Below are 57,671 nucleotides of genomic sequence, written 5' to 3'. Positions count from 1 at the left end.
CGGGAGTGTTAAAATATGGGGCAACGTGTCCTATGCCCAGACAAAGGACGATATCACCGGAGAGTCTATTCAGGACTCCGCCAAATGGCTGGGCAACTTGAGCGCGATATGGAAACCGGCCAGTGATTTTTCCCTTACCGGCCGATACAGGGTGGTCAGTGAAAGGCAGAGATACGCGCTGGACACGCGCGACGCGCTCCCCGGCTATGAGACGCTAGACCTTACGGCCAGCTACTCCGGCCTGCCTGTAAAGGGGCTGACACTGCGCGGCGGGGTGAAGAACGTGTTCGACAGGGAGGTCAAATATCCCGGCATGATCGCCATTTTCCAGGATTCCGTCCTCCCGTTGCAGCCCAACGACCTTATGCTGGACGGAAGGCGGTTCTGGCTGACGGTGGAATATAATTTCGCGGAATAGCCGCAGGCTTCCGTAAAAATATGCAATGTCCGCCGCTCGGCTGCACGCCGCGGACCTTCAAATTCTTCTTAACATATCCTCCGGGCGGGAATACCATATCAGCCAGGGGGACAAGCGGGCATGAAAGAACTTCAAATAAGATTCACGGGGGCGAAGGGTGTTTTCGTCCTCGCCGTCATTGCGGCCATAATCTTCGGCAAGAATGTTTTTTATTACCGGACGGCCGATCCCGGGGCGTTGGCGGCCATTCGGCCGTGGATTGCCGGGGAATACACGCGAAACATTCTCGATAATGCAAAACGCATAAATGAAGACCGGCGGACGACCAGCGGCAAGCTCCTTGAACTGGACAAGCTCGATCTCGCGTTCGTCAAGGCGGCAGGGTATTCAAAGCCCGTGGTCTGCGTTAAAATCAGCGTCAACGGCCATCCGCCGCCGTTTGGGAGCCAGTCGCGGTGCTTCCGGATGAACAACTCCGCCTTGCTGGGATGGTCTTACAACATCGAGACGGGCGAAGCGGGTTATTATATGGCCATGTTCCAGGTTTGGTAGATAAATGCCCGGAAAAAGACACCGGACTTAAAAATTGCGCGAGGTAAAATTGAAATATAGAATAGAGTGTGATTTATGGAAAGGCGAGTGATTGATATGCAAACAGCGAAGAGGGAAGTAAGCGATCTTCTGGCGCGTTTGCCTGAAAATTGCTCATTGGAGGACATTCAGTACCATTTGTACGTCCTTCAAAAAATCGAACTGGGGCTGGAAGATTCGATGGCCGGGCGTGTCCATACCCAGGAAGATGTGGAAAAAATGATGGCCCGATGGCTGGAAAAATAAGCTGGTCTTTCCATGCCGCCGACGACCTGCTGGCCATATCTGAATTTATCGGCAAGGACTCGGAATTTTATTCGGCGGCTTTTGCCCGCGATTGCATGGCGGCAAGCCGTTCGCTGGAGATTTTTCCGGAAAGAGGCAGGGTTGTCCCCGAGCTTGATAATCCCCGCATCCGTGAACTTTTTATCAAGGAATACCGGCTTGTTTACTTGATCGAAGGGCAGAGCATTGTGATACTTGGCCTCATACACGGCAAACGCGACCTGAATACTCTATGGAAAAAGGACAAGAGATAAAGTTGGCCATGCAATTCACCATCCCCGAAAAGCCGCTCACCTCCCTGCTCGAAGAGGCGGCCGCGCAATATCCGGAGAACACCGCGATCTTTTTCTATGGGACCGTGATCACCTACAGAGAATTCGACCGGCAGGTGAAAAAAGTAATGAACATCCTGCGCGGCCTGGGTGTGGGCGAAGGGGACACCGTGGCCATTATGGCGCCAAACTGCCCGCAGGGGCTCATCGCATACCAGGCGGTGTTGCGCCTCGGCGCGGTGGTCACGCAGACAAATCCCCTGTATGTAGAGCGCGAAATCGAGGCGCAGTTCAACGACGCGGGGGTGAAGGTGGCGTTCGTCCTCAACCTTTTCGCCAACAGGGTGATGGAGGTGGCGAAAAACACGGAACTTGAGAAGTTGATCGTCCTGAACCTCGCCGACTATATGCCCTGGCCGGTGTCCGGCCCGCTTGCCGCGTATTGGAGCGAGCTTGTGAACAACGCTTCAGACGAGGCGCAGTCCGCGAAAATATCGCCGGACCAGACGGCGCTGCTGCAATACACCGGCGGGACGACGGGGACCGCCAAGGGGGTGCGCCTTACCCATCGCAACGTGCTGTCCAACGCCCTGCAATGCCGCCAGTGGTTTTTGGGGGCGCAGCCGGGCAAGGAGGTTTTCATCCTCGCCCTTCCCACTTTCCACGCCTTCGGCATGACCACCGGGCTAAACCTTGCGCTGTCGCTGGGGGCGGAAATGGCGCTGGTCCCGAAGTTCGAGGCGGACGCGGTGATGAAACTCATCGAAAAACGCCGCGCAACCATATTCCCCGGTGTGCCGGCGATGTATGTGGCGGTAAACAACCACCCGAAAGCGGCCAAGCGGGACATATCGTCCATCAAGTTCTGCGTGTCCGGCGCGGCCCCTTTGCCGCTGGAGGTGAAGGAGCGGTTCGAAAAACTCACCGGAGGCAAGCTTGTGGAAGGTTATGGGCTGACGGAGGCCAGCCCCTGCACCCATTGCAACCCGCTGGACGGCTCCGCCCGGCCCGGCAGCATCGGCCTTCCCCTGCCGGGGACGAAAAGCCTTATAGTCAAAAGCGAGGACGGGGAGGAATGCCCGCAAGGAGAGGTCGGCGAGATGATCGTCAACGGCCCGCAGGTGATGGCCGGTTACCACGGAAAGCCGGAGGAGACCGCCCGGGTGCTCAAGAACGGCTGGCTTTTCACCGGCGACATGGGATATGTGGACGCGGACGGCTACGTGTTCCTGATGGACCGCAAGAAGGAGATGATAATAAGCGGCGGTTGCAACGTTTATCCCAAGGAGGTGGAGGACATACTGTACCAGTGCCCCGGCGTGATGGAGGCGGCGGTGGTGGGCATGGACGACAGCTATCTTGGCGAGCGGGTGGTCGCGGCGGTGGTGAAGAAGCCGGGCGCGCAAGTGACGGCGGAGGATATCACCGCGTATTGCCGGAAGAACATGGCGTCATACAAGGCGCCCAAGAAGATAGTGTTCAGGGACAGTCTGCCCAAGACGGTGATAGGGAAAGTATTGAAGCGAGTGCTGAAGGAAGAGTTGGGGAGAGAGTGAGGAGCGGCGCCGGCGGGATGGCGCGCAATTTGGCTTTTTGCCTAAACGAGAATAAAATAAACTCATATGAAAACGCCGGTAAACCAGATCGTCCAGGAATACAAATTGGCGCTTGAGGGCATCCTTGGCGGTGAGCTTTTGGACGTGCGTCTTTACGGCTCGCAGTCGCGCATGGACGCTCATGCGGCGTCGGACATCGATGTTCTGCTCATAATGAAACATCCGTTCGATTACGGAGCCCTCATCAACCGGACATCCGAGGCCACCGCCGCAATAAGCCTTGAGCACAACGTAATACTTTCCCGGGTTTTCGCCACCAAGGCAGATTATGAGGACAGGCAACTTCCCTTCTTCATGAATGCGCGCAGGGAAAGTGTCGCCGTATGACGGATGACGCCGCGCTTAATAATTGCCGCTGACTCTTTCTAATTCACCCGCCCATTATGGAGGCGCGTCATCTTGAAAGCCTGTCCGCATCTTAGGCCGCTGGTGGGATTGTTGCGCAGGCGCGATGCGCCGGTGGCGGCGCGGCATCGGAACTGGACCGGGGATGCCGGGTATAAAGGCCGGTCGATATATTATGACGTGGCGTTCAAAGCGTCCTTAAGGGACGAGGCGGGGCTTTCTCCCGATGTCCGTTACCAGGTGTTCGGGGTGACGGCCCAATACGCCGGATTTTTCTGTGACAGTTGCTCCAGCCTCGCCGCCGGGATAAATCCCGGTTACGATCCGAAAACAGTTCCCGCTTTCACTCCATTCGCTTAGGGCGGAGTATTGGGCAGTCCAACTCTCCCCTCCCCTAAGCGCTCCCCTTCATGTCCTCGCTGGACATCGGCTTGCCGTAATAATAGCCCTGGGCGTAATCCACCTTCAACTCGCGAAGGATCTGCGCCGCCGCCTCGTCCTCCACAAATTCGGCGATGACCTTCATGCCGAAATCATGCGCCATGCCGTTGATGTGGGTCACCATGATCCTGTCGGAAGGGTCCACGGCGAGGTGGCGCACGAAGCTCCCCTCGATCTTTATGTAGTCCACCGTAAGGTACTTTAAGTAAATGAACGACGAGAATCCGCTGCCGAAATCGTCCAGCGCGAACCGCATCCCGTCGTTGCGCAGTTCGTTGAGGAACGCGCTCAGTTCGCCCAAATGGGGCAGCGCTTCGCGCTCCGTGATCTCGAACACCGCGTCCTCCACCGAGATGCCCGCATCGCGGAACATCCCCGGAATGCCGCGCATGAGCTTGTCGTTGCCGAAGGTCCTGGGCGAAAGGTTGTAGAACAGCTTTTTGCCCTTCACGTTGGCAAGGCTGCGCTGCAGTTGTATCCCTTTTTCCAGCATCCGCCTGTCCAGCGCCTCGGAAAGGCCCAATTCCTCCGCCACCTCGATGAACTGCCCGGCGGGGATGATTGCGCCATCCTCCCGGATGCGCGCCAGGGTCTCATAGGCGTACACGTGGCCTGTCATGGTGTCTATTATGGGCTGCAGATGGACTTCCAGCCGGTCCTCCTCCAGCGCCTTTTGTATCCGTTCCCCCTGGTTGTACGTGTCGGCCACCATCTCCTTCTCGCTGATGTCGATGGTGGCGACGCGGTTTTTTCCCTTTTTCTTGGCCTTGTACATGGCCACGTCCATGGCGATGGACATTTCATCCATGGTCTGCCCGTTGTCCGGGAAGGCCACAAGCCCGAAACTGGCGGACATGCGAATGCGGCCCACAGGCAAGGTTATGTCCGCCGCGGCGATCATCTTGCGCAGCTTCTCGGCCACCAGCACGCCGTTTTCCTGTATGGTCTCCGGCAGGATGATGGCAAACTCGTCCCCGCCGATCCTGGCCACGATGTCCGTGTCCCGCGTGCCGGCCTCCAGGGTCATGGCAAGCTCCTTTAGCGCAAGGTCCCCCACCGGATGGCCATAGGTGTCGTTGATGTGCTTGAAATTGTCCACATCCAGCATAATCAGCGAGAAATAGCGCTTGTGCCGGAACGACCTGTTCACCTCGTGGGCCAGGAACTGCTCGAACTTGCGCCGGTTGTAAAGCCTTGTGAGCGGATCGCGGATGGAAAGCTCCTCAAGCTGCCGGCTGTAGTCCTGCATGGTGGTGAGCATGTCGTTAAAATACGTGGAGAGCATCCCCAGCTCGCGGACAAAGCCGGAGTCCTGAGGCAGCCTGCGGGAAAGGTCCGTGTGGCGTATGATCTCCTGGATTATGCCCACAAGCTGGATGAGCGGCTTGGCAAGGAACTGGCGGAGGATAAGGTGCAACACCACGAACAGGACGATCAGCAACGCCGCGAAAGAGGCGCTCACCACATTGAGGATGAAGCTTAGCGATATCTTCAGGTTCTTGACGGGGAAGTCCACGTCTATTGCGCCGTTGATGTCCCCCACCTTCGCGTCCGTATGGCACCGCAGGCATTCTTCCCGCACCTTCACGGGGTAGATGTAGCGTATCCTGTCCCCCTCGGCGGAGAAATATTCTTTCCCCGTGAACAGCGCGTCCCGCAGGTTCTGGTCTTTATCGCGTATCTCCTTTTCGCCCGTGATTTCGCCAAACTGGTGTATCACCGGCTTGCCGCGGAACACACGGATGATCATCTCCCAGTCGTTCTTGTTGAGCCGGGCGATGATTTCCTGTATCTCGTCCTTGTTCCACCCTTTGCTCATGGCCGAGTACAGGCTTTGAAAAACAAGGCCGGACACCCTGCGCGCGTCGTCCTGGGTGAGGTCCGCCACCGCTTTTTCCTTAAGGTATGAAGAGGCGGAGATTATGAACACGAACGCCACCGCCATTGATCCGGAGAACAGGATCAGCAGCATTTGCGCCAGGCTCATGGCGCCCAAAATTCTTTTCTTCAAGCTCTCTCCATCGTTGGCGCGCAAAGGAGTCCCTTCACGCGCATACAAAATCCCTGCTTAATCAATTGCATGACGGCTTGAATCTACGGGCGTGCGAAAGCCACGCGCGAAAGCTAATCCCCCTTTAGCCTGTCCGGCAATTTTTCACGCCCTTATACCCACTGGCGTGACAATTAATTCCATGCGGCTCGTAACTTTATAAAGCTTTCCGCCGCAAATTTCAAGAGTTTAGTTTGTAAAAATTCACTTTGCCCCGGCGTATTCGATATGGCGCAGCGCCCTCCATCCGGCGGCGATAAAAACGGCCAGTGAAAGTATCGCCATCCTGTGGGGGATTGTGCCGCCAAGCGGGGAAAAAATATAGACCACCGCCCCCCAGGTCATGGGGCCCACTATCGCCGCCGCCTTGCCGGCCATGTTGTACAGCCCGAAATATTCCCCTATGCGGTCCGCTGGCGCCATCTGGGCCAGCGCCGACCGACCCGCCACCCACACACCCCCCAGCGCCGCCCCGGCCAGCGGCCCCACCATCCAGAACATGTCCTTGTTCACCGACACCGACGCTAAAAGCATGGTGAAAAGCCACATCCCGCACACCCATCCGAACGTGCGCAACGGGCTCCATCTGTGGGCCGCCCATCCCCACAGCAAAGACCCCCCCGCCGCGCCGACCGTTGATGTCATCAGGAAAATGTTGAGTTCCCCGCTTTCAAACCCCACCACCGACGAGGCGTAGATCGCCATGAAGGCTATCACCGTGTGCACAGCGTCGAGTATCAGGAAGTTGGCCCCAAGGAAAATGAATACGCTCCTGTTGCGCCTGGCTCCGGCGAAGGTGCGCGCCAAGGTCCTGAAAGCCCCGATTATGTCCACCCTGGCGCCTGCCACCGGAGCCGGATCGCGTAAAAGCCTGAACATCGGGATGGAGAACGCCAGGTACATAAGCGCGGTGGCCGGGTACACTGCGCCGTTCCCGAAAACACTCTCCACCGGCATGGCCATGGCCAACGCCGCTATGGCCCCAAGATATCCCAAAGATACGCCGTAACCGGCCACCCTGGAAGCCGAACTCCCCTCGGATACCGACGGCAGCAGGCCGTAATAGAACGTCATGGCCGACTGGTAGCAAAAATTGGCCGCCGCAAAGAGAATCAGCCCCGTCAAAAGCGAATCAACCGGCCCTATCAACGCCGTGGCGGCGGCGCAGGCCCCGGTGAGCCACATAAGAGGCCCGAGCCTGCGCCCCGTGGTGTCGGACATGGCGCCCAACGCCGGAGAGGTGACCGCCACTAACAACATGGAGATTGAAAGAGTGGCGGAAAAATAAATGTCCGGCGCCGAATGTCCCTGTGTCACCCATAGGGGGAAATAGCGGGAGATGATGTTCATGGAGAACACCGTGTTCGCAAAGTCGTAAAGGGCCCATGCGAACACCCCCCGCGGCGCGGCGTTCTGATGCGACGTCTTGTCTTGTATCTGCATCACCAAGCTAGTAAACTATTGACGGGCAAGGCTTAAAATGAAACCAATTTAACATATAGCGGCGAAGAAAGCTTTAATGGCCGAAGATAAAAAAGGGGGCGAGGACAAGTCCATCGAGGTGGACCTGGGGGCGCTCCTTAAAGAAAAGGAAAAGCTCGAATCCCTCATCCAGCGCAAGTTCACAAGGGACATCACCGTGCTTTTCACCGACCTGACCGGCTCTACGCGGATGAGCGAGGCGCTCGGCGACCTTGAGATGCGTTCGCTTCTTAAAAATCATTACGACATCATTTTCCCCATCGTCTCCGCCAACGGCGGCACATTGGTCAAGACCATGGGGGACGGAACCCTTTCATACTTCATGGACCCTTCGGGAGCCGTGCGCGCCGCAATCGGCATCCAGCTTGGCTTCGCCGAATTCAACCAGGCGAAAAAACATCCGGAGCTTCTTATCCGGTGCGGCCTTAACACCGGCAGGGGGATCGTGGAGAAAAACGACGTGTACGGCGACGTTGTGAACACCGCCCAGCGCTTCGAATCATTGGCCAAACCCAGGCAGATATTGATATCGGAGGAGACATACCAGTTCGTAAAGGACACGCCGGAGTTTTCGATAGTCTTTTCCCAGGAGACGAACATAAAAGGGAAGCTCGGCCCGCAAAAAGTGTTCAGGATCCTTTGGGGAGGCGAAGAGCCGCAAGCCGCCGGGCACGAATACACAAACGGAAAGGTGACGGGGGACATCCCTGTCGAATGGGAAGGCCATGCCCCCACCACCGGCACCGTGAAGATGGAAGCGGCCGGGCAGGCCAAGCTTACTGTGGAAGAGGCCGGCAAGCCGCCGGTGGTGTATGACCTGCTCACCTCTCCGCTGGTGATCGGCCGGTCGGCCCAGGCGGACATCCGCCTGAACGAAGGCTATGTCTCCCGCCGCCACGCACAGATTGTGTTTGTGAACGGCCGCTATTTCATGGAGGACATGGGCAGCCACGTGGGCACACTGCGCTCCGGAGCCAGGGTGGCGAAAAGCGAAATGAACGATGGCGACGAATTCATGATAGGCACCGTGAAGCTTGTGTTCTCGCGCCATAAGCCCGCGCCTCCTCCCAAAGCGGCGGACCCCTTCGCGGATGGGGAGAGGACCATGGCGTTCATGGCCGGGCAAACCCTTTTTCTCACCGTCACCGAGGCCGGGCAGGAGACCGCGAGATACGAGGTGACGCAGTCTCCGGTCATTATAGGAAGGACCCAGGAGGCGGACGTGCGGCTGGACAATCCGCTGGTCTCCCGCAAGCATGCGAAAATCCATGTGTCGTCGGGCAAGCTTGTCATCGAGGACCTGGGGAGCAACAACGGCACGCTTGTGAACGGCAAAAAGGTGGACAAGGTGGAAGCCTCCCCCGGGGACGAAATCATCATCGGCTCCTTCCTTCTTGGGCTGATAGACCCCATGAGCACCGTGAAAAAGGAGGTGGGGGAAGCAAGCATCGTCCGCAAGGTGTTCTCGTTCCTTTCCAAGAAAAGCTGAATTGGCCAAATCCCCCCCTTACCGCGGCCGGCTTTGCGTGATCCTGGCGAACACACGCCATGCGGGGAATATCGGCGCCGCGGCCCGGGTGATGAAAAATTTCGGGCTTGCCCGTCTTACCCTTGTCAATCCCACCGCGCGGGCCCATCTGGAGGCCGTAAAAATGGCTCCGGGATCCGAAGAGGTCATCGAACGGGCCCAAGTGCTCTCCACATTGGAAGAGGCGCTGGAACCTTTGTCATTCTCGTACGCCGCCACAAGGCGCCCGCGCAGGCTTAAAAAGCCTTCCCTGGGGCTTATGGAGGCGGCGCGGGACGCCCATTTGAAAGAGGGGGACATCGGGCTTGTGTTCGGCTCGGAGAAATTCGGCCTGTCCAACGAAGACGCCGGGATGTGCGATGCGTTCATCACCATCCCGTCCGATCCCGGATATCCGTCGCTCAACCTGGCGCAGTCGGTGGCGGTGACGCTGTACGAGTTCTTGCGGGACGAACCCCATGGCGCGCCGCGCCCTGAAAAAAAAGGAGAGCGCCTTTATCCCACGCTGGGGGAAAAGGAGGGGTTCCACAAAAGGCTCGCCGCCATGCTCGAGATGACAGGCTTTGCAAATCCCGGAGCGGTGGACGGCTCATCGCGCAAGATCATGGACATAATCAGACGTGGCGAACCGGACAGCCAGGAGCTTAAGACCCTCGAAGGGATGCTGCGCAAGATACGCCTGGCGGTGACAGGAAGGGGTTGAATATTACGAGGGCGCGATAACTCAAGGGCGCTTTTTGCCTTAAAGATTCAGTTACTTTCTTCTCCCTTTCCGGGATGAAACGGTTCCAGTTGCAGGCAAGATGACGGCGCCGCAAATAAGACGGATTGAAGAACACTGCGCCGGATCCAATATGTTAATATCGCCATAATTTTGATCCTCATGGATGGAGAAAAAATGAAGGCTCTTGTCCCCACTGAAGTGATCGAAAAGAAAATCCTGCTCATGCGTGGCGAAAAGGTCATGCTGGACACCGATCTGGCGGCGCTTTATGGCGTCACCACCCGGCGATTGAATGAACAGGTGAAGCGTAACAGGGAGCGTTTTCCTGAAGAATTCATGTTTCAACTGACGGAACACGAGAAGGCGGAGGTGGTCGCAAATTGCGACCACCTAATGCGGCTCAAGTTTTCTCCGAATCTGCCTTATGCATTCACAGAATATGGCGCGGTAATGCTTGCCACAGTTATAAACAGTCCTTTGGCGGTGCAAACCAGCATACAGATCGTGAAAACGTTCGTCAGGCTGCGTCAGTTGCTTGCATCAAACGCAAAATTGGCCCGCAAGCTTAACGACCTTGAAAATAAATACGACGCCCAGTTCAAGGTTGTGTTCGACGCAATCCGGCGGTTGATGAATCCTGCCGTTCCAGCCCGCAACAAGATTGGGTTCAAAAGGGAGAAAGAGACAAAGTAAATCCGGTTGGTAAAAGAATTTGTTTTGAACGGCTGGGCGACCGCCCGCGCTCCCACACGAAAAAAACAAACCTTGAAGAAATTTCTACCATAAACCACGGATATGAGACATAATATGGGGCCAGTCTCGCCTTTTTTGGGTAAACAATATTTACAAAGGCTGGTCATATATAGGGGTGTGTAGCGCCGCATGAATGCCATGGCGGCGGCGATTGAATTGGCCTCTGGGCCGGATTCGGATTGGGTGGATGAAAAACTGGCTGGAAAACCTTGATTTTCTGAAAAACAAGACACTCTCCGTCAAACTTGCCGTCCTGCTCACGGTCGTTTTCGCCGCCTCGTCCCTTTTCAACATTGTTTCCTCTGTCTCCCGCCAGAAAGACCAGGCCATCAAGGAAGCTGAAAGCAACGCCAAGGCCGTGGCGGAGACCGTCCTAAGCTCCCTTAACGCCATGATGGAGCAAGGCGCCATCGCCGACAGGGGGCTTTTCATAGACCTTATCAAAAAGACCACCACAGGGCTGGACGAAATCCGGGTGTTCCGCAGTTCCACCGTGGTCGAACAGTTCGGCGAAGGGCTGCCGGGGGAGCTTCCGGTGGACGAGGTGGACCGCAAGGTGCTCAAGACCGGCGAACCGGAATTCCTGATCGTGGAACGCGGGGGGATAAAGAAACTGCGGGCGGTGGTGCCATTCCTGGTGTCGGAAAACCGGGGCGGGGTCAACTGCCTTAACTGCCACGAGGGGAAAGCAGGCGACGTGAACGGGGCGATCAGCATGCTCATCTCCCTTGAGGAGATGGAAAAGGAAATACAGTCCGACACAATCAAGATATCCCTCTCCCACCTGCTGGAGCTGGCGATACTCCTTTCGCTGGTGCTGTTCATCCTGTCCAAAATCGTGGTGGCCCCCATCAGCCGGCTGATCAACATGATCCGCCAGCTGGAAAAAGGCAACCTGCGCGAACGGCTTCACATGGACAGGCATGACGAGATCGGCCAGGTGGCCGACGCGATGGACCATTTCGCCGAAACCCTCCAGCACGAGGTTGTGGCCGCGTTCGACAGGCTGGCCGCTGGCGACTTCACCTTTGAGGCCGAAGGGGTGATCCGCGACGGGTTGGCCAAGACAAACGACAACCTCAACGCGCTGATCACGCAGATAAACCAGACAGGCCAAAAGATCGCGCTTTCGTCGGTGGAGGTGCTCACCTCCAGCGAATCGCTGGCGGAGGGGGCCAACGAGCAGGCGGGATCGCTGGAGGCCCTTTCTAGCACCATGGAGCAAATGTATTCCCAGATAAACCTCACCGCAAACAACGCCGGGCAGGCCAACAGCCTGATGTCGCGCGCCCGGGAGGCGGCCACCAAGGGGAATACGCAGATGAACGAAATGGTGGCGGCGATGGACAGGATAGTGATATCCGGCCAGAATATTTCCAGGATAATAAAGGTGATAGACGAGATAGCGTTCCAGACCAACCTGCTGGCCTTGAACGCGGCGGTGGAGGCGGCCCGGGCCGGCAAGCACGGCAAGGGTTTCGCCGTGGTGGCCGAAGAGGTGCGAAACCTGGCCGCCAGAAGCGCCAAGGCGGCCAAGGAGACGGAGGAACTGATCGAAGGATCCGTGGAAAGCTCCCGGAGCGGCTCTGAGATAGCCTCGCGGACGGCCGGAGCGCTAAACGAGATCGTGGAAGCCGTGACGAAAGTGACAGACCTTGTGGAACATATCGCCGACGCGTCGCGGGAACAGGCAAAAGGCATTTCCTCGGCCAACGAAGGGATATCCAATATAGACAAAGTGACCCAGAAAAACGCCGCCATCGCCACGGAGACAACCAACGAGGCGCAAAGCCTGGCCTCCGAAGTGGCGGACCTGCGCAAGATGCTGTCCCGTTTCAGGCTGAAAAACGGCGAGAGGATCGGAGTCAAAAGCCTTCCGCCCCATAAATAACAAACACTCAGGAAAGGAGCTCGTCTATGGGCGACCTTTTCGGCAAGATGCGCGACCAGGCCAAGGCGGCTGAAAAGCTCCGCCACGAGAAACATGAACGGGAGAAAAGCGCCCACGGGCACGACGCCGGGGAAAGCATGACCGCCTCTGTCGCAAAGTTCACAGGCCTGCCGGCGGAAGAAGTGGAATACTGTTGCGGCTCCATCTGCCCCCATTGCCAGGTGTTCCTGGACAAGGCGATAGCCCTCATCGAGCTTGGGTATCCACACCACCTTTTCATGAATCCCGCCCAGGAGGAGGTGTTCAACGAGGCCATTGAACTTTTCAGAAAAGACCGCACCCTGTATATGCTGCGCAAGCAGGAACTGATGGACAAGATGCGGCGGTGATGGAAAATCACGCCACGCCGGCGGTTTTACGTTAAATTACAGGGTGTCCCTCCATTGCGGTGGCGGGGGCAAAATATGAAAAACATCAAGCTAATGACAAAAGTTTTCGCGACGGCGTTCATGGCCGGTGTCCTTCTCTTCCCCGGAGCCGGCCGGGCACAGAAACAGGCCCCGGAGGCTCCGGTATTTTCCTGGCTGGAAGACACCACGCGCCGATTGACCCTCGATGGCGCCATCGGGCAGGCCCGGGCCGGCAAGTTTGCCCCCATCGGCGAAAGCGAGCCGAATTTCGGCTATTCAAAATCGGCTTTCTGGCTGCACGCCAGCCTCAAGGGTGTCCCCGGGGGGTCGCCGGACTGGATGCTGGAGATCCCGTTCCCCACGCTCGACAAGGTGGAGGTATTTTTCGTCGATCCGTCAAGCGGCAAGGTGATCAAAAGCCACGCCACCGGCGACACTGTCCCCTTCGCCCAAAGGCCCTACCCCCACCGCAACTTCGTGTTCCCGCTGCGCCTGGCTCCGGAAAACCGGGTGGACGTCTTCATCAGGGTGGAATCGCAGGGGAGCCTGACGGTGGGGACGCTGCTTTGGCCGGCGGACCTTTTCCATCACGCCAGCCGGGGCGCCTATATGGCCCTGCTGTTCTACTTCGGCGCGCTCACCGCCCTGTTCGCGTACAACCTGCTTCTATACATATCGTTGCTGGACAGAAGCTACCTTTACTACATCCTTTTCGTAGGCTCCATGGCTGTGGGGCAGATGTCCTGGAACGGTCTGGGATACGAATATCTCTGGCCGGACTTCACCATATGGGGCAACGTGGCCAGCGTGGCCGGGTTTGACGCGGCGGGATTTTTCGGCGCGGTGTTCTCCCGCGAATTCCTCGGCGTCCGCCGTTCCGCCCCCGCCCTCGACAAGCTTTTGGCCGCGTGCCAGATGGTCTTCGCCGCCCTTTTCATCACCATCCCGGCCACCCCATACCAGATAAACGCCATCGCAACTTCCGCCACCGGCGTCGTTTTCGCCGCGGCGGCCTCGGCAAGCGGCGTGGTGTGCCTTGTGCGGGGATTCTCGGCGGCGCGCTATTTCCTGCTGGCGTGGTCCATGCTCCTTGTGGGCGTGGCGGCGCTCGGATCCAGGAATCTTGGCTGGCTGCCAACCAACTTTTTCACAAAATACTCCATGCTCATAGGCTCTGGGCTGGAAATGCTCCTGCTTTCCTTCGCCCTGGCCGACCGGGTCAACGCGTTGAGGAAAGAAAAGGAGCTGGCCCAGGCGGACGCCTATAGCGCGCGCCTGGCGATGATAGAGGCCCTCACCCGCACGGAACGGGAACTGGAGGCGAAAGTGGCCGAACGCACCAGGGAACTGACCGATGTAAATTCGCGGCTGGCCGAAAGCGCCAACCAATTGCGCAAAATGGCCCATCACGACCCGCTCACGGGGCTTGCCAACCGGATATTGCTCGACGAGACGTTGGGCCTTGCCGTGGAAAGGACAAGGCGGCACAACGGCAGACTGGCCGTGTTTCTCGTGGACCTGGACGGATTCAAGCTCATCAACGACACCCATGGCCATGACGCGGGGGACAGCGTGCTTGTGGCCACCGCCCAGACGCTTAAAAACTGCGTGCGAGCCTCGGACACGGTGGCGCGCCTCGGGGGGGACGAGTTCGTGCTGGTGCTCGACGAGCTTGCAAACCCAGCCGCGGCGGAGCACATAGCCAGAAAAATCGTAGAAGAGATCAACAGCCCGGTGATAGTTAAGGGGGGCAAACTCCAGATCAGCGGAAGTCTGGGAGCGGCCATATTTCCCGAGGATGGCGACGATTCCGACACGCTTATAAACATGGCCGACAGGGCCATGTACAACGCCAAGCTGGCCGGGCGCAACCAGGTGAGCTTCGCGGAAGGTTTTAAGGGGGCGCTAAAGAACGGTCCGGAGACGGTTTGAAGCTCGCTCCCGGAAGCATGGCCCGTTAATTGCTTTATTAACGGAGAGTGCGGCCGAGATTCGTTATTTTGACTAAAATTATTTTGCTCATTTTTGTTATCTTGTTGATATTACTGGCTTTATTTTGGTAAATAATTTAAAGTTCGTTCCGCGAATGTCCGATAAGATAACAGGAATGAATGAGATGAAGTTTCAGGGCTTCATTTTTGGAAGATGGCCCTTAAAATTGGAGGGAGGTGATTTAAAGTGAAGGTTTTTGGAGCCGATCCGAACTATAACCAGGCCAGGGTGGATGATTTAAAAAAGCGGGACCAGGCCGCCGCCGTGAAAGCCGCCAGGAGCGACGCTCCCGCCGCCGAAGCTGGCAAGTCCAGCAGCACCGCCACCAATGTGGCCGTGTCCGGATTCGCCAAGGAAGTGGCCAAGGCCAACACCGCCGTGAAGAACACGCCGGACGTGCGCAAGGAGAAGGTGGACGCCATCAAGGAAAAGATTTCCAAAGGCGAATACCACGTGGACTCGGAAAAGATCGCCGGCAAGATAGTGGCGGACATGGTCAAGCAGGGAAAGTAGTTTGAGATCCAAGGATTTGGCAAGTATTACCGCGCCGGAACCTAAATCTCGAACAGCTTTTCCTGCCGTCTGTGTATAGGCCCTAACGCTATAACCGTAAACTCCCTCCCAGCCAGCAACTCCCCGGCAAGCTCCCTTACTTCATCGAGCGTAACGCCTTCTATTTCCGCCAGCATCTCGTCGGGCGCCAGAGCCTTGCCGTAATAAAGCCACTGGTAGGCCATCTGGAACATACGGGAATTGACCGATTCAAACGACATTTTAAGCGCCCCGGCGCTAAGGTTCTTCGCCCTTCTTATCTCCTCGGCCGTGGGTGGATGGGCCGAGGCCCTTTCCATCTCGCCGCGAACCGCGTCCCATAGTTTGGGCAGCATTTCCGGCGAACAGGCGGCGTACACGCCGAAAAGCCCCGCGTCGGCGAACTGCTCGTAAAAACTGTTTATGGAATACGCCAGCCCCAGTTCCTCCCGCACTTTCTGGAACAGCCGGGACGACACTCCTCCCCCCAACGCCGTGTTCAATATGGAAAGGGCCGGCCTGCGGCGGCTGTCCGTTGGAAGCCCCGGAGCCGCCAGCAGGATGTGCGCCTGCTCCAGCTTTTTGCGCATGATATATGAGGCCCGGCTGATCCTGGGAGTGTCCATTTGTCTTTCGCCCGGTTCGGCCTGAAGGCCGCCGAAATGGCGCGCCACAAGCTCCTTCAACGTTTTCATGTCCACCGCGCCGCAGGCGGTGACAAGCAGCCTTGGCGGGCGGTAGAACTTGTCCCGGGCGGTTATAAAGTCGTCCCTGTTCAAGGCGGCCACGGTCTCCACCGATCCTGTGATGAGCCTGCCGAGCGGATGGCCGGGCCATCGGAGGGGGTACATTTTGTCGTATATATACTCGGCGGGGTTGTCCTCCCCCATCCGGATCTCCTCGATGATCACCTGGCGCTCCCTCTCCAGCTCGGCCGGGGGGAACACGGAGTTCATCATGATGTCGGTGACCAGGTCAAACGCCTGTTCCAGCCTTTCGGCGACCACATGGGAGGAGTAGCAGGTGACTTCGCGGGATGTGAAGGCGTCCAGCTGGCCGCCAAGTTCATCGGTCTCCACGCTGATGGCCAGCGGGTCCCTTCTGGATGTGCCCTTGAACACCATGTGCTCAAGGAAATGGAATAGGCCCGATTTCTCCTCCGTTTCGTCCCGGCTTCCGGCGTTCACCCAAACGCCGAAAGCCACGGACCTGAAAAACGGAAGAGTTTCGAGTATTACCGGGATGCCGTTAACGGCGGTTGTCTCTATCACCCCGCCCGCCAAACCTGGGTTCCCTGTCCCTTCCTCCGCCGGAGCGCCTGTGATGTTCGCCGCCGCCGCCGCCCCCTTCGCGCCTCGGGGGCCTTTCATCGCCACCTTCTCCACCTTCACCGCCGCCTTCACCGGGGGCCATGGCCTCCTTGCGCGACAGGCGTATCTTCCCGGTGGAAGGCTCCATGCCGATGCACTTTACCAGCACCTCGTCCCCTTCCGACATTATGTCGTGGACGGAGCCGACCCTGTGGTGCGCCATTTCACTGATATGGCAAAGCCCCTCGCAGCCGGGGAATATCTCTATGAAAGCGCCGAAGTCCACGATCCTCTTGACCGTGCCCACGTACACCTTGCCCACTTCCGCTTCCTGCACGATGGAGGTGATAAGCTGCACCGCCGCCTGCATCTGCGTCTTGTTGGAGGACGCCACCAGCACCGTGCCGTCGTCCTCGATGTCTATCTGACAGCCTGTTTCCGCCACTATGCCGCGGATGACCTTGCCGCCGGGCCCGATAAGCGCGCCGACCTTGGACGGATTGATCTTGATGGTGTGGATGCGCGGGGCGTTCTTGTTCAGATCCTCCCTGGGGCCCGTGATCGCCTCGTCCATCTTGCCGAGCACGTGCATCCGCCCTTCCTTCGCCTGGGCCAGCGCCCGGGTGAGAAGGTCCACGGTGAGCCCGCCTTCGATCTTGATGTCCATCTGCACGGCGGTGATCCCCTGCCGCGTTCCGGCCACCTTGAAGTCCATGTCACCAAGGGCGTCTTCAAGACCAAGGATGTCGGACAGTATGGCGATCTTCTCCCCTTCCTGCACAAGCCCCATGGCCACGCCGGCCACGGCAGCCTTTATCGGCACCCCCGCGTCCATAAGGGAGAGCGAAGCGCCGCACACGGAGGCCATGGAAGAAGAACCGTTGGACTCGAGTATTTCAGAGACCACGCGGATGGTGTACGGGAATGCCTCCTTGGTGGGTATCACAGGCTCGATGGCCCGCTCGGCCAGGGCGCCGTGCCCGATCTCGCGCCGGCCGGGGCCGGTGATCCTTTTCACTTCGCCCACGCAGAAGGGGGGGAAGTTGTAATGGAGCATGAACCTGCGGGTGATTTTGCCCTCCAGCCGCTCCTGCATAAGCTCGTCCTGTCCGGTGCCAAGGGTGGTGGTCACCAGCGCCTGGGTCTCCCCGCGGGTGAACAGGGCGGAACCGTGGGTGCGGGGAAGCGCGTCCACCGCCGGGGTGATCTGCCGTATCTCGGCAAGGCCCCTGCCGTCGGCGCGGATGCCTTCACTGACGATCAGGTGGCGCACATAATTTTTCTGCGCCACCTCGAAAGCGTCCTTTAACGCAGCCTCGCGATCTTCGTCCGCCGCGCCGGCCATTATCTCCGCGATCACGATCTTGCGAAGGGCCTTTATCGCCTCTTTGCGCTCGGCCTTCCCTTTGGTGAGGGCAGCGGCCCTGAACCTGTCGCCAACTTTCTGGGCCACAAGGTTCACGTCCGCGCTCTTGTCAACCGGGGTGACGGTCATTTTCGGTTTGCCAAGCTTTGCGGCCAGCTCTTTTTGCAGCGCGCATATCTTCTTGATGGCCTCGTGGGCGAATTCCAGCGCCGCCACCAGGTCCTCCTCGGATATCTCCTTGCCGCCGCCTTCAACCATCGCCAGCGATTCCTCGGTGCCGGCCACCACGATGTTCATGTCGCTCTCGGCCATCTGCTTTATGGTGGGGTTGAGTATCATCTCCCCGTTCACCCTGCCCACCCGCACGCCGGAAATCGGCGCGAAGAACGGCAGGTGCGACACCATGAGGGCCGCCGAGGCGCCGGTGAGCGCCAGCACGTCGGTCTCGTTCTCATAGTCGAAGGAGAGGGGGTGGATTATTATCTGGGTCTCGTTGGCGTACCCTTCGGCGAACATGGGGCGGATGGACCTGTCTATCAGGCGGGAGGTCAACGTTTCCCTGTCCGCCGGGCGGGCCTCACGCTTGAAAAAGCCGCCGGGTATCCTCCCGGCCGCGGATATCCTGTCCCTGTAATCAACGGTGAGCGGGAGAAAATCCCCCAGCCCTTCCCGGGGCGAATCCTCGGCGGACACCGCCGCCAGTATGATCGTCTCCTCCAGGCCCACCACCACCGAACCGGCCGCCTGCTTTGCCAGCACGCCCGATTCTATAAAGAGGGTCTTGCCCCCTATCTGCATTTCCAGTCTTTCAGCTTGCATTTTCCTGTTTTTCCTATCTTCTTTAGTGTGTGTGTAGGGGAACCCGGCGCCTTGACGCGCGGAAACGGAGTTTTGGCGTTCTTCCGCAATCCGCCGTAAATCCCGGGCGCCCCGCCGGCGCGCCGTTCCCTAGCGGCGGATGCCCAACGACTCGATTATCGACTTGTACTTGTCGAACTTGTGCTTTTTGATGTAATCGAGCAGGCGGCGCCGCCGGCTGACCATCTTGAGCAAACCCTGGCGGGAGTGATGATCCTTCTTGTGGGTCTTGAAATGTTCCGTCAGCCCGTTGATCCTCTCCGAGAGGAGGGCAATCTGCACTTCGGCGGAACCCGTGTCGTTGTCGCTTAGGCGGTATTTGCCGATGATGTCGGTCTTCCGCTCCTTGATCAGGGCCATATTCGTCTTAACCTCTTTTCCTTACTCTTTCTGTTTTCACGTTGATTGATAATCCTATAATATCACGCAAAAGGTGTAAAGAGCATTTTGGGGCAGGTAATGCGTCAGTTTGTTTTGGGCTGTCATTCGGAGCAAAGCGAAGCATCTTTTTATTCTGGTTATTTATTTTTCGCGCTGTCCAGTGGGTTATTCACCCCGGATTCCCTTGTTTTGAAAATCCCTCCTCGCTTCCCCGTGGTCGCCTCCATTAGCGCTTCCCCGTGGTCGCTGACCACGGATTCTTAAAGACTATGGCAAGGAACCGGGGTCAGGGCTTTTGTAGGGGCAGGGCTTGCCCTGCCCAATAAAGAGGGCGCGGCAAGCGGCGCCCCTACACACTGATTCCAAGTAGCATTTGGGCTTCCGGGATGCCAGGGACGGTATAAAAGGGGCAGGTTTGACCCCTGCCCCGCTGAAAAGAACCGGTCAGTTGCCCGAACCGTGGCCGCCGTTCCCGTTCCCATTCCCGTTCCCGCCATGGCTGTCATCATCGCTGCCGCCGCTATCGTCAGAATCGTCGTCATCCTGGCCGCTGTCGCCGTCGCTGTCATCGTCCATCCCCATGGAGGAGCCGCTGTTGGCCCCCTGTCCCGCCGCCGCGTTCGCGCCGGATGATCCGAAGTTCGACGAAGTGGTCTTTTCATCGTCCAGGTCGTCGTCGTGCCCCTCGCCAAGCCCCAACTGGCCCGGATTCACCCCTAACTGGTTGGCTATGTCACCCCACCCCATTCCCTGTTCGCGCATGGCGACGACGGCGGATAGGGACTGGCCGGAGGCGTCCGCCATGTTCTGGGCTATCTGCATCTGGGCGTCGTTCTGGAGCGATTCGTCCCCTGCGCTGTATGTCACGGTCCAGGAAGCCACGTCCTGGCTTATCACCCCCTCGATAAAGGCGTTGTCCCCCTCTATAAGGGCCACGTTCACGCTGGTGACAACCGCGCCGCTGGCCGAATCAACCACGTTTATGGTGTATGACCCCTGCGGCACATCAAGAAATGTGAACTGGCCGGAGGCGTCCGCCGTGGTCTGGGCCACCATCGCGCCGGAACTGTCCAAAAGCTGGATCACCGAACCGTCAAACGCGGTGAGCGCCATGGACGATGGAGAGAATGAGGCCCGGGCCCTTGCCGACGGGGCGGAATCGAGCATCACCGAACCTGAGACGCTGTTGCTTTGCGCGGAGCCCGCCGCCCCGCCCCCGGAGCCGCACGACGCCAGCGCGAATACGGCCGCAACGGCCAGCAGGCGGCCCAGTTTGTCCATGGCTTTCATTTTCCAGTCCTCCATATTGTCCATATCCATGACCATATCAACAGGCATAGACCGTGCCATGCACTCAAGGCGCGCACATTGCGCGGGAATACAGCATGTTCCGAAGGCCGCTTTTACCGGGAGGATGTTTTCGGCTTGTAAAGTGTCGCGGAATTCATGGACGGTTGTCCACTGGCGTCCTCAAAACCATGGACGAATGGCCAGAGGTGGATTTGCTCCGCTATTATCACCCCCTTAAAAACAGGTTTTTATCTTGCGCGCGGGGCCGGGTTTCTTTATAAATAATGTTTCACGCGAAAAGGCCATAAAAGCTGAGGAATGACGCAAATGACAGCCAAATTCAAGGAAACCCGCCTGGCTCTGACTTTTGACGATGTGCTGCTGGCCCCGAACTATTCGGACGTGCTCCCCATGCAGGTGCAGACCGGCGCCCGGCTTACGAAAAAAATCACCCTTAACATCCCCCTTGTGTCCGCCCCGATGGACACCGTAACCGAGGCGCGGCTGGCAATAGCCCTGGCGCTGGAGGGGGGGGTCGGCTTTGTCCATAAAAACATTCCCATAGAAAAGCAGCGCAAGGAGGTGGACAAGGTGAAGCGCCACGTGACGGGGATGATAACCGATCCCATCACGCTCCAGCCGGGCCAGCGGGTGGGCGAGGCCTTCAAGCTTGTGGAAAAATACGGATTCTCCGGATTCCCCGTCACCGACGGCGCCAGGCTTGTGGGCATATTGTCCAACAGGGACATGCGGTTTGAGACCGACATGGAAAAGCCCGTGGGGGAGCTTATGACCAAGGAAAAGCTGGTCACCGTCCCCGTTGGCGCCACGCTCGAGCAGGCGAAGACTATCCTGCACAAGAACAGGATCGAAAAGCTGCTGGTGGTGGACAAGAAAGGGCATCTGGCCGGGCTTATCACCATCAAGGACATCGAGAAGTCCATACAGTATCCCAACGCCGCCAAGGACGACCATGGGAGGCTTCGCGTGGGCGGGGCAGTGGGCGCCGGGGCGGACAAGATGGAGCGGGTGGCCGAGCTTGCCAGCGTGGGGCTGGACATAGTGGTGATAGACACGGCGCACGGGCACTCCAAATCGGTGCTCAACTCCGTGAAGGCCATAAGGAAAAAGTGGCCCAAACTGCAGATCGTGGCCGGCAACGTGGCCACGGCGGAGGCGGTGCGCGATCTTGTGAAAGCGGGGGCGGACGCTGTGAAAGTGGGCATCGGGCCGGGGTCCATATGCACCACGCGCATCGTGGCCGGGGTTGGCGTGCCGCAGATCACGGCGGTGAACGATTGCGCGCGGGAAGCGGCCAAGACCGGAACGCCCGTTATCGCCGACGGCGGGATAAAACATTCCGGTGACATCGTGAAGGCCATCGCCGCCGGGGCGGACTGCGTGATGATAGGGTCGCTTTTCGCCGGGGTGGAGGAAGCGCCGGGGGAGAAGATACTTTTCCAGGGGCGGGCGTACAAAGAGTATCGCGGGATGGGAAGCATCGGCGCGATGACCGAAGGGAGCGCGGACAGGTATTTCCAGGACAAGCGAGCGGGGGGCGTGAAGCTCGTCCCCGAAGGGGTGGAAGGGCGCGTGCCATACAAGGGGGAGCTTTCTTTCGTGGTGCATCAGCTCATCGGCGGGCTGCGCTCCGGCATGGGATATTGCGGGGCGAAGAACATAAAGGCGCTGCGGGAGAAGGGACGGTTCATCCAGATCACCGCGTCGGGGCTGAAGGAAAGCCATGTGCACGACGTGCAGATAACGAAAGAATCGCCGAACTACTCGGTGGAGAAATAATCCATTCAAGGAGATAATTAATGAGCCGAGAGTCAACAAAAGCCACTTCCAAGATATTTCTCATGGCTTTTAAGGCGCTTTCCAAAAAGGACAAAGAGGCTGTTGTGGAGGGACTTCTGGAAGACAATCATTTTTCCAAAGACCTGATGGATATCGCCATTATCGAGAAAAGACGCCATGAGCCTTCAAGGCCGCTGGAGGAATATCTTGCGGACAGAAAAAAAAGAAAAGCCTGATGTCATATTATGTGAAGACTAAGCGCTCGGTGGAAAAGGAACTGGACGCTTTACCCGACAGAGTCTGCGAAAGAATAATAAACGCTATAGCCGCTCTGGCGCGTTTACCCGTTCCAAGAGGCGCTGTAAAACTTCGTGGCCGGGATGAATACAGGATTAGAGTTGGAGATTACCGGGTTTTATACATTGTGGACATTCCAGCAAAAACCATCGAAATAGTGGCAGTTGCGCACAGGAAGGAAGCTTACAGGTGATGCCTCTGTTGCATTTATAAAGAGATGAGAAACATAATATGGACCAACACGAAAAAATCCTGATCCTCGATTTCGGCTCGCAATACACCCGGCTTATCGCCCGGCGTGCGCGGGAGGCGATGGTGTATTGCAAATGATCGACCATTTTATTGTTATAATTGAAGCGTGATTTATGGCCAGCGGCATTACCGGCGTGGAAAACAATATGGCGCATTTACTGGAAGGTTCTCATTGAATGTTAAAAAAATACAACGCGTTCGTGTGGCATGAGGATGACTGGTATATCGCCCAGTGCGTGGAGGTTGACGTCGCCTCTCATGGCCATTCAACGGAAGAGGCCCTATTGAACCTGAAGGAGGCTTTGGAACTTCACTTCACGCCGCCAATCGCCACGATCACACCGGGGGCCTATACACTGGAAGTGGAAGTGCCGGTTTGAAACCAATTCCTTACCGGGAAGTCAGAAGGAAGCTGATCGCGGCCGGGTTTGCCGAAAGAGGGACACATGGAAGCCATGTAAAGTTCTATAAAAAAACCACAGAGGGCACATTGACAGTCATTGTTCCAAAGCATTCTTCCGAAGTTCCGCCCGGCACGATTCGCAGTTTATTGAGACAGGCGATGATCTCCGAAAATATTTTCATGGACTTGTAATCATGACCCAACACGAAAAAATCCTGATCCTCGATTTCGGCTCGCAATACACCCAGCTTATCGCCCGGCGCGTCCGGGAGGCTCGTGTATATTGCGAAATCCAACCGTGCAACGTCCCGTTCGGCAAAATCAAGGCGTTCGGCGCAAGGGGGATCATCCTCTCCGGCTCGCCATTCTATGTCACGGCGGCGGACGCGCCGATGGTGGACAAAAATGTGTACGGCCTGGGCGTCCCGGTGCTTGGCATATGTTATGGGATGCAGTTGACCACACACCTTCTTGGCGGGAAGGTGGGCAAATCGGCGTATCGTGAATACGGCCCGGCAAAAATGTCGTGCGACACGGCCAATCCGCTGTTCGCCGGCCTTAGCGCGGAGCAGGACGTTTGGATGAGCCATGGCGACCGCATTGAAAAGGCGCCGGACGGTTTTACGACCATCGCGCAGACGCAAAACTCCCCCGTGGCCGCCATGCGTCACAAGGATAAAGCGATATACGGCATCCAGTTTCACCCGGAGGTGGCGCACACGCCAAACGGCTCCGTCATGCTGGAGAATTTCGTTTACAACATCTGCGGCTGCAAAGGGGACTGGACGATGCGCTCGTTCATCTCCGGGCAGGTGGAGACTATCCGCGAAAAAGTGGGAAGCGCAAACGTGATCTGCGGCCTGTCCGGCGGGGTGGACTCCTCCGTGGCGGCAAGGCTCATCCACGAGGCCATCGGCGATCAGCTCACCTGCATATTCGTGGACAACGGCCTTCTGCGCGAAGGTGAGGCGGACATGGTGATGAACGCCTACGCCAGACATTTCCAGATAAAAGTGGTGAAGGTGGACGCATCGCAACTGTTCCTCGGCAAACTTGCCGGGGTGGCGGACCCGCAGGCCAAACGCAAGATCATCGGCCCGGCGTTCGTGGACGTGTTCGTGGCGGAGGCGAACAAGATACCCAACGTGAAATTCCTGGCGCAGGGGACGCTTTATCCGGACGTGATCGAATCGGTGAGCTTCAGAGGGCCGTCGGCGGTGATAAAAACACATCATAACCTGGAGCTTGGCGAGCTTCTGCATCTTGATTTGATAGAGCCGCTGCGCGAACTATTCAAGGACGAGGTCCGGGCGCTTGGCGAGGAGCTTGGCCTGCCGCGCGACCTGGTGTGGCGCCATCCGTTCCCCGGCCCCGGCCTTGCCATCCGCGTGCTTGGCGACGTGACGGAGCAGAAACTTTCCGTATTGCGCAAGGCGGACACGATCATATTGGACGAACTGAAAAAAGCGGGATTGTACGATTCGGTGTGGCAGGCGTTCGGCGTATTCCTGCCGGTGAAATCGGTGGGGGTGATGGGGGACGAGCGGACGTATGAGAACGTTATCGCGATCCGCTCGGTGACCAGCCGCGACGCGATGACAGCGGACTTCGCGCAGATACCCTTCGAGGTGTTGGGCCGCATGTCCAATAGAATTATCGGCGAAGTGCGCGGGGTGAACAGGGTTGTTTACGACGTGACGACAAAACCGCCGGGAACGATAGAGTGGGAGTGAGCCTGCCGGTCTGGCATGCGGCGCGGTGAATGCTCCGCACATTTGCTGCCTCTTCCATCAAACCCGGCCGGCGGAATCCATATTTCCAAACGCAATCACATTTGCAAATAGTTGAACTATTCGCAAAACTGTTTGCGTTTGGTACAGAGAGATTTGAACTCCCCCCCTGCCCTCTCCCCTTCAGGGAGGGGTGAGTTTGTTAACGATCATTGGTATATCCAAAGCTTTCCTTTCCAAGTGGAAACGCCGGCGGGACTCAAGCGTAACAAAAGATGAATCCGCAACCCTTTTGAGCCAGTTGCGCCTCCTCCTAACCGCCTGTTTTTCCTTGCCGTAAAATAATTGTTGCCTTTTCTCTCGTATTTGGGTATCACATACGTCAAGCTTTGAACCGGCTTGATGTTTTTCAACCTTATATTTCGGGTTTTTTCGAGTTATGGCTCATCCAAAATTTGGCGATAAATACACCTGCTATCAGTGCGGCGTGAAGTTTTACACCATGAAAAAGCCGGAGCCTGTGTGCCCAAAATGCGGGGCGGACCAGCGCAAGGCGCCAAAACGCCCTTCAACAAAGGCTCCCAAGCCCATAGTGGTGGTGGACGAGTTCGAGGGTGGTGAAGAGGAAGAGACGACGCCGCTGGAGGACATAGAGACCTTCCCCGCCGAGGATGAGGAGGGCTTTGTGCCGGGGCCGGACAGGCTTATAATAGACGATGTGCCGGACGAGGATTATTGATTCTTTTCCTCCCGGCCGCTGTTTGTGACCTGATCATTCCCCTATAGAGCCTATTCAAGATGTCCGACGTATTTGACGCAAACGCACGCCTGCCATTGCCGCCGGAGGTGACGAGCCACTTTTTCCGGAGCCTTGTGGCCTCCACCCTGAAAACCTTTGCGTCGGACCTGAACAAGTCGCTGGACGAAGTGCTGGCCGCGGACCTCAAATACGGCCCCATGGTGCGAAAGCATCTGCAGGCCGCCATGGCCGATGCCCTTCGCAAGACCATGGGGGGCATCGCCCGTGAGTCGGAAAAGATGAACATGGAAAGCGCCGCCGCCGTGGCCGAGGAGATAAAGAAGATCATCGCCCTGGTGGAGGTGGACAAGCTGCGCAACAATTATTTCGGCAGGGTGCTCGTCCGCCAGATAGACAATTATTTCCCGCTGCGCCAGGACATTTTCCTGAACCTTCGGATACGGGACGAGCATGTGCGCGGCGTTATCCCCCGCCAGATCGTGGGAGGATTGCTGCAGGCGCTGCGGACGGTGTTCGGCGCGGACTTCCTGGCGGAGAAGGAGGAGCTTTGCAACAACATCGCCCGCAAGTACATGACAAACATCCGGGTGGTGGACTGGCCGTCGGCCTTCGAGGACGGGGAGTCCAAGGGGCTGGTGCGCCAGGTGTTCGGCGAATCGTTGAAAGAAAAGCTTTCGGGCAAAAGCCGGGACTGGTTCATGGGGGTGATAAAGGACAACAAAAGCTACCGTGAGATGCGCCGCGGCTTTGGCGAGGAGGACTATAACAGCTTCATGCGGCTGCTTTTCATAAGCCAGGATGACATACGCCGCGCCCGGAAAAGCTCGGAAAAGATTTTCACCGCCATGGGCTCGGCGGACAATGCCGAGGCGCAGCCGGCGGCGGCGCAGTTCAACGAGGTGGTGGAAGGGTTGCCCAAAGAAAAGCGGGAGCTTTTCATCCTGCAGGTGATCAACCACAAACTGGTGGAGGCAGGCCCTGTCGGGATGGCGTTGGCGCGGCGTTATGGCGCATCGGGGGACAAGTGGGCCGCCGTCTCCGGCGAGATGGAATGGCTGGCCCGTGAACTTGTGGCCAAATGCAAATGGTTCAAAGGGCTGCCCGATAGCAAGGACGAATTGGTCCAGGCCGCCTATTTCCGCAGCAAGGACGACGCAAGCCGGCAGTATGTGCAGACCCGGCAGGCCCTGACAACGCTCAATTGCCCGAAGGACATGATAGCTTGACCCGCGCGGGGGGATTTTCCGGTGAGGAGCGGCGCAGGCCGTGCGCCAGATGACCTTGACCAAACACAGCGAGTTCGTCCATCTCCACCTGCACAGCGAATACAGCCTGCTGGACGGGGCCATACAGTTCGGCCCGTTGCTCAAAAAAGCGGCCGAGTTCGCCATGCCGGCCGTGGCGCTCACCGACCATGGGGCGATGTTCGGCGCGTTCGAATTCGCCACCAAGGCCACCAAGGCGGGAATAAAACCGATCATAGGCTGCGAGGTGTACATCGCCCCGGCCTCCCGATTCGACCGCGACCCGGCATCTTCCGACCAGAATTCCGACCGCTATTACCACCTTGTGCTTCTGGCCACAAACCGAAAGGGTTACCAGAACCTTTGCCGGCTCGTCACCGCCGGGTACACGGAAGGCTTTTATTACAAGCCGAGGGTGGACAAAGAGCTTCTGGCCGCCCATTCCGACGGGCTCATCGCCCTTTCCGCCTGCCTGCACGGCGAGGTGGCGCGGCATCTTTCCATAAACAACGTGGCGCAGGCGAAGACGGCGGCGGACTATTACAAATCGGTGTTCCCCGGACGGTTCTACCTGGAGCTTCAGGACCACGGGATGGAGCGCCAGCGGGCGGTGAACAAGCTTATGGTAAAGCTTGCCGGTGACATGGACCTGCCGCTGGTGGCCACAAACGACGCCCATTACCTTAACCGGGACGACGCCGCCGCCCACGACGCCCTGCTTTGCATCGGCTCGGGCAAGGCTTTGAGCGACACCAACCGGCTCCGTTACGACGGGGACCAGTTCTATTTCAAGTCGCCCGAGGAGATGTTCGCGCTTTTCGGCGAGATACCCGATGCGCTGCGCAACACAATCAGGATCGCCGAGGAGTGCAACTTCACCTTCGACACCGGCAAATACCACCTCCCCCGCTTCCCGGCGCCAAGCGACGTGACGCTGGACGAATATCTGGAACAGATGGCCGCTCATGAACTGGAGCTTCGGTTCATAAAGGCGGAAAAGGCCGGAAAACCTTTCCCGGAAGCGAAAAAGGCCGAGTATGTAAAAAGGTTAAAGTGGGAGCTTGATACCATCGGCAAGATGGGCTTTTCGGGATATTTCCTTATCACGTGGGATTTCATAAAGTACGCGCGCGACCACGGCATCCCCGTCGGCCCGGGGCGCGGTTCCGCCGCAGGTTCCATGGTGGCCTACGCTCTGCGGATAACGGACATAGACCCGATGGAGTATGGCCTCATATTCGAACGGTTCCTCAATCCGGAGCGTATCTCCATGCCGGACATAGACATAGACTTTTGCATGGACCGGCGCGAGGAGGTAATAAACTACGTCCGGGACAAGTATGGCGGCCAGACCCACGTGGCCCAGATCATCACCTTCGGGAAGATGAAGGCGAAGGCGGTGATCCGCGACGTGGCGCGCGTGCTGGGCATGCCCTACGCCGAGGCGGACAAGATCGCAAAGCTCATCCCCAACGAGCTTAAGATAACCATAGACGACGCGCTGGAACGCGAACCGAGGCTTAAAAAACTGGCCGAGGAAAGCCCCCAGGTGGCCCAGCTTGTCCAGATTTCCCGCTCGCTGGAGGGGACGGCCCGCCACGCCTCCACCCACGCCGCCGGTGTGGTGATAAGCCCGGAGCCGCTCACCCACTTCATGCCCCTTTTCAAGCCGAACCAGTCCAGCCACGACGTCACCACCCAGTACCAGATGAGCGACATCGAAAAGCTGGGGCTTTTGAAAATGGACTTCCTGGGGCTTCGCACCCTCACGGTGATAGACAACGCCGTGAAAAAGATCAGGGCCACGCACGAAAAAGCGTTCGACATCGGGGAAGTACCGCTGGCCGACCAGAAGACTTATGAACTGCTGGGATCCGCCAAGACATTCGGCGTGTTCCAGCTCGAATCCTCCGGCATGCGCGACCTTATCAGGAAGATGAAGCCGACTGATTTCTTCGACATCATCGCCCTCGTCGCCCTGTTCCGCCCCGGCCCCATAAACTCCGGCATGGCCGACCAGTATGTGCGCCGCAAGCACGGCCACGAGAAGGTGGAGCTTTCGTTCCAGCAGCTCGAACCTGTGTTGCGGGAGACCTATGGGGTCATCGTGTACCAGGAGCAGGTGATGAAGATCGCCAACATGCTGGCGGGATTCACCCTGGGCCAGGCGGACAGCCTGCGAAAGGCGATGGGCAAGAAAGACGCCAACCTCATGGCCGACCTTAAGGGGAAGTTCATAGACGGGGCTGTGGGCGGCGGCTTTAACCGGGAAAAGGTGGAGACGCTGTGGGCGCAGATAGAAAAGTTCGGCGAGTACGGCTTTAACAAGTCCCACTCCGCCTGTTACGCCCTCGTGGCCTACCAGACGGCGTATCTGAAGGCCCATTTCCCCGCAGAGTACATGGCGGCGCTGATCACCTCGGAAATGGGGGATTCGGACAAGGTGATCCGCTATATCCAGGAATGCCGGGATATGGGGATAAAGGTGCTTCCGCCGGACGTGAACGAGTCGATGAACGATTTTTCGGTGACCCCGGAGGGTATCCGGTTCGGCTTGGCGGCGGTGAAGGGATTGGGGACATCGTCGGTGAACGCCATAATCGCATCGAGGGAGAAAAACGGAAAATTCACCTCGTACCTTAATTTCGCCGAGTCGGTGGAGGCCTCCGCCCTCAACAGGCGGGTGATGGAGGCGCTGGTCAAGTGCGGCGCGTTCGACTCGCTGGAAAAGTCCCGCTCGTCGCTTTTGGCGAGCGCGGAGGAGGTGATGGCCTCCGCCCAGAAGACGCAGAGGGACAGGGAGATCGGCCAGTTCAACATATTCGGAGGAGCGATGGAGGCGTCGCCGCAAAAACCTGCCGGCGCGCCGGAATGGAGCGAGAAAGAGCGGTTGGGCTACGAAAAAGAGGCGCTCGGATTTTACATATCTGGCCACCCGCTAAACGAACATTCCGCCGATCTCAAACGGATCGCCACATTTAACTCCTCCACCATCGAAAACGCCCAGAACAAGGCCGAGCTCCGGATCGGCGGAGTTGTGATCGCCCGCAAGACCCAGACCACCAAAAAAGGCGACATCATGGCCTACCTCACCATAGAGGACCTGCACGGAATAATGGAGGTGATCGTCTGGCCGGACACTTATGCGAAGACCGTTGAGCTTCTCGACCGGGATGAACCGGTTTTCATCAAGGGGACGGCCGACGTGGACGACGAGAAAAACACTGTGAAGATCATCGCGCAGGAGATAATGGCGTTCACCGAGGCCAAGGAGCGGTTCGCCAACGCGGTTCGCGTGACCATGTCCACCCCGGGGCTGGAGGAGGAGACGTTAAAGGAGCTTAAAAGCGTGTTCGAGCGGCACAAGGGGAAATGCCCGGTGTCGCTGCACATGGTCTCCCCCGGCCGGGGGGAGATCACCATCCGCGCCCGCGGCGTGGCCGTGGCCCCAAGCGACACGTTCATCGCCTCCGTGGAACAGATCGCCGGGGAAGAGAGCGTTTATCTGGAGTGACGCTGCGCGGCGCCGGCGTCCAGCTGTGGCGGACAGCCAAACGTCTGTTGACTAATACGGCTATTTGCCGTACATTCAATCCAGGAGGACATGCTTATGAAAACAGCGATTTCCAGCGCCAGGCTTGAAGCCAGGATAAGCTCCGGCCTGCACGGCATGTTAAAACGCGCCGCCGAACTCCAAGGGAGGACCATGACCGATTTCGTCGTTTCCGCCGTGCAGGAAGCCGCCGAGCGGGCCATAGAACAGGCGGGGATCATCAGGTTGACCATGGACGACCAGGAATGTTTCGCCAAAGCGCTGTTGTCGCCGCCCAAAACGGCGCCCGCGCTAAAACGTGCTTTTGCCCGCCGCCGCAAACTTGTAAAAGAATAGTGGGCTTGCGCATCCGCCCCCTCGACGTTGAGGATGACCGCTCAACATTCGAATGCGGGACTCAATCGCTCGACCGTTACTTCCAAAAGCAAGTCACACAGGACATCCGCAGACGGGTGACAAAGTGTTTTATCGCCGTCGCAAGCGGCCACATCATAGCCGGTTACTACACATTGTCGGCGGCCAGTGTGCCGCTCACCGATCTGCCCGGCGGAGTTAAAAACAAGTTGCCGCGCTACCCTTCTGTGCCGGTGGTGCGCCTGGGCCGGTTGGCGGTGGACAATAATTTCAAGGGGCGGGGGCTCGGCGGCGCGCTATTGGCCGACGCGCTGATCCGGGCCGGCAAATCGGATGTGGCGGCATACGCCTTGATCGCCGACGCGAAGGATGAATCAGCGCGAAAATTCTATTTGCATCATGGATTTATCGCCTTGCCGGATTCGCCAGCGACATTGTTCTTGCCGCTTGCGTCTGTCAAGAAACTTTAATGTCCATACCCTCACCTGAGCCTGTCGAACGAACGTATCCTGTACATCGTCCTTTCCATGCCGCTTTGGTTATGCTCGAAGGCGGCGCGGGTGTGAAGCGCGTTGTTGCACAATAATCCCCAGCCCGGCTCCAGCGTCCCGCGCAGTATATACGGCGACGGGGCGGCAAGAATGGCGCGGATAGCTTCCATCGCCTCCCGGGCCTCTTTTTTCCACACAACGCTTTTTATCCGGTGGGTGTATCGCATCGCAAGCGACCCGTCCGCCGGGTCCACCCGGAACACCGGCCCCGGCTGGTCCGGCCGGGCCACGGTTCCACCTTCCATCCGGGCGGGGATTGTCATGGCGTCTTCCATCATCAGGGCGCGGATGTAATCGGGATTTTTGCCGCGAAGCAGTATATACAGCATCTCGTGGTCCATAAGCTCGTTCTCCCCTCCCCGGGCGGCGTTCTTGACGCAATGGAGGATCAGCGAGCGCACAAGCCGTTCCGGCGGGTTGTAATATCCGTCCGTGTGCCACTGGATCGGCTTGAAGCTGTACGGGATGTAATCGTATCCGGCGGTGGCGGCGATATCTTCTTTCGGGGTGATGGTGGTGACGCCTGTTTCGTCCGCTTCCGGGTTTTTGTCGTATCGGACCGCATTGAACTGCCGCATCACGGCGCGGGGTATCTCCCTGTCCGGGTCTTCGCCCTTGCCGGTGATGTATATGGCCATATTTGCCCTGACTATTCGCTCCAGTATGGCGGCCCGCTCGGCCTTGGTTATTCTTGCGGGATCGGCCACTTCCACCATAAGGTCGCCGATGGACTTCGGGCTTTCCGCGAGCTTGCGGAATTTCCACCGCTCGTAAGTCTCCCTGTCGTCCAGATTAAATGGCGAACCGGCCGGTTTCATGCTCATAAAATAATGATAGACCAGACCGGGCGGCGGGTGAAAGTGTTAACGGCGGCGGGCGTCCGCAATTCGCAGTAGTGTCTCAGTTTGTCATTCTGAGCGATAGCGAAGAATCCACTTTGAAAAAGTATCGAAACTATAGGGAGATGCTTCGCGTTGCTCAGCATGACATCAAATAGCAAACTGAAACACTACCCAATTCGCCCCCGGTTTGACCGGGGGCCGGACCGGCTGTTATAATTTATAAATGTTATTTACTGATGAAGCTATCGGCCCTTCCGGGGAAAATAGCGGCGTCGCCAAATATAAGGAGTTGTTTAAATGATCACTGTGAGCCAGAAAGCCGCCGAACAGATACTCAAAGTCCAGACCGAATCGGGCGCCGCCGGTAAAAACCTGCGGATCGCCATCGCCGGAAGCGGATGCGGCGGGCCCCAATACCAGTTGGGTTTTGACACTCAAGGCGAGGGGGACGCGCGGTTCGACTCCAACGGCATATCGGTGCTTGTGGACCCCAACTCCCTGACGCAACTGACCGGATCGGAAATAGACTTCGCGGACGGGGCCTATGGCCCTTCGTTCGTCGTCAACAATCCCAACGCCCCCAAAAGCTGCGGCTGCGGCAAGTCCGGCTGCTAGAACGAGGAGAAATCGTCGTCGTCCAGTGAGATGACCTTCTTCGCGCCAGAGTTCCTTGGCGCGGCGAGGGCGGCCCCTTCGTTCTTTGCGATAAAGTCGCCGTATTTCCTGTCGTCCCGCTGGATATGGTTGTTCAGCCAGTTGCGCAGGAATCCCAGCAGCTTGAGAATGCTGGGGGTGCGCCCCTCGGCGTAGTCCCCATACAGCCTGGTCACGTCGTTGAGCAGGTCGGTGTGTAACTTCTTGTGCGCCGTGTATTCAGGGAATTTCACCTTCTGGAGCAACTCTTCCTCGTCGGACAGGTGCGTCTTGGCGTATTCGAGCAGGGAGCCTAGCGTCTCGCCGACAAGCTTTGTGTCGCCGGAATGCTCATGGTCGTAAAGCGTGTTCAATATGTGGATAAGCCGCTTGTGCTGCTCGTCCATCTCGAACACGCCGGTGGCGTATATGGCAGGATCCCACTTTATCCTCTGGCTGGATGCGGCGGAAGGCGCGGTGAAGGGCCTGGGCGCCTCTTTTTTGGCGGATTCCGCCTTTTGCGCATGCAAGGCCGCCCTGGCGGCGGGTTCGGGCGCGGCGGCCAGCGCCTTGGGCGCCATTGATCCGTTTTCATACAGCTTGAAGCGCGACAGCATGTTCTTGAGCCGCACGGCCTGGTTGGAAAGCTCCATGGCCGAAGAAGCGGTCCCCTCGGCGATGGAGCTTGTGCGCTGGGTCACCTTGTCTATCTCGCCAAGGCCGCGGTTCACCTCGCTGATCCCCTGCGCCTGGCGGTTGGACGATTCGGCTATGTCCCCCACGAGGCTGGTCACCTTGGTCACCTCGGCGACGATAAGCTCCAGGGCCGCCGCGGTGTTGTCGGCTATCTCGGCGCCGTTCTTGGTCTTGGTGACGGAACCTTCAATAAGCTCCGCCGTCTCCTTGGCCGCCTGGGCGCTGCGGGCGGCCAGGTTTCGCACCTCTTCGGCCACCACGGCAAAACCCTTGCCGTGCTTGCCGGCCCGGGCCGCCTCCACCGCCGCGTTGAGCGCAAGCAGGTTGGTCTGGAACGCGATCTCGTCTATCACCTTGATGATCTTGAATATGTTCTGGCTGGACTGGTTTATCTCCGCCATGGCGGCCACCATGTCCTTCATCCGGGAGTTGCCTTCCTGCGCCGCCCCCAGCGAGTGATGCGCCAGCTTGTTGGCCTGGGAGGCGTTGTCCGCGTTCTTCCCGGTCTGAGAGGCGATATGCTCCAGCGAGCTTGTTATCTGCACCAGCGCCGAGGCCTGCTGCGAGGCGCCCTGCGAGAGCGCCTGGCTCGATTCGGACAGCTTGGCCGACCCGGAGGCGATATGGTCCCCCCCCATGTTTATCTGGACCATCAGGTTGTTCAGGTCCTCCACCGTCCTTTTCACGGCGCCCATGATGGCGTCCTTCTGGTCCTTGGGCATCGCCTCGAAGGTCAAATCCCCCTCCGCCAGGTGCTCTAACGCCGCCACCACCTCATACTGCAGGTTGTCCGCGAAATCGTCCATCGCCTTGGACATCTGCCCTATTTCGTCCGACCGGCCAAGGTTGAGCCGCTCTTCCAGGTGCCCCTTGCCCATTTCCTGGATCATGTGCACCACCTGCCCCATGGGAAGGGTGATCGAGCGGGTCACTATCACCGTCGGGATTATGCCCACCATCAGCGCCATCACGATAAGCACGGAAGAGGCGGTGTTCGCCTCGGTGAACAACGTGTCCGCCTTGCCCCCAAGCTGTTTCATCCCGGCCATGGTCAGCCCGCGCATAGTGGCCACCACGCCGGACATCTTCGCCGTCTCCCGCTCCACCTCCGCCGTCTGCTTTACAAGCTGGACAAGGAGCTGCTTATATTGGTCGGCCCCCTTTATCGAACCGGCCTGCGGCATGAACCGGCTCAATTCATCGGCCATCTCCTCCACATTGGAAAGTTTCTTATGCACGTCGAACTGGGCTTTGGCCGTCTCCACCTGCCGAAGCCTTATAAGAGCGCCGGAGCCCCCCTTTTCGTCGGAAAGGGACGACGCGATCTCATCGGACAAAAGGTCGCTTTTCATATGGGCGTCATACATGGCGGTGTACGCCTTCACCATGCTGCCAAAGCTCTTTTCGTAGCTGGAGGTGGACTCTCTCATCTTGTCCACTATGGCAAGCTCCTCTGGCCCCGCGTGGGAATCCGCCTGTATGTTCTTAAAGTCGGCCCCGAACTCCTCCACGATGGACTTTATCTGCGACACCTGCTTGTCCGCGTAGCCCTTGCTCTTAAAGCCGTACAGCAGGAAGTTGCTTTGCGCCAGGTTTAGTTTGTTGACCATGTTGTTTAAGCCGAGGAAGCTTTTGTCCAGCGCGGAAACCGACGTCAGCCTGCTGATATACAGATATCCGGTCACCCCCAGTATCAGCGCCAGGATCACAAGGCTCCCATGGCTGTTGTACAGCTTCAAGCTTATGCTCGTTTTCTTGGCCGCCGCGCCGAAGGAGACCACCAGCGGAGCCACGATGAGCACCATCACCGCCACGATCACTATCCAGAAGGCCGCGGAGAACGACGGCTTGCCCGAAACGTCCACCCCGGCCGCCTCCTCGCTTTTCTGCTTTTCCAGCCAGTTGGCGGAAAGGGTCTTAACGGTGTCGTCATCCGCCAGCGTGGCCAGGACCGCCGGGTTTTTGGGCGTGTAAGCGGCTTCTTCGGCGGCATAAACGAAAGTGGGCCATGAAATGGCGATAGTCAATAGCGCTGCGGATATTAACCTGGTCACAATCCCCCCGTAGATAAAGACTCGGTTTGAAGAAAAGCTAACTGGATACGGCGTACTTAGGCGTACAATTTACTTTAAATAGCCCCAAATTGCAACCGGCGAACCGATAAAAAACAGGCCTTAAAAATCAATCCTCGCGCGCGCTCCGGCCACCGTCATGTCCCTGTCTTTGGGTTGGGGCAGCATGGAGTGGAACTGGACGTCAAAAGAAACGGACACCATGGGGTTCACCTTCACATTATAGTAAGCTTCGACAACGCCCTGCCCCCCTTCGTAAGGTTGCGCTGGCGTGTCGTTAAGCTCCAGTTTGGCGTATCCGAGCCCGAAAAGGTCGTCCACCCTCCCCCACATCCCTCCGGTGAGCGTCAGCCCCCCCGAATACATCGCGGTCACCCTGTTTTCCCGCACATCCTTGGCCTGGGCGGACCAGCGGAAAAAAAAGCCGACGTTGTCGGTGATGAACTGGTCGAAGTTAAATCCGTACACCAGGCCGCTTTTTTCATTGCCGGCGGCGTCGTGGTACACCCGGCCATCATGCGCCGCGTAAAACCTGTAATTCCCCTCCAGGTTGAAAAGGCCCGGCCGCAACGTGAACTGGAACACGGAAAACGGCGAACTTTCCAGCCCGTCAAGCCCGGAATGGGCGTAAATCACCTGCGCTTCCGCCCATTGCGACAGGGAGGCGAGCGCCCTGGCCCCCACGGTGTTGTTGTAATCGAGCGCCCGGCCAACAGTGCCGGCGGCCCGGTTCAGCGCGCCGGAAAGAAAACCGGTGTTCTCGTTCCCGGCCAGGATATTCTCGTCGTACAGGGAATGTATGTCCAGCTTCCCCAGGTTCACCGCCAGCTTCCTTTCAAGGAAAAGCCCCTCGAAAAACGCCTGGGTGAGGGCCACCTGCTCGGCCCCGCCCCTCCCCTCGGTGCGGCGCGCTCCGTAATCGGGCATGATGTCCGTGGCGAACTTGCCGTTGCCCCCCAGCCCCGAGTCCGCGGTGAGGCTGGTTATAAGATAATAATTGTCATCCTGATGGTAAATCATTTCCATGGCGGCGCTGTATGAAGAGCCGGTCCTCTCGCTGGAGGCCCGCCCCCCGCCCGCCGACGTCCCCTGCACAACGCCGGTCACGCCCCCGGCGAACTCCATCCCCTTCCATATCCTGTCAACGGACTCTTCGGCCGGCTCCCCGGCGTCCCCTTCATCGTCCATCTCCATCGCGGGCGGCGCGTCCATCTCTCTTTCCTGGGGCTGGCGCGGCTGGCCGTTGTCTTTTTCCCGGGTAAGGTCGTCGATAAGTTTTTCCAGTTCCCGGCGGCGCTCCGATTCCTGGCGCAGGTCATCCCGGAGGCTTTCGATCTGGCTTTCCACCCCCGCGCTTTTCTTTTCGGCGGCGCCGGCGTTTGTGGACAGTATGACCAGGGCCACCGCCGCGGCGGCGAATAATCTCACAGGATTTGCCTCCATATGCCAAAAATCATATGTACCGGACCGGCTTTAAGAATAAAATGAAAACCAGCCATTAACAAGCTTTAAGACGGATCATATAATGTTCGGACTTGCGCGCCGCTATGTGAAGACGGCGCTTTTGTTTTTCCTGTGCGGCCTGGCCCTTGGAGGCTGGACGCTCGCCTCCCAACTGGCCGGGTGGGCGGTAAATCCCGTTATAATCTCGGCCCACACCCATCTTACCCTGTTCGGCTTTGTCATCATGCTCATCATGGGGGTGGCCTACTGGATGTTCCCCCGCCCCGCCAGGGAGGACCTGCGCTACAGCCCGCGCATTGCGGAGATAAATTACTGGCTGATCACCATCGGCACCGCCATGCGCGCCGCCGGCGAGCTTTCTATGGCGGTCTGGCCCTCCGGCCACTTTTGGGCGCCTGTGGCGGCGGGGGGAGCCTTGCAGATCGGTTCGGGCGTATTGTTCTGCTGGAACATCTGGTCGCGCATCCGCGCGGTTGGGAGCCAGGCGCGGGAAGCTTCCGGAGAGAGGTTCTAGCTCATGGGCGGACACTGCGAAAAACATCCAGCGGCCCCGGAGGGTGATAATCCCGGAAGGAGCCGCGCCATATTCGCCCCGTACATCCCCGCCGGGGTTATCCCGGCGGCGCAATTAAAAGAGCTGGCGCGCGTTATGGAGCAAGAGGGCGCAACCAACGTCAAACTCACCGGCGAGATCGTGTTCGTGTGGGACACGCCCCGCCATCCGGCCAATCTGGAGGAAAAGACAGGCGCGAAGAGCAACACGTTCCGGTTCGCCGGGGTGCGCCCGGTGAAAATGTGTTCCGCCGAAACCTTCTGCGAGCGGTTCGTCCGCCCCGTGCTGGGGCTTGCGCTGGAGATAGACAGACGCTTCAGGGGCGAAACGCTCCCCGCCAAGCTTTCCATAGGCGTGGCCGGATGCGCCCGCTCGTGCAGCGAACCCGCCACAAAGGATATCGGGGTGACCGGCCATCCGGACGGCTACGAGATAAAGGTGGGAGGCGCGGCGGGGCTAAAGCCCAAGGTTGGGGTGCGGCTTGCCATAATGGAGTCCGAAGAGGACGTGCTGGCGGTCATCGGCCGGATCATATCGTTTGCCCGGGAGCGCGGAGGCTCGCACGCGCGTCTTTGGAAACTGATCGAGCAGACCGGATTCGAGGAGTTTTCGCGGATAGTGACGGGGGAGGCTAGAACACGCCGATAAGCCGCTGCAGGCGGGGAATCATCTCCGTGCGCCGGGCCGGCTTGGTCACAAAATCGTCCGCCCCCAGCGACAAGGCCCTGTCCATATGCGTCTGCCCGGCCCCGGTGAGGGTGATGATGGGGATGTCTCTGTATTCCGGGTTTTCCTTGAGCAGGCGGATAAGCTCGAAGCCGTCCATCCTGGGCATCATCAGGTCCGTCACCACGATGTGCGGCCTGGCGGTCTTGATCTTTTCAAGCGCTTCCTCGCCGTCCGCCGCCTGGATCACTTCAAGGCCGCTGGTTGTAAGCATGTCCGCCATGATCTGCCGGACCAGCCCTTCGTCCTCCACCAGCATCACCCTGGGCTTTATGTCCGGAAGCAAGGCGTGGAACACAGCCCCCATCCCCTTTTCCGACTCCACGGAAAGCCATCCGCCGTGGGCCAGCATTATGTCCCTGGAAAGGGGAAGCCCAAGCCCGGTGCCCACCTCTCCGGCGGTGCCGATGGTGGAGGTCTTGTCCTCATAGTTGAATATACGCTTGGCCGTCACAGGGTCTATCCCTTCGCCAGTGTCGGAAACCGCCACCGTGGAAGGCTCCCCGGCGGGGATGAAAAGCTTTATGGTGTCCCCGGCGGAACAGAATTTCACCGCATTGGACGCCAGGTTCTCCAGCACTTCCTGGAACAGGGTCATGTCGGCGAAAAGCCGCGTCCCAGCAGGAACTTCGTTGACCACTTTTATCTGCTTGACCTTGGCGGCGTTCTCGTAAATGGCCACAATGGCCCCCGCCATCTCCGATCCGTCGAAGAACCTGGGCCTGGGCTTTAGTTTCCCCGTCTTCAGGCGGCTTATGTTGAGCAGTTCCTCTATAAGATTCACCATTTTCTCGAGGGACTTGGTCGAAGTCTCCAGGATGTTCTTCGTGTCGGCGTCCAGGGTTTGGCCGCGGCTGGTCCTCACAAGGTTAAGAAGCGACATCACGGAGGAAAGGGGGCTACGCAGGTCGTGCGAGACGAGAGACACAAACTTGTCCTTAAGCTTGGTGGCCTCCTCGGCCGCCTCCTTGGCCTTGCGCAGTTCCATCTCCGCGCTCTTGCGCTCGGTTATGTCCCTGGAGGTGGCGACAAAGTGGGTTATCCTGCCGGAGGCGTCCTTGATCGGCGTGATCATGGACTCGCAGCAATATATGTCTCCGCTTTTCTTTTTGTTGTACACTTCGCCCCGGAAGGCCGATCCGGACATTATAGAGCCCCACAGCCCGGCGTAGAACAGATTGTCGTGCACGCCGGACTTGAGCATGCGGGGGTTCTGCCCCGCCACCTCGCCAAGCGAGTAGCCTGTGAGCAATTCAAAGGAAGGGTTGACATACTCTATCGCGCCGTTGACGTCGGTTATCATGACGCTGTCGGCCGCCTGCTCCACCACCCGCGACAGCTTGCGGACCGCGTCCTCCGCCTTCCGCCTTTCCACCACCTTGGAGATCGTCTCAGGGAGGACGGCAAGGTACCTTCTTTCCGGGTCCTTTATCAGGTAGTCGTAGGCCCCCATCTTCATGGCTGTGACGGCCACCCCCTCGTCCCCGGAGCCGGTGACGAACAACACCGGCGTGTCCTTCACCTTGCGCAGGATGTCAAGCCCAGTGCCGTCGCCTAGCATATAGTCGAGCATCACCACGTCGAAGACGCGCTCGCTTATCCTCTCCATCGCCTCGGCAAGGGACCCGGCCATCACCAGGTCGTATGGCAGCCCCTTTTCACGCACCAGCCTTTCGATGGCCATGCGGTCTATTTTATCGTCGTCCACCAGAAGGACGCGCAGTTTCTCCTCGCCCATCAGGCCCCGCCTCCATTGTCAGGCAGCAGGGAAAGGCTCCAGTACAGCTTTATCGTTTTCACGGCTTCCACGAATTTGTCGAATTCCACGGGCTTAATAATATACCCGGCAACGCTTAAATTGTAGGAATTTACCCTGTCATTTTCCTCCTTGGAGGTGGTGAGCACTATCACGGGAATCCTTTTGAGGTCTTCGTCCGCCTTGACCACCTTCAGGAACTCTATTCCGTTCATCACCGGCATGTTCAGGTCCAGCAGGATTATGCCGGGCCGGGGGGCGGCCTCCGGGTTGTTGAACTGCCCTTCCCGGCGCAAGAAAGCCAGCGCCTCCTCGCCGTTCCCGGCGATGTACAGCGGATTGGTGATCCTGTTCTCCTTGAAGGCCCTTTTCACGGTCTTAACGTCCACAACGTCGTCCTCAACGAGCAGAATGGGCAGATCGTGAACCATTTTATCTCTCCTCTAATCTCGCCGTTGTTTCCTGTTCGGACTCTTGAGCCAGGGCGTCCTGTTTAGGGATGGTGAAAATGAACTCGCTCCCCTCGCCCACCACGGATTGTACCCATATTTTGCCGCCATTGGTCTCAATTATCTTTTTCACAAGCGTAAGCCCGATCCCGGTGGACTCCACCTCGTCCCGGGGCTTGAGGCTCTGGAATATCTTGAATATCCGGTCAAAATGTTTTTCCTCTATCCCCACGCCGTCGTCCTTGACGTGGAATTCCCACTTCTCCCCGCCGTCCTGGCAACTCACCGTCACTTGCCCCCGGGGCTTTCCGATGTGCTTTATGGCGTTGCTTATCAGATTCTGGAACACCTGCTCCAGATGCGTCTTGTCATAGACGACGGGAGGCAGAGCCCCATCCACCGTCACAGCCACGTCCTTTGGCGGGGCCAGCGAGTCTATCACCACCCGGACGATCTTCATCGTGTCCTGCTCCCCTTTCTCCGGCTTGAGCCTGCCTACGCGGGAGTAGCGCAGGATCCCCTCGATCAGGTTGTTCATACGCCGGGTCCTGGCAAGCAGGAGCGCCAGGTTTTCGCGGCCGTCCTCGTCTATCACATCGGAGTAATCCTTGACGATCCATTCCGCCAGGGAGCTGATGGCGCGAAGCGGCGCCTTAAGGTCGTGGGAGACGATGTAGGCGAAGTCCTTGAGCTCCTCGTTGGCCCGGTTAAGCTCCGATATAAGGTATTCGCGCTGCTCCTCGGCCTTCTTGCGGTCGGTCAAATCAACAAACATCCCGAGGCTTTGCAGCACCCGGCCGGTCTCCTTTTGCACCTTGGAGGGTATCGCCTCCACTTGCACCGGGACCTTCTCCCCGGAGGCATTGCGCAGGTTTATCTCGTAAGAGCCTCCTTCCCCGCGTCTCCTGGCCTTTATCTGGTTGGCGTAAACGGCGGCGTTTTCTTCGTCCACGAAAGACGGGTCGAAAATGGAGCGCCCCACGATCTCCGGCCTTTCGCGGCCAAGGATCTGGCACATTTTCGCGTTCACATTTTCGGTGACGATCCTCACCCCTATCTGCTTGTGCCAATTGTGGCAGGGGTCGAACCTGTCCTCCCTCTCGTCTATCGGGAAAAAGTTTATCACCTAGGCCCCCACAGGGGCGTTTTCTATAAGGTTCCTGCTGTATTCGGACAGTTCCCGCAAACGGTAAAGGTGGTCCTCTTTTTCCCATTCCGCCTTTTTTCTTTCCGTGATGTCCAGCTTTACCGCCACGAAATTGGTGACCTCACCCTCCGGGTTTTTCACGGGGGATATCCGCACGTCCTCATAGAAAAAGGTCCCGTCCTTTTTGCGGCTGATGATCTCCCCTTTCCAGACTTTGCCGCTTTTGATGGTGCTCCACATGTCCTTGTAGAATTCCGGGCCGTGCTCGCCGCTTTTCAATATCCTCGGATTTTGCCCGATGGCCTCTGCCTGCGTATATCCGGTCAGCCGCTCGAAGGCCGGGTTGACGTACTGGATACTTCCACTGGTATCGGTTATAACGATGGCCTCCGCCCCCTGTTCGATGGCGGTGGCAAAACGGGTGACCCGCTCGTTGGCTGTCTTCAGCTCGCCGAGGAACGATTCAAACGGCTTGTAAAATCCCAGATAAAGGACTGGAAACGCCACCAGCGTCAGGGCCGTGGCGTCCAGCGCCGTTTCGATCCCCGGCTCGAAGGGGGGGAGCATGGAAAAAGCGATCATTATCGCAGCTTCCGCGATGAAGATGGCCCCCGCCACCACCATGAGCAGCCGCCCGGGGCTTGGGTATCCCGTCTGCGAAGGTTCGAGCGTAAGTTCGCTTATTTTCATGAGCCGTCACATAATAAAAGAGTAAGACTCGCGCCCTTGACAGGGCTCAAGCCGGATGATACTTTTTGATTTTTATGTAATTATATACGATACAGGGCTTTCCCTGATATTAAATAGTTTTGGGAGGCCATTTGCCGCTCGGCGGGGTGTTCTTCACCCCGCCGTATTTGCAACGGAAGGCCCTTTTTGATTTAACGGCGTTTTTCATCCCCACAGGGGGATGGGCGCCCAACGGAGTAAAAATGGATTACAAGGATACTTTGAATCTTCCCGTCACAGATTTCCCCATGAAGGCGAACCTCGCCGTCAAGGAGCTGGAAATTCTGGACAGATGGAAGGAAATGGACCTTTACGGCATGATCCGCGGCAATCGCGCAGGGGCGCCCCGCTTCATCCTGCACGACGGCCCCCCATACGCCAACGGGAACATCCATAGCGGCCACGCGCTAAACAAGATACTAAAGGACATCATAGTGAAGGCCAAGACCATGGCCGGGATGGACGCCCCTTATGTGCCGGGGTGGGACTGCCATGGGCTTCCCATCGAGCATATGGTGGACAAGCAGCTTGGCAAGGCCAAGCTTGGCATGACGCCGCTCGAAGTACGGGCCAAATGCCGCGAATACGCCGCCAAATACGTGGACATCCAGCGGGAGGAATTCAAGCGGCTGGGCGTGTTGGGGGACTGGGAAAGGCCGTACCTGACCATGAATCCCGAATACGAGGCGGCCACCGTGCGCGAACTGGCCAAATTCGCCGCCAACGGCGGGCTTTACCGGGGTTTCAAGCCGGTCCACTGGTGCCCCTCATGCCGCACGGCGCTGGCGGAGGCGGAGGTGGAATACGCGGACAAGACTTCGCCATCGGTCTATGTGAAGTTCAAGCTTGACGGAGAGGACGCGGAAAAACTTGGGCTGCCGGCCGGCTCCACCTTCGTGGTCATATGGACCACCACGCCGTGGACCATTCCGGCCAACCTGGCCGTGTGCCTGCATCCTGATTTCACATACAGGGCGGTCAAAACCGGGGGGGACACCCTGATAATCGCCGAGGACCTGGTGGAACCGTGCATGAAAGCGTTCGGCGTGGAGAGCCATTCGACGGTGAAAACCTTTAAAGGCTCCGAGATGGACAGGATGACGGCGCGCCATCCGTTCCTGGACAAGGACTCGCTGGTGATAAACGGGACGCACGTGACGCTCGAACAGGGGACAGGCTGCGTCCACACCGCCCCCGGCCACGGTCAGGAGGACTATTTTATAGGGCTTGAGTATGGGCTGGAAGTTTACAACCCGGTGGACGAAGCGGGAAAATTCAAGGCGGACACGCCGTTCTTCGCCGGCCAGAAGGTGTGGGACGCCAATGCGAGCGTGACGACCCTTCTCACCGAAAAAGGGGCGCTGTTAAAGCAGGAAAAGCTGAGTCACTCGTATCCCCACTGCTGGCGGTGCCACAACCCGGTGATTTTCCGGGCCACGGCGCAATGGTTCATATCCATGGAGACCAACGGGCTGCGCGCCAAGTCCCTGTCGGCGGTGAGGAACGTCAAATGGGTCCCCGCATGGGGCGAGGAGAGGATATACGGGATGGTGGAAAACCGGCCGGACTGGTGCCTTTCGCGCCAGCGGGCCTGGGGCGTGCCGATAATAGCGTTCTATTGCGCCGAATGCGGCGAAGCGCTGCTCACGCCGGAAGTGGCGGACCATGTGGCGGGGCTCATGGAAAAGGAGGGGGTGGACATATGGTTTGAACGGCCTGCCGCCGACCTTCTCCCCAAAGGCTCAAAATGCGGCAAATGCGGCCATGGCGCATTCACCCAGGGCAAGGACATACTCGACGTGTGGTTTGACTCCGGGGTCTCCCACGCCATCGTGATGGAAAAGGACAAGCGGCTCACCTGGCCTGCCGACCTTTACCTGGAGGGGAGCGACCAGCACAGGGGATGGTTCCACTCCTCCCTGCTCGAATCGGTGGGAACTCGCGGAGCCGCGCCATACAGGCAGGTGCTCACCCACGGATATGTGGTGGACGGGGCGGGGAAAAAGATGAGCAAATCGTTGGGCAACACCATCGCCCCCCAGACCGTGATAGACAGGTACGGCGCGGAGATAGTGCGGCTTTGGGTGGCCAGCGAGGACTACCGGGACGACATCCGCCTGTCCAACGACATCCTGACACGGCTGACCGAAGCGTACCGCAAGATACGCAACACCATCAGGTTCATGCTCGGCAACGTTTCGGATTTCGACCCGGCGGGGAATTTCGTCCCGTTGAAGGACCGGGACGGGCTCGACCGGGTGATCATCTTCAAGTTCCGCAAAATGGCCCGCCGGGTGATGGAGGCGTATGAACGGTACGAGTTCCACGTGTTCTACCACGCGATGCACAACTTCTGCGTGTCGGACTTAAGCGCGTTCTATCTGGACATCATCAAGGACAGGATTTACACCTATCCGAAGGGCTCGAAGGAACGGCGCGCGGCGCAGTCCACCCTTTGGGAGCTTCTGGAGGGGATGCTGCCGCTGATGGCGCCGGTGCTATCATTCACCGCCGAGGAGGCGTGGACATACATGCCCGGAGGCGCGGCCAAAAAGAACGCAAGCGTCCACCTGGGACGTTTCCCCGAAACGCAGACAGACGATGGCGCCGAGGCGCTTATCACCGAGTGGGACAGGATCATCGCCATACGCGGGGAGGTGACCCGCGCCCTGGAATCGGCCCGCAAGGAAAAGCTCATCGGCCACTCGCTGGACGCGAAGCTGGAGCTTTCGATGTTCTCCGCGGACAGGGAGCTTATGGAAAGGCACAGGGCGGACCTTCCGTTCATCTTCATTGTCTCGCAGGCGGCGCTCACGGACAATCCTTCGCCGGAGAACCAGTTTCGAAGCGAGGCGGTTCCGGGGCTTGCGGTGTCGGTGGCCAAGGCCGACGGGGTGAAATGCGAACGGTGCTGGAACTATAGCGTGGGCGTGGGCAAGTCCGCCGGACATCCCACGGTATGCCCCCGCTGCGCGGCGCACCTGGCGTAAGGGGCGCCATGGACCAAAAGATGGTTTCCCGCTTCGGCGGGCCTGTGTTCGCAATCGCGATGGCGGCGATACTGGTGGTGATGGACCTTGTCACCAAGCTTTACATAGAGAACAACTTCTCCCACGGCACGGTCAGGCAGGTCATCCCCGGCCTGTTCAACATCGTGTACGTGAAGAACAAGGGGGCGGCCTTCGGGATGCTCGGGCATGTGGAGGGGGACTGGGTCTCCTACGCCTTCACCACCATCGCCATCATCGCAATCGTTGTTATCATCGTCCTTTACCGCACCCTGCCGGCGGACGACACCGTTTCGAGGATAGGTTTCACGCTGGTGGGCGCCGGGGCGCTGGGCAACCTTATAGACAGGTTCCGCACCGGCTCCGTCACCGATTTTCTGCTGGTGTACATAGGGCAATACCAATGGCCGGCGTTCAACGTGGCCGACTCATGCATCACGATAGGGGTGATTCTGCTGGCCTTCCAGATGCTGATGAAGCGCGAGAATGCAGCGGTGGACGGCGCTGGAGAATCATAGGTTTTTGTCTATGCTATAATCACCAAAACATGAATGAAAAAACCATTTCGGCGTATCTGGAAGCGCTGGAAAAAGAACACACCAAAGGGCATGACACGGAGCATACCCACCGTCCTGCCTTCAAAAACCTTTTTGAATCACTTTGCGAGGGTTTGACCGCCACCAACGAGCCAAAAAGGATAGCTTGCGGAGCGCCCGATTTCATTGTTTCACAAGGGAATGTCCCAATAGGCTACATCGAAACGAAAGACATTGGCCTCTCGCTGGATCAGGTTGAAAAGTCTGACCAGCTAAAACGTTACCGGGAGGCGTTGCAAAACCTCATCCTCACCAACTACCTCGAATTCCGCCTCTACATTGGCGGAGAACTGAAACTCGAAGCCCGTCTTGCACGGGAAGTGAACGGCAAATTTAAGCCCATCAAGGAAGGGGGAAACGACCTTGGCTTGCTGCTGCAATCGTTTATGGCGGCCAAACCGCCGGAGATAAACAACTCCCATGAACTGGCCGATAAAATGGCTCGTCTCGCCCGCCTCATCCGCGAGATCATCACAAAAGCCCTGGACAAAGAAAGCGAAAGAGGCTCGCTCCATCAACAGATGGATGGATTCAGGGAGGTATTGCTGCATGACCTGACCGAAGCGCAGTTCGCCGACATGTATGCCCAGACCATCTGCTATGGCCTCTTCACCGCCCGTTGTTATCACAAGCAAGGTGATCGCTTCACTCGCCGCCACGCCCCGCACGAGTTGCCAAAAACAAATCCCTTCCTGCGAAAGCTCTTTTCGCACGTCGCGGGCGTGGAGTTGGATGATCGTGTGGCCTGGGCCGTTGACGACCTCGCGGAACTATTGGATCGGGCGCAAATCAACGCCATCCTGCGCGATTTTGGCCGCAGAACCCGGCAGGAAGACCCGGTAATCCACTTCTATGAATCATTCCTCGCCGCCTACGATCCGAGGATGCGGGAGGCGCGGGGGGTTTATTACACCCCGGAGCCGGTGGTCAGCTATATAGTCCGAAGCGTGGATCACCTGCTAAAAGAGGAATTCGGCTTAACTAAGGGGTTGGCCGATGAAAGCACGGTCAGGATACAAGGCGACGATGGGAAGGATCACACCGTCCACAAGGTCCAGATACTCGATCCCGCCACGGGAACAGGAACATTCTTAAAAGAAGTCATATCCCATATCCATGAAAGTTTCGCCCGGCACAAGGGAGCGTGGCCCGGCTACGTGGCCGACCACCTCTTGCCACGAATGTACGGTTTCGAGTTATTGATGGCCCCATACGCTGTAGCTCATATGAAGGTAGGGTTGCAACTGCTGGACAGCGGCTACGACTTCGCCAAAGACCAGCGGCTTCAGATTTATCTCACCAACTCGCTGGAAGAACAACAGCCAAGACAGATTGTGGCCCCATTCACCCAATGGCTGACCGAGGAAGCGCTGGCCGCCAACCGGGTGAAGAAGGAAGCGCCGGTAATGGTGGTTTTGGGCAACCCGCCGTATTCGGGCCACTCGGCCAATATCGGGGAATGGATAGCCGATCTGCTAAAAGGCAAAGACAGCCTTAGCGGTAAAAAAACAGGCAACTACTTTGAGGTGGACGGCGCGCCGTTGGGCGAGAGAAATCCCAAATGGCTAAATGACGATTATGTGAAGTTTATCCGTTTCGCGCAGTGGCGCATTGAGCGCACAGGTCATGGAGTGCTGGCGTTCATCACAAACCACGGCTATCTGGACAATCCCACATTCCGGGGAATGCGCCAAAGCCTGATGGACACGTTTGACGACATTTACATCCTAGACCTGCATGGAAACGCGAAGAAAAAAGAGACCGCGCCGGATGGCGGCAAGGACGAAAACGTTTTTGACATCCAGCAGGGGGTGGCGATAGGTATTTTTGTCAAAAAGGGCGGTGTTGTAAAGAAGCTCGCCAACGTTCACCACGCCGAGTTATGGGGATTGCGCGAGGTATTCAGCGGCAAAGGGGACGATAAAAAGCTGGCCAGCGGCAAATATCATTGGCTCTATGCCCACGAGATCAAAAACACAAAATGGAAGACGTTAAAACCATCCACACCGTTTTATCTTTTTATACCCCATGACACACGGAAAAGAAAAGAGTATGAGGTTGGATGGAAGGTTAATGACATTTTCCCGGTGAACAGCGTTGGGGTGGTCACTGCGCGTGACGACCTGACTATCGCATGGAGCTCGGAAGAAATTTATCGAAGGACGAAGAAATTCATTTCCTTGCCGCCGGAAGAGGCCAGGCTCAAGTATGACTTGGGGCCGGATGCGCGGGATTGGAAAGTTGAACTTGCGCAGGACGACTTAAATAAATCAGGGATATCAAAAGATAAAATCACTCCCGTCCTTTATCGTCCCTTTGATGTCCGCTATACATACTATACTGGCAGGTCGCGCGGGTTTATTTGCATGCCGCGCCCTGAAGTGATGCGCCATATGATGGCGGGTGAGAATTTAGGGGTATCAACAACTCGTTCAACAGAGATCGTCGGAGGGTGGGAACACATATTTTGTACGCGGGATATAGTGCAACACCATACAGTCTCGCTCAAAGAAGTGAATTATCTCTTCCCCCTCTATCTCTATCCCAACAAAGCCACTAACGGCGACATGTTTAAGAACGGCCTTGCCAAACATACTAACCTCGCGCCGGAGTTTATCGAAGAATTCGGACAAAAACTATACTTGAAATTCATCCCTGATGGCGTTGGCGACCTGAAAAAGACCTTCGGGCCGGAGGATGTTTTTCACTACATCTACGCCATCTTCCACTCGCCCGAATACCGGAAACGTTACGCGGAATTCCTTAAAATGGACTTTCCCCGCGTGCCGCTCACCGGAAACGTGAAACTTTTCCGGAAACTTTGCGATCTCGGCGCGAAGTTGACGGCTTTTCATCTGCTTGAAGACACTCCCCGAACTTTCACCACCTTCCCGGAAACCGGATCAAACGAAGTTGAAGCGGTACGCTACGACGATAATAAGCCCGGTAAGGTCTGGATAAATAAAGTACAGTATTTTGAAAACATCCCAAGTGAAGTTTGGGAGTTTCAGATCGGCGGTTATCAGGTCATGCAAAAGTGGCTGAAAGACCGCAAAGGCCGCTCCCTCGCCTATGACGATATACAGCATTATTGCTCTATAGCCGCCGCGCTAAAAGAGACCATTCGCTTGATGGCGGAAGTGGACGACATCATTAATGGTAACGGCGGCTGGCCCATCCAATAACGGCGCCTGAGTTTATCCCTCCTGAATGCTAAAATAAAAAGATGAAGTACGATTTCCTTGAATCGGTCCGGGGCGAGATCGAAAAGTGCACCAAATGCGCCACATGCCAGGCCGGATGCCCCACTTACGAGGCGACCAATTCCGAGACCCTGGTTGCCAGAGGCAAAATACGCCTTGCGCAGGGGGCGCTAAACGGGGAGATGGAGCTTACCCCACGGGTCGCCAACGATTTTTCCCAGTGCCTTTCGTGCATGAACTGCCTGTCCGCATGCCCATCTGGGGTGGACACGATGAAGATATTCTCCGCCATGCGGGCCGAAATCCGCGAAAAAAGCGGCGGCGGCCCCGTTTCAAACTTCATATTCAAATACCTGCTGGCCTACCCATGGCGGCTTAACATACTGGCCAAGTTTGTGGGGATCAGCTCGATTTTTTACAAGGCGGCCCCCAGATGGCTTGCCAGATTCTTCCCTTACTCCCCCGGCGGAGTCAAAAGGGTCACTCCCGATTTCCTTAAGGCGAACCTTCGAGAAAGGGTTTTGGCCGCCAACTGTCCGAACCCGGCTCCGGCGGGCAAATTGAAACGGGTCGCCTTTTTCAGCGGATGCATGACGGACCTTGCGTTCCCGGAAGTGGGGGTGAAGGTGATCGAAGGGCTGAAAAAGGCCGGGGTGGAGGTGGTGTTCCCCAAGGAGCAGGTGTGCTGCGGCGCCCCCGCATATTACAACGGCGACTTGAAGACCACCAAGGAACTTGCGCGCAGGAACATCGAGGTGTTCACGGCGCTGGACGCCGACGCAATCGTATATTCGTGCGCCACATGCGGATCGGTGTTCGGCGAGGTGTACCGGGAACTGTTCCCAAACGATCCGAAGGTGGAAGCGCTTTGCGAAAAAATCGTGGACTACCAGAAGCTCCTGGTGGAACTTTCGGTGGAGACCATGTTGTCCGGCGCGGAGAAGGCCTCGCGTAAACTAAAGGTGACGTATCACGATCCTTGCCACCTGCGGCGCGGGATGGGGGTGTGGAAAGAGCCGCGCAAGCTTATCAAGAGCCTGCCAAACGTGGAGTTCGTGGAGATGGAAGGGGCGGACAGGTGCTGTGGAGGCTCGGGGACGTTCGGGCTGAAGTTTTACGAAATGTCCGTGGACTTCGGCAAATTCAAGGCCGAGGCGATTAAAAAAAGCGGGGCGGACGCGGTGGTGACGGCGTGCCCTTCATGCCAGCTTGCGCTGGCCGACGCGCTTAACAGGGCTGGACTCTCCATCCCGGTCCTTCACACCGCCGATCTGGTGGACACGGCCCTTTCCCGCAAGGACAATCTGTAGAACACCAGGTAATCGGCCACCAGCATCAATAGCGCCGCCAGAGCGAATGGCTGATATCGCTCCTCGTACTCCGTGAATTCCTGCGAGGTGATGTCGGTCTTGTCCATGCTTTTAAGCGCCTTGATGAGCGGATCCATGTCCAGGCTGTCCCCTTCGGTGGCGTAGAAGGCGCCGTCCGTGGAATCGGCGATGGAACGCAGCGTGCGCGAGTCCAGCCTGGATATAACGGTGGCTCCCCCGTCGCCTGTCTTGTAGCCTGTGACGTTTCCCTCGCTGTCCACCTCCGGCACCGGCGCGCCGGTCTGGCTCCCTATGCCGACAGTGAACACTTTCACCCCCGCCTTGGCCGCCTCTGATATGGCCTCGTCCACCCCCCCCTCCAGGTCTTCCCCGTCGGTGACGATTATGGCCGCCCGGGTCTTTGCCTTACTTTTGGCCAGCGCCTCCACCGCCCCATGCACAGCCGCACCCACGGCCGTGCCGGGAACGGGGATGGAGCTTGTGTCCAGGCTGTCCAAAAACATTTTCAACGCGGCTGTGTCGGTGGTCAGCGGGCATTCCACAAAGCTTTTCCCGGCGAAGGCGATAAGCCCCATCCTGTTCCCCTCCAGCGCCGAGGCGAGCCTTGATATCTCAAGCTTGGCCCGTTCGATCCTGCTCGGCTTTATGTCCCGCGCCGCCATGCTTTTTGAAACGTCCAGCGCGATCACCATGTCTATGCCCGACCTTGTGATCTGCACCGGTTTCACCCCGTATTGCGGCCGGGCCAGCGCCACGATGAGCAAGGCGCAGGCGATAATCAGGAATCCTGCGCGGGCCTTTTTCGCCCCCAAAACCTTCTGCGGCGCAAGTCTTGCCAGCATTTCGGGGGAGACGAACCTGCCCATCGCCTCAAATCCCCGTTTCACCCCCCATAACGACAGCCCCAGCGCCAATGGAAGCGCCGCCGCCGCCCACCACCATTCCGGGCTGTGGAACCTCATGGCACAATCCTCCACCTGGTGGCGGGGAGTATCATCTCCGCCATTAACAGCATAAGCGCGGGGACGGCAAGGTACATGAACCAGTCCGTATGCCGCACATAAGCGCGCACCTTGATATCGGTCTTCTCCATCTTGTCTATCCGCCTGTATATCTCCGCCAATCCGGTCTCGTCCTCCGCCCGGAAATAGGTGCCGCCGGTGATCTGGGCGATCTGGCCCAAAAGCTTCTCGTCTATCTCCGTGCGCACCGGGGCGATCCGGGCGCCGAACCTGGGGTCGTTGACCATCTGGTTATACACTCCCTCCTTCCCGGCGCCGATGGTGTACACTTTCACCCCGGCGGCGGCGGCCACTTTCGCGGCGGTGAGCGGGTCTATGGAACCACGGTTGTTCATCCCGTCGGTGAGAAGGATGATTATCCTGCTTTTGGCGCCGGATGTTTTCAGCCTGTTGGCGGCGGTGACTATCGCCATGCCGATTGCGGTGCCGTCCTCCACAAGGCCGATGTTGGAGCTTTCAAGAAAGCTTCGCAGCACAGGATAGTCCAGCGTCAGCGGGCATTGGGTGAATCCATGCGCGGCGAATACCACTAGCCCGATGCGGTCGTTTGTCCTGCCGGCGATGAAATCACCTATCACCTTCTTGGACGCGTCCAGCCGGGTGGGCTTTAAGTCCGACGCGGACATGGACGACGATATGTCCAGCGCCAGCATGATATCTATCCCCTTGGAGACTATCTCTTCCTCCCGGTATCCTGTCTGGGGCCTGGCGACGGCGATTATTATCAGCGCCACCGCCGCAAACCGCAGGTAAAACGGGATGTGCGCCGCCCATTGTTTTTTATGGGAGGCCAGACGCGTCACCGCGCCTGTGTCCGGGAAAATCACCCCGTGAGGACGCGCCGTAAAATGGGCGCGCCACCATAATGGAAGCGCGGCAAGCATAAGCAGGAACCACGGATCGGCCAGTCTCATTCAGCTATCTCCAGGCCCCGCCGGGTGACGGAAATGAACTGCAACGCAAGGCCCACAGCGTCATCCGCCTGCTGCCTTGTGGACTCTGTCTTGGTGAACTTCACGATATCGCACAGCGAAAGGATTTCCAGAAGGCGCGCGTGGGCGTCCTGCGCGGCGATCTCCGGCGGGAACTCCCGTTCTATCTCGAACGTCGTGCGTTCAAGCGCCTTCACGCCGAACCGGCGCTCCACATACTCCCTGATGATCGCGGAGACGCGGAAGAAATGCTCCTTGGCCGCCCCTTTGCCGAAAAGGTCCTCCTGCGAAAGGGCAATGAGCGCGCGCCATGCCGCATCGTCCGGCTCAAGGATTATTCCCTTGGGCTTTATCTCCACAACCGGCCTTTTCTTGCGGCGTTTGAGCCATCGCCAGATAAAAAATATGGCCACCGCCACAGCCAGCGTCACAAGAAGCGGGACAATGTAAGTCTCCCACTGGACGGGGCGGTCAACAGGCTTTAGACCCGCGACAATCCGTTCCACATCCTCCTCCTTCGGATCAAGGGATGCGACGGTGAAATCCACCGGACCGGCTGTTCGCGTTTCAGCGGAGCCGTCCGGCTTTTTGACAATGTATTCCATTTCGCCGGTGGTGGAAGGCCCGGTGGCGTATGGGATGAACGAAACGATCAGCCGCTGGCTAAAATTTCCTTTATCGTCTTTCCGTGGCGCCCCGGCATTGACGCTCAGCAAGCTCAACTCCTTTGGAAGCGTCACTTTGTCCCCGAAGACCGCCTTTTCGCCCGGTTTTAAATCCACCGTCAAGACAAGCCTGGTCACCGAGCCGAATTTTGGACTTTGCGGATCAATGGCAATACTGTCCGCGAAAGCTGGAGCGGCAAACGCGAGGGCGGCCGCGAGCAAGAAGACGAATCTCATCCGAACCTCCGCTTGCGCTCCCTGGCCTTGAAAAACTTCACAAGCGGCCCTATGAAATCCTTGTCCGCCCCCACCGATATCTGGTCCACCTTGGCGGCGGCGAACATTTTTGCCAGCCGGCCGGCTTCGTCCCGGCGGGACTTCTCGTACTTTTCGCTCAAAACCGCGTCCGACGTGTCCAATATCACCGTCTCGCCGGTCTCCGCGTCCTCCAGGGCGATAAGCCCAACGTCCTCCAGCTTCTCCTCCCTCGGATCCGTCACCCGCACCGCAACAAGGTCGTGCTTGCGCGAGGTGGCCTTCAGCTCCCGCGAAAAATCGGGCGCCGCAAAGTCGGACACGATGAACGCGATAGTCCTTTTGCATGTGACGCGGTTAAGATATTTTAACGCCCCGGCGATGTCCGTCCCCTTCCCCTTCGGCTTGAAAAACAGGATGTCGCGAATCATCCGCAGGGCGTGGCTGCGCCCCTTTCTCGGGGCGACGTACAGCTCCACCTCGTTTGTGAAGGCGATTAGCCCCACCTTGTCGCTGTTGCGGAGGGCGGAAAAGGCCAGCGTGGCGCAAAGCTCGGCGGCTGTCTCCGCCTTGAACTTTGATTTAGACCCGAAATGGCCGGAGGCGGAAAGGTCGGCGATGAGCATCAATGTCAGTTCCCGCTCCTCCCGGAAGGTCTTCACGAAAGGGGACCCGGCGCGGGCGGTGACGTTCCAGTCCATAGTGCGGATATCGTCCCCCGGCTGGTATGGGCGCGACTCGGCGAACTCCATCCCCATCCCCTTGAATATGGAATGGTACTCGCCGGAGAGGATGGAGGTGACCGCCTTGCGGGCGCTTATTTCGATCTGCCGGATTTTCTTTAAGATGTCCGAAGCGCCGCTTTCCCTTTCATCGTTCAAGGCACTTCCACCGTGTCGAATATCTTCGCGATCATATCTTCCGGGGTGACGTTCTCCGCGTCCGCCTCGTAGCTTGGGATCACGCGGTGGCGAAGCACGTCGGGCCCGGCCTTCTTTATGTCGTCGGGCAAAACGTATCCCCTGTGCGCGAGGAAAGCATGGGCCTTGGCGATCCTGGTCAGGTAGATGGAGGCGCGCGGCGAGGCGCCGTATTCGATAAGGTTGCCGATGTTCAGGCCGAAATCGCCCGGCCTGCGCGTGGCGGACACGATATTGATGATGTACTGGATCAGCTTTTCGTCTATGTACACCCCGTCCACGGCGCGGCGCGCGGCGCGAAGCTCGTCCCAGGTGAGGACCGGCTTTACCTGCGGGGCAATCCCGGAGGTGTTGCGCTTTACTATCTCCATTTCGTCGGCGGGCGCCGGATAGTCCACGATGAGCTTTAGCATGAACCTGTCCACCTGCGCCTCGGGGAGCGGATAGGTCCCCTCCTGCTCTATCGGGTTTTGCGTGGCCAGCACTATGAAAGGCTCCGGCAGGCGGAACGTCTCCGAACCTATGGTCACCTGCCGCTCCTGCATCGCCTCCAGCAACGCGCTTTGCACCTTGGCCGGGGCGCGGTTTATCTCGTCGGCCAGGATTATATTCGTGAACAGCGGCCCCTTGCGGGTGGTGAACACCGCCTCTTTGGCGTTATATATCTCCGCCCCGGTAAGGTCGGCCGGCAGCAAATCCGGGGTGAACTGGATGCGCCGGAAGCTTAAAGAGACCGCCTGGGCCATGGTGTGGATGGACAAGGTCTTTGCCAATCCCGGCACACCTTCCAGCAGTATATGCCCGTCGCACAATAGCGCGGTGAGCATCCCCTCAATCATTTTGCGCTGCCCCACGATCACCTGCCCCACCTCGGCGTACAGCCTTTCCACGAAACCGGACTTTTGCTTGACCATCTCGTTGACGGCCTGTATGTCCACGCTCACTTTTCAAACCCTCATAAACAGTGTCGAAGGGAGAATTATAAGACAGCGGAAGGGATTTGGGGGAGTTGATGTTGGAGGCGGGCAAATGGTAGGGGCGGGTTTAAAACCCGCCCTGTGGCCATCGGCCACAGTCATAAATCAGGCGTAGGCGTTGAATTTAGTCCCGGCGGGGGCCGTTGAATATTGCCCGGCCTGGCTGGCCTGGCCCGATTTTAAGGATTGAGGACTGTACGCAAGCTTGTCGGGCGGCATGGTCTGCGGCCTGTTGTTTGCGGTGGCGTATGCCTGGTTCTGTTGCGGCGGCGGGGCGCTTTCCGGATTCGGCGGCGGATTGTTCCCCGCCCTCCCTTCGGCGCGCATCCTGTCCAGTTCCTTCATCATGCCATCAACGAAGTCCTGTTTGGACACTTTCCCCGTCTTCTGGGGATCGAGCTTTTTATATACCGCGTCCGCCCCTTCCGCTTTTAAACGCGAGGGGACTTTCATGATGGAAAAAATGGAATCGAACTGGGACTTATCAACGCTTCCGGTATTGTTGGCGTCCGCCTTCTGGAACGCCTGTTCAAGCCTGTTCATCATGGCATCCCGCTGCCCCGGGCCATAAATGGCCTGGGCCATGAACCCGCCAGTTACGCTTGAAATCAGGTTATTCAAACCGTTATTCCTTTAAATACATACAGTTCGCCATCAAGGGCATACCCGTCCACAGGGCGATGTTTACTTTATCGGAAGGAAGTGGGAAAAGTTGAGCTGGAGGGGGAGATATGTGGGATGCGTAGGGGCACGGCTCGCAGTGCCCTTTTGAAGCTTCCCCGTGGTCGCCGACCACGGATTCTTCCTTTAGCGTCGGCTCCACCGCCCGGTCGCGCCACGTCGGCAATTGCCGCCAAGATGGCGGCGCTACTAATTCTCGGGATCGCCAGGCTCCAGCCTGGCTCTTGCAACCGGCACGGTGTCGTTTAGGGGCGACCCGGTGGAATGCCCGGCCACGGTTCCTTCAAAGCTTCCCCGTGGTCGCCGACCACGGATTCTTCCTTTAGCGTCGGCTCCACCGCTCGGTCGCGCCACGTCGGCAATTGCCGCCAAGATGGATGCGCTACTAATTCTCGGGATCGCCAGGCTCCAGCCTGGCTCTTGCAATCGGTACGGTGGCATTTAGGGGCGACCCGGTGGAATGCCCGGCCATGGTTCCTTCAAAGCTTCCCCGTGGTCGCCGACCACGGATTCTTCAATTTGCGGGAAAACAGGCATGTTTAGGTAATGCTCTGTTTTTACAAGCGTTTAACCATCAGCTTTACGCCTTTCGATGGCGTTATGCTGATATGCGGAAGGATGGCACACGCTCCCGAAGAAAGTACCCGCCCGGAACCCCAAACGAGCAAGTCAGATTATTTTATATTTTTATTAAATTCCATATTGACAACATTTAAATACGCATTATATAGTTATGCAGTTTTCAGAGGGAATTATTACGAATTTCCAAACCGGAGCAGCATCGCGCCTGGCAATCGGGAGGGGACATGAAAAATCTTAAAAGTTTCACACAGTTGTTTCTCGTTACAGCGCTCACTATTTTCCTTGGAACATCCACCTCATTTGCAGATAAAAAAAAGAATGAAACCAAACAAGATGTCACTTTGGATGAAATAAAAACCCAAATTACTGATTTAGCTAAAAAGTTGGGCATTGTTCAGGAATCGCTCCAGACCTGCCAGGCTCCTGAATTCTCATTTGAGGATGTAATCTCCCCTCAAGCTACATTGATGGCAAAGACAAATCTTGTTAATGAGGATTTGGATATATCGATTGGCTATCCAAGCGCTAATGTTCCAACAACCAGTCATGAAACTGACAACAAAATGATGGAAATATGCATTAACGTTCTAAAAGATGAATACAAATGCTGCAAACGGGATAAAACCATTGAGGAAGGTAAAATAGATCATGTATTCAAGGACAATTGTGATTGTTTGCTGAAAAAATATGGTGAAAAAATACCCATGGCCGATTGGTCATTAAAGTCCAATGACGAACTCATGAAAATAATTGAAAGCAGCTATAAAAATTACAAAAGACTAAAAAACCGTATTTCCTCTAACCGCCACTCCAGAGGAAAGTGTCCTAAACTTAGTTGAAACGAAGGTATGACCTCACCTGCTACCATGTTTTTGAACGAAAACAACGGAAAGCAAGGAGGTCACATGAAAAGAGTAAACGGTAACGGGAAAACTGGCAAGGGAAGAATGGATT

Annotated in this window: 51 protein-coding genes (1 of these 51 running past the window's edge); 33 read left to right on the top strand and 18 right to left on the bottom strand. The window is 57.8% G+C overall.

What is annotated here, in order from left to right; genetic code table 11:
* From HZB29_10630 to HZB29_10600, 7 genes are all read left to right on the top strand, one after another.
* On the top strand, positions 1-418 hold the 3' end of the coding sequence (locus HZB29_10630; protein MBI5816047.1) for a TonB-dependent receptor. It extends 1,811 nt beyond the left edge of the window; 418 of the gene's 2,229 nt are visible here — the last part of the coding sequence; the start codon falls outside the window, past its left edge; its stop codon occupies positions 416-418.
* Positions 419-538: 120 nt separating this feature from the next.
* On the top strand, positions 539-970 hold the full coding sequence (locus HZB29_10625; GenBank protein ID MBI5816046.1) for a hypothetical protein: 432 nt from the start codon (positions 539-541) through the stop codon (positions 968-970).
* Between the two features lie 96 nt (positions 971-1,066).
* Entirely contained in the window at positions 1,067-1,255 is a 189-nt protein-coding gene (locus tag HZB29_10620; protein MBI5816045.1) for a hypothetical protein, read from the top strand.
* Positions 1,240-1,548: a type II toxin-antitoxin system RelE/ParE family toxin gene (locus HZB29_10615; GenBank protein MBI5816044.1), complete on the top strand. Its 309-nt coding sequence runs from the start codon at positions 1,240-1,242 to the stop codon at positions 1,546-1,548. Before HZB29_10620 ends, HZB29_10615 begins: the two co-directional genes overlap by 16 nt.
* A complete protein-coding gene (locus tag HZB29_10610) occupies positions 1,527-3,122 on the top strand; it encodes a long-chain fatty acid--CoA ligase (protein MBI5816043.1) in 1,596 nt (531 codons plus the stop codon). The genes HZB29_10615 and HZB29_10610 overlap by 22 nt, the downstream gene beginning before the upstream one ends.
* Before the next feature lie 66 nt (positions 3,123-3,188).
* On the top strand, positions 3,189-3,509 hold the full coding sequence (locus HZB29_10605) for a nucleotidyltransferase domain-containing protein (GenBank protein MBI5816042.1): 321 nt from the start codon (positions 3,189-3,191) through the stop codon (positions 3,507-3,509).
* Between the two features lie 72 nt (positions 3,510-3,581).
* Positions 3,582-3,887 (top strand): hypothetical protein, encoded by a 306-nt coding sequence (locus HZB29_10600; GenBank protein MBI5816041.1) that lies wholly within the window; start codon positions 3,582-3,584, stop codon positions 3,885-3,887.
* Between the two features lie 34 nt (positions 3,888-3,921).
* On the opposite strand, the gene HZB29_10595 is transcribed toward HZB29_10600, so the two are convergent.
* Positions 3,922-5,955 (bottom strand): EAL domain-containing protein, encoded by a 2,034-nt coding sequence (locus HZB29_10595; protein ID MBI5816040.1) that lies wholly within the window; start codon positions 5,953-5,955, stop codon positions 3,922-3,924.
* Positions 5,956-6,222: 267 nt separating this feature from the next.
* Positions 6,223-7,461: an MFS transporter gene (locus tag HZB29_10590; protein ID MBI5816039.1), complete on the bottom strand. Its 1,239-nt coding sequence runs from the start codon at positions 7,459-7,461 to the stop codon at positions 6,223-6,225.
* A 76-nt stretch (positions 7,462-7,537) separates the two neighbouring features.
* Between HZB29_10590 and HZB29_10585 the strand changes: the two genes are divergently transcribed.
* From HZB29_10585 to flgM, 7 genes are all read left to right on the top strand, one after another.
* Positions 7,538-8,989 carry an FHA domain-containing protein gene (locus HZB29_10585; protein MBI5816038.1) on the top strand — a complete coding sequence of 484 codons (1,452 nt, stop codon included), beginning with the start codon at positions 7,538-7,540 and terminating at the stop codon, positions 8,987-8,989.
* A gap of 37 nt (positions 8,990-9,026) precedes the next feature.
* Positions 9,027-9,731, top strand: a complete 705-nt coding sequence (locus HZB29_10580) for an RNA methyltransferase (protein MBI5816037.1) — start codon at positions 9,027-9,029, stop codon at positions 9,729-9,731.
* A 195-nt stretch (positions 9,732-9,926) separates the two neighbouring features.
* Positions 9,927-10,445: an ORF6N domain-containing protein gene (locus HZB29_10575; GenBank protein ID MBI5816036.1), complete on the top strand. Its 519-nt coding sequence runs from the start codon at positions 9,927-9,929 to the stop codon at positions 10,443-10,445.
* Between the two features lie 247 nt (positions 10,446-10,692).
* Positions 10,693-12,396, top strand: coding sequence for a HAMP domain-containing protein (locus HZB29_10570; GenBank protein ID MBI5816035.1), 1,704 nt, complete (start codon positions 10,693-10,695; stop codon positions 12,394-12,396).
* 26 nt (positions 12,397-12,422) lie between these two features.
* Positions 12,423-12,785: a hypothetical protein gene (locus HZB29_10565; GenBank protein ID MBI5816034.1), complete on the top strand. Its 363-nt coding sequence runs from the start codon at positions 12,423-12,425 to the stop codon at positions 12,783-12,785.
* A gap of 75 nt (positions 12,786-12,860) precedes the next feature.
* The gene (locus HZB29_10560; protein MBI5816033.1) at positions 12,861-14,738 is read left to right on the top strand and encodes a diguanylate cyclase; all 1,878 of its coding nucleotides are present in this window, start codon (positions 12,861-12,863) and stop codon (positions 14,736-14,738) included.
* 246 nt (positions 14,739-14,984) lie between these two features.
* Complete coding sequence (flgM, locus tag HZB29_10555; GenBank protein MBI5816032.1) at positions 14,985-15,311, top strand: flagellar biosynthesis anti-sigma factor FlgM; 327 nt, start codon at positions 14,985-14,987, stop codon at positions 15,309-15,311.
* 41 nt (positions 15,312-15,352) lie between these two features.
* Here the strand turns inward: flgM and HZB29_10550 are convergent, their stop codons facing one another.
* From HZB29_10550 to HZB29_10540, 3 genes are all read right to left on the bottom strand, one after another.
* On the bottom strand, positions 15,353-16,732 hold the full coding sequence (locus HZB29_10550) for an insulinase family protein (protein ID MBI5816031.1): 1,380 nt from the start codon (positions 16,730-16,732) through the stop codon (positions 15,353-15,355).
* 2,221 nt (positions 16,733-18,953) lie between these two features.
* The gene (rpsO, locus tag HZB29_10545; protein MBI5816030.1) at positions 18,954-19,223 is read right to left on the bottom strand and encodes a 30S ribosomal protein S15; all 270 of its coding nucleotides are present in this window, start codon (positions 19,221-19,223) and stop codon (positions 18,954-18,956) included.
* Between the two features lie 465 nt (positions 19,224-19,688).
* Entirely contained in the window at positions 19,689-20,564 is an 876-nt protein-coding gene (locus HZB29_10540) for a hypothetical protein (protein MBI5816029.1), read from the bottom strand.
* 297 nt (positions 20,565-20,861) lie between these two features.
* On the opposite strand from HZB29_10540, the gene guaB reads away from it, so the two are divergent.
* The 11 genes from guaB (at position 20,862) to HZB29_10485 (ending at position 31,397) form a co-directional block, all read left to right on the top strand.
* Complete coding sequence (gene guaB, locus HZB29_10535; protein ID MBI5816028.1) at positions 20,862-22,334, top strand: IMP dehydrogenase; 1,473 nt, start codon at positions 20,862-20,864, stop codon at positions 22,332-22,334.
* A gap of 20 nt (positions 22,335-22,354) precedes the next feature.
* The gene (locus HZB29_10530; GenBank protein ID MBI5816027.1) at positions 22,355-22,570 is read left to right on the top strand and encodes a hypothetical protein; all 216 of its coding nucleotides are present in this window, start codon (positions 22,355-22,357) and stop codon (positions 22,568-22,570) included.
* A 29-nt stretch (positions 22,571-22,599) separates the two neighbouring features.
* Positions 22,600-22,824 carry a type II toxin-antitoxin system RelE/ParE family toxin gene (locus HZB29_10525; GenBank protein ID MBI5816026.1) on the top strand — a complete coding sequence of 75 codons (225 nt, stop codon included), beginning with the start codon at positions 22,600-22,602 and terminating at the stop codon, positions 22,822-22,824.
* A 235-nt stretch (positions 22,825-23,059) separates the two neighbouring features.
* On the top strand, positions 23,060-23,263 hold the full coding sequence (locus HZB29_10520) for a type II toxin-antitoxin system HicB family antitoxin (GenBank protein MBI5816025.1): 204 nt from the start codon (positions 23,060-23,062) through the stop codon (positions 23,261-23,263).
* Positions 23,260-23,478, top strand: a complete 219-nt coding sequence (locus HZB29_10515) for a type II toxin-antitoxin system HicA family toxin (protein ID MBI5816024.1) — start codon at positions 23,260-23,262, stop codon at positions 23,476-23,478. Before HZB29_10520 ends, HZB29_10515 begins: the two co-directional genes overlap by 4 nt.
* The gene (gene guaA / locus HZB29_10510) at positions 23,478-25,019 is read left to right on the top strand and encodes a glutamine-hydrolyzing GMP synthase (GenBank protein MBI5816023.1); all 1,542 of its coding nucleotides are present in this window, start codon (positions 23,478-23,480) and stop codon (positions 25,017-25,019) included. Before HZB29_10515 ends, guaA begins: the two co-directional genes overlap by 1 nt.
* Positions 25,020-25,455: 436 nt before the next feature.
* Positions 25,456-25,755 carry an FYDLN acid domain-containing protein gene (locus HZB29_10505; GenBank protein ID MBI5816022.1) on the top strand — a complete coding sequence of 100 codons (300 nt, stop codon included), beginning with the start codon at positions 25,456-25,458 and terminating at the stop codon, positions 25,753-25,755.
* A 59-nt stretch (positions 25,756-25,814) separates the two neighbouring features.
* On the top strand, positions 25,815-27,002 hold the full coding sequence (locus HZB29_10500) for a hypothetical protein (GenBank protein ID MBI5816021.1): 1,188 nt from the start codon (positions 25,815-25,817) through the stop codon (positions 27,000-27,002).
* A gap of 49 nt (positions 27,003-27,051) precedes the next feature.
* Positions 27,052-30,534 (top strand): DNA polymerase III subunit alpha, encoded by a 3,483-nt coding sequence (gene dnaE, locus HZB29_10495; GenBank protein ID MBI5816020.1) that lies wholly within the window; start codon positions 27,052-27,054, stop codon positions 30,532-30,534.
* A 96-nt stretch (positions 30,535-30,630) separates the two neighbouring features.
* The gene (locus HZB29_10490; GenBank protein ID MBI5816019.1) at positions 30,631-30,909 is read left to right on the top strand and encodes a DUF1778 domain-containing protein; all 279 of its coding nucleotides are present in this window, start codon (positions 30,631-30,633) and stop codon (positions 30,907-30,909) included.
* Complete coding sequence (locus HZB29_10485; protein MBI5816018.1) at positions 30,819-31,397, top strand: GNAT family N-acetyltransferase; 579 nt, start codon at positions 30,819-30,821, stop codon at positions 31,395-31,397. The genes HZB29_10490 and HZB29_10485 overlap by 91 nt, the downstream gene beginning before the upstream one ends.
* Positions 31,398-31,408: 11 nt before the next feature.
* Here the strand turns inward: HZB29_10485 and HZB29_10480 are convergent, their stop codons facing one another.
* A complete protein-coding gene (locus HZB29_10480) occupies positions 31,409-32,296 on the bottom strand; it encodes a TauD/TfdA family dioxygenase (protein ID MBI5816017.1) in 888 nt (295 codons plus the stop codon).
* 321 nt (positions 32,297-32,617) lie between these two features.
* Here HZB29_10480 and HZB29_10475 point away from each other — a divergent pair, with 321 nt between their 5' ends.
* On the top strand, positions 32,618-32,935 hold the full coding sequence (locus tag HZB29_10475; GenBank protein ID MBI5816016.1) for an iron-sulfur cluster assembly accessory protein: 318 nt from the start codon (positions 32,618-32,620) through the stop codon (positions 32,933-32,935).
* On the opposite strand, the gene HZB29_10470 is transcribed toward HZB29_10475, so the two are convergent.
* Positions 32,932-35,703, bottom strand: coding sequence for a bacteriohemerythrin (locus HZB29_10470; protein MBI5816015.1), 2,772 nt, complete (start codon positions 35,701-35,703; stop codon positions 32,932-32,934). The two genes, HZB29_10475 and HZB29_10470, sit on opposite strands and share 4 nt — an antisense overlap.
* 120 nt (positions 35,704-35,823) lie before the next feature.
* Entirely contained in the window at positions 35,824-37,149 is a 1,326-nt protein-coding gene (locus HZB29_10465; GenBank protein MBI5816014.1) for a carbohydrate porin, read from the bottom strand.
* A 97-nt stretch (positions 37,150-37,246) separates the two neighbouring features.
* Between HZB29_10465 and HZB29_10460 the strand changes: the two genes are divergently transcribed.
* Both HZB29_10460 and HZB29_10455 read left to right on the top strand, forming a co-directional pair.
* Positions 37,247-37,699 carry a cbb3-type cytochrome c oxidase subunit I gene (locus HZB29_10460; GenBank protein ID MBI5816013.1) on the top strand — a complete coding sequence of 151 codons (453 nt, stop codon included), beginning with the start codon at positions 37,247-37,249 and terminating at the stop codon, positions 37,697-37,699.
* 3 nt (positions 37,700-37,702) lie between these two features.
* Positions 37,703-38,386: a hypothetical protein gene (locus HZB29_10455; GenBank protein MBI5816012.1), complete on the top strand. Its 684-nt coding sequence runs from the start codon at positions 37,703-37,705 to the stop codon at positions 38,384-38,386.
* On the opposite strand, the gene HZB29_10450 is transcribed toward HZB29_10455, so the two are convergent.
* The 4 genes from HZB29_10450 to HZB29_10435 are packed head-to-tail and all read right to left on the bottom strand — an operon-like array spanning position 38,370 to position 42,506.
* Complete coding sequence (locus tag HZB29_10450) at positions 38,370-40,202, bottom strand: response regulator (GenBank protein MBI5816011.1); 1,833 nt, start codon at positions 40,200-40,202, stop codon at positions 38,370-38,372. The genes HZB29_10455 and HZB29_10450 overlap by 17 nt on opposite strands.
* Positions 40,202-40,651, bottom strand: a complete 450-nt coding sequence (locus HZB29_10445; protein ID MBI5816010.1) for a response regulator — start codon at positions 40,649-40,651, stop codon at positions 40,202-40,204. Before HZB29_10445 ends, HZB29_10450 begins: the two co-directional genes overlap by 1 nt.
* 1 nt (position 40,652) lies before the next feature.
* Positions 40,653-41,795 (bottom strand): PAS domain S-box protein, encoded by a 1,143-nt coding sequence (locus tag HZB29_10440; protein MBI5816009.1) that lies wholly within the window; start codon positions 41,793-41,795, stop codon positions 40,653-40,655.
* Positions 41,796-42,506: a PAS domain S-box protein gene (locus HZB29_10435; GenBank protein ID MBI5816008.1), complete on the bottom strand. Its 711-nt coding sequence runs from the start codon at positions 42,504-42,506 to the stop codon at positions 41,796-41,798.
* A gap of 242 nt (positions 42,507-42,748) precedes the next feature.
* Between HZB29_10435 and ileS the strand changes: the two genes are divergently transcribed.
* Genes ileS through HZB29_10415 form a run of 4 tightly spaced genes read left to right on the top strand, consistent with a single transcriptional unit; the run spans position 42,749 to position 50,662 of the window.
* Positions 42,749-45,535 carry an isoleucine--tRNA ligase gene (ileS, locus tag HZB29_10430; GenBank protein MBI5816007.1) on the top strand — a complete coding sequence of 929 codons (2,787 nt, stop codon included), beginning with the start codon at positions 42,749-42,751 and terminating at the stop codon, positions 45,533-45,535.
* Between the two features lie 8 nt (positions 45,536-45,543).
* The gene (lspA, locus tag HZB29_10425; GenBank protein ID MBI5816006.1) at positions 45,544-46,071 is read left to right on the top strand and encodes a signal peptidase II; all 528 of its coding nucleotides are present in this window, start codon (positions 45,544-45,546) and stop codon (positions 46,069-46,071) included.
* A 29-nt stretch (positions 46,072-46,100) separates the two neighbouring features.
* The gene (locus HZB29_10420) at positions 46,101-49,334 is read left to right on the top strand and encodes an N-6 DNA methylase (protein MBI5816005.1); all 3,234 of its coding nucleotides are present in this window, start codon (positions 46,101-46,103) and stop codon (positions 49,332-49,334) included.
* A 41-nt stretch (positions 49,335-49,375) separates the two neighbouring features.
* Positions 49,376-50,662, top strand: a complete 1,287-nt coding sequence (locus HZB29_10415; GenBank protein MBI5816004.1) for a (Fe-S)-binding protein — start codon at positions 49,376-49,378, stop codon at positions 50,660-50,662.
* On the opposite strand, the gene HZB29_10410 is transcribed toward HZB29_10415, so the two are convergent.
* From HZB29_10410 to HZB29_10385, 6 genes are all read right to left on the bottom strand, one after another.
* A complete protein-coding gene (locus tag HZB29_10410; GenBank protein MBI5816003.1) occupies positions 50,611-51,645 on the bottom strand; it encodes a VWA domain-containing protein in 1,035 nt (344 codons plus the stop codon). The genes HZB29_10415 and HZB29_10410 overlap by 52 nt on opposite strands.
* On the bottom strand, positions 51,642-52,619 hold the full coding sequence (locus HZB29_10405) for a VWA domain-containing protein (GenBank protein MBI5816002.1): 978 nt from the start codon (positions 52,617-52,619) through the stop codon (positions 51,642-51,644). The genes HZB29_10410 and HZB29_10405 overlap by 4 nt, the downstream gene beginning before the upstream one ends.
* Positions 52,616-53,539, bottom strand: a complete 924-nt coding sequence (locus HZB29_10400; protein MBI5816001.1) for a hypothetical protein — start codon at positions 53,537-53,539, stop codon at positions 52,616-52,618. The genes HZB29_10405 and HZB29_10400 overlap by 4 nt, the downstream gene beginning before the upstream one ends.
* Positions 53,536-54,438 carry a DUF58 domain-containing protein gene (locus HZB29_10395; GenBank protein MBI5816000.1) on the bottom strand — a complete coding sequence of 301 codons (903 nt, stop codon included), beginning with the start codon at positions 54,436-54,438 and terminating at the stop codon, positions 53,536-53,538. The genes HZB29_10400 and HZB29_10395 overlap by 4 nt, the downstream gene beginning before the upstream one ends.
* Complete coding sequence (locus HZB29_10390; protein MBI5815999.1) at positions 54,435-55,421, bottom strand: MoxR family ATPase; 987 nt, start codon at positions 55,419-55,421, stop codon at positions 54,435-54,437. The genes HZB29_10395 and HZB29_10390 overlap by 4 nt, the downstream gene beginning before the upstream one ends.
* Positions 55,422-55,559: 138 nt before the next feature.
* Complete coding sequence (locus tag HZB29_10385; protein MBI5815998.1) at positions 55,560-56,075, bottom strand: EF-hand domain-containing protein; 516 nt, start codon at positions 56,073-56,075, stop codon at positions 55,560-55,562.
* An 866-nt stretch (positions 56,076-56,941) separates the two neighbouring features.
* Between HZB29_10385 and HZB29_10380 the strand changes: the two genes are divergently transcribed.
* Positions 56,942-57,556, top strand: a complete 615-nt coding sequence (locus HZB29_10380; protein ID MBI5815997.1) for a hypothetical protein — start codon at positions 56,942-56,944, stop codon at positions 57,554-57,556.
* Positions 57,557-57,671 lie beyond the last annotated feature (115 nt).

This window comes from Nitrospinota bacterium, from assembly GCA_016235255.1.
Classification (GTDB): Bacteria; Nitrospinota_A; UBA7883; order UBA7883; family JACRLM01; genus JACRLM01.
This window is presented reverse-complemented; position numbering and strand designations above follow the sequence as displayed.

Excerpts from the sequence above, each read along its gene's own strand:
- HZB29_10625 (MBI5816046.1), top strand. The coding sequence starts at position 539 with ATGAAAGAACTTCAAATAAGATTCACGGGGGCGAAGGGTGTTTTCGTC.
- HZB29_10620 (MBI5816045.1), top strand. The coding sequence starts at position 1,067 with ATGCAAACAGCGAAGAGGGAAGTAAGCGATCTTCTGGCGCGTTTGCCT.
- HZB29_10615 (MBI5816044.1), top strand. The coding sequence starts at position 1,240 with ATGGCTGGAAAAATAAGCTGGTCTTTCCATGCCGCCGACGACCTGCTG.
- HZB29_10610 (MBI5816043.1), top strand. The coding sequence starts at position 1,527 with ATGGAAAAAGGACAAGAGATAAAGTTGGCCATGCAATTCACCATCCCC.
- HZB29_10605 (MBI5816042.1), top strand. The coding sequence starts at position 3,189 with ATGAAAACGCCGGTAAACCAGATCGTCCAGGAATACAAATTGGCGCTT.
- HZB29_10595 (MBI5816040.1), bottom strand. The coding sequence starts at position 5,955 with ATGAGCCTGGCGCAAATGCTGCTGATCCTGTTCTCCGGATCAATGGCG.
- HZB29_10590 (MBI5816039.1), bottom strand. The coding sequence starts at position 7,461 with ATGCAGATACAAGACAAGACGTCGCATCAGAACGCCGCGCCGCGGGGG.
- HZB29_10585 (MBI5816038.1), top strand. The coding sequence starts at position 7,538 with ATGGCCGAAGATAAAAAAGGGGGCGAGGACAAGTCCATCGAGGTGGAC.
- HZB29_10575 (MBI5816036.1), top strand. The coding sequence starts at position 9,927 with ATGAAGGCTCTTGTCCCCACTGAAGTGATCGAAAAGAAAATCCTGCTC.
- HZB29_10570 (MBI5816035.1), top strand. The coding sequence starts at position 10,693 with ATGAAAAACTGGCTGGAAAACCTTGATTTTCTGAAAAACAAGACACTC.
- HZB29_10565 (MBI5816034.1), top strand. The coding sequence starts at position 12,423 with ATGGGCGACCTTTTCGGCAAGATGCGCGACCAGGCCAAGGCGGCTGAA.
- HZB29_10560 (MBI5816033.1), top strand. The coding sequence starts at position 12,861 with ATGAAAAACATCAAGCTAATGACAAAAGTTTTCGCGACGGCGTTCATG.
- rpsO (MBI5816030.1), bottom strand. The coding sequence starts at position 19,223 with ATGGCCCTGATCAAGGAGCGGAAGACCGACATCATCGGCAAATACCGC.
- HZB29_10540 (MBI5816029.1), bottom strand. The coding sequence starts at position 20,564 with ATGGATATGGACAATATGGAGGACTGGAAAATGAAAGCCATGGACAAA.
- guaB (MBI5816028.1), top strand. The coding sequence starts at position 20,862 with ATGACAGCCAAATTCAAGGAAACCCGCCTGGCTCTGACTTTTGACGAT.
- HZB29_10530 (MBI5816027.1), top strand. The coding sequence starts at position 22,355 with ATGAGCCGAGAGTCAACAAAAGCCACTTCCAAGATATTTCTCATGGCT.
- HZB29_10520 (MBI5816025.1), top strand. The coding sequence starts at position 23,060 with ATGTTAAAAAAATACAACGCGTTCGTGTGGCATGAGGATGACTGGTAT.
- HZB29_10505 (MBI5816022.1), top strand. The coding sequence starts at position 25,456 with ATGGCTCATCCAAAATTTGGCGATAAATACACCTGCTATCAGTGCGGC.
- HZB29_10500 (MBI5816021.1), top strand. The coding sequence starts at position 25,815 with ATGTCCGACGTATTTGACGCAAACGCACGCCTGCCATTGCCGCCGGAG.
- dnaE (MBI5816020.1), top strand. The coding sequence starts at position 27,052 with ATGACCTTGACCAAACACAGCGAGTTCGTCCATCTCCACCTGCACAGC.
- HZB29_10490 (MBI5816019.1), top strand. The coding sequence starts at position 30,631 with ATGAAAACAGCGATTTCCAGCGCCAGGCTTGAAGCCAGGATAAGCTCC.
- HZB29_10485 (MBI5816018.1), top strand. The coding sequence starts at position 30,819 with ATGTTTCGCCAAAGCGCTGTTGTCGCCGCCCAAAACGGCGCCCGCGCT.
- HZB29_10480 (MBI5816017.1), bottom strand. The coding sequence starts at position 32,296 with ATGAAACCGGCCGGTTCGCCATTTAATCTGGACGACAGGGAGACTTAC.
- HZB29_10475 (MBI5816016.1), top strand. The coding sequence starts at position 32,618 with ATGATCACTGTGAGCCAGAAAGCCGCCGAACAGATACTCAAAGTCCAG.
- HZB29_10460 (MBI5816013.1), top strand. The coding sequence starts at position 37,247 with ATGTTCGGACTTGCGCGCCGCTATGTGAAGACGGCGCTTTTGTTTTTC.
- HZB29_10455 (MBI5816012.1), top strand. The coding sequence starts at position 37,703 with ATGGGCGGACACTGCGAAAAACATCCAGCGGCCCCGGAGGGTGATAAT.
- HZB29_10450 (MBI5816011.1), bottom strand. The coding sequence starts at position 40,202 with ATGGGCGAGGAGAAACTGCGCGTCCTTCTGGTGGACGACGATAAAATA.
- HZB29_10445 (MBI5816010.1), bottom strand. The coding sequence starts at position 40,651 with ATGGTTCACGATCTGCCCATTCTGCTCGTTGAGGACGACGTTGTGGAC.
- HZB29_10435 (MBI5816008.1), bottom strand. The coding sequence starts at position 42,506 with ATGAAAATAAGCGAACTTACGCTCGAACCTTCGCAGACGGGATACCCA.
- ileS (MBI5816007.1), top strand. The coding sequence starts at position 42,749 with ATGGATTACAAGGATACTTTGAATCTTCCCGTCACAGATTTCCCCATG.
- lspA (MBI5816006.1), top strand. The coding sequence starts at position 45,544 with ATGGACCAAAAGATGGTTTCCCGCTTCGGCGGGCCTGTGTTCGCAATC.
- HZB29_10420 (MBI5816005.1), top strand. The coding sequence starts at position 46,101 with ATGAATGAAAAAACCATTTCGGCGTATCTGGAAGCGCTGGAAAAAGAA.
- HZB29_10415 (MBI5816004.1), top strand. The coding sequence starts at position 49,376 with ATGAAGTACGATTTCCTTGAATCGGTCCGGGGCGAGATCGAAAAGTGC.
- HZB29_10410 (MBI5816003.1), bottom strand. The coding sequence starts at position 51,645 with ATGAGGTTCCACAGCCCGGAATGGTGGTGGGCGGCGGCGGCGCTTCCA.
- HZB29_10405 (MBI5816002.1), bottom strand. The coding sequence starts at position 52,619 with ATGAGACTGGCCGATCCGTGGTTCCTGCTTATGCTTGCCGCGCTTCCA.
- HZB29_10400 (MBI5816001.1), bottom strand. The coding sequence starts at position 53,539 with ATGAGATTCGTCTTCTTGCTCGCGGCCGCCCTCGCGTTTGCCGCTCCA.
- HZB29_10380 (MBI5815997.1), top strand. The coding sequence starts at position 56,942 with ATGAAAAATCTTAAAAGTTTCACACAGTTGTTTCTCGTTACAGCGCTC.